Source organism: Streptomyces albus subsp. albus, assembly GCF_000719865.1.
Taxonomy (GTDB): Bacteria; Actinomycetota; Actinomycetes; order Streptomycetales; family Streptomycetaceae; genus Streptomyces; species Streptomyces albus_E.
Map to the genome: position 1 here is coordinate 173,014 of NZ_JOID01000004.1, position 57,671 is coordinate 230,684.

Annotated in this window: 35 protein-coding genes and 3 pseudogenes (1 of these 38 running past the window's edge); 25 read left to right on the forward strand and 13 right to left on the reverse strand. The window is 72.3% G+C overall.

Annotated features, from left to right (window positions below; genetic code table 11):
- Positions 1-15: 15 nt before the first annotated feature.
- Positions 16-1,074 (forward strand): vWA domain-containing protein, encoded by a 1,059-nt coding sequence (locus IF83_RS0105355; RefSeq protein WP_030542855.1) that lies wholly within the window; start codon positions 16-18, stop codon positions 1,072-1,074.
- A gap of 167 nt (positions 1,075-1,241) precedes the next feature.
- On the opposite strand, the gene IF83_RS0105360 is transcribed toward IF83_RS0105355, so the two are convergent.
- The 3 genes from IF83_RS0105360 to IF83_RS0105370 form a co-directional block, all read right to left on the reverse strand.
- Positions 1,242-2,288, reverse strand: coding sequence for an alpha/beta hydrolase (locus IF83_RS0105360; RefSeq protein WP_030542856.1), 1,047 nt, complete (start codon positions 2,286-2,288; stop codon positions 1,242-1,244).
- Between the two features lie 97 nt (positions 2,289-2,385).
- Positions 2,386-6,741, reverse strand: coding sequence for a type I polyketide synthase (locus IF83_RS0105365; RefSeq protein ID WP_030542857.1), 4,356 nt, complete (start codon positions 6,739-6,741; stop codon positions 2,386-2,388).
- Complete coding sequence (locus IF83_RS0105370; protein ID WP_078843182.1) at positions 6,738-8,660, reverse strand: fatty acyl-AMP ligase; 1,923 nt, start codon at positions 8,658-8,660, stop codon at positions 6,738-6,740. The genes IF83_RS0105365 and IF83_RS0105370 overlap by 4 nt, the downstream gene beginning before the upstream one ends.
- A gap of 267 nt (positions 8,661-8,927) precedes the next feature.
- Here IF83_RS0105370 and IF83_RS0105375 point away from each other — a divergent pair, with 267 nt between their 5' ends.
- From IF83_RS0105375 to IF83_RS0105405, 6 genes are all read left to right on the forward strand, one after another.
- On the forward strand, positions 8,928-10,478 hold the full coding sequence (locus IF83_RS0105375; RefSeq protein WP_051722479.1) for an MFS transporter: 1,551 nt from the start codon (positions 8,928-8,930) through the stop codon (positions 10,476-10,478).
- 130 nt (positions 10,479-10,608) lie between these two features.
- Positions 10,609-11,847: a PucR family transcriptional regulator gene (locus IF83_RS0105380; RefSeq protein ID WP_078843183.1), complete on the forward strand. Its 1,239-nt coding sequence runs from the start codon at positions 10,609-10,611 to the stop codon at positions 11,845-11,847.
- 322 nt (positions 11,848-12,169) lie between these two features.
- Positions 12,170-13,168: an XRE family transcriptional regulator gene (locus IF83_RS0105385; RefSeq protein WP_244176855.1), complete on the forward strand. Its 999-nt coding sequence runs from the start codon at positions 12,170-12,172 to the stop codon at positions 13,166-13,168.
- 201 nt (positions 13,169-13,369) lie between these two features.
- Positions 13,370-14,509, forward strand: coding sequence for an SGNH/GDSL hydrolase family protein (locus IF83_RS0105395; protein WP_030542862.1), 1,140 nt, complete (start codon positions 13,370-13,372; stop codon positions 14,507-14,509).
- Between the two features lie 310 nt (positions 14,510-14,819).
- Entirely contained in the window at positions 14,820-15,287 is a 468-nt protein-coding gene (locus IF83_RS29890) for a MerR family transcriptional regulator (RefSeq protein ID WP_244176857.1), read from the forward strand.
- A 171-nt stretch (positions 15,288-15,458) separates the two neighbouring features.
- Positions 15,459-16,706: an MFS transporter gene (locus tag IF83_RS0105405; RefSeq protein ID WP_078843185.1), complete on the forward strand. Its 1,248-nt coding sequence runs from the start codon at positions 15,459-15,461 to the stop codon at positions 16,704-16,706.
- Positions 16,707-16,746: 40 nt separating this feature from the next.
- On the opposite strand, the gene IF83_RS0105410 is transcribed toward IF83_RS0105405, so the two are convergent.
- The gene (locus IF83_RS0105410) at positions 16,747-18,648 is read right to left on the reverse strand and encodes a DUF6461 domain-containing protein (RefSeq protein ID WP_030542865.1); all 1,902 of its coding nucleotides are present in this window, start codon (positions 18,646-18,648) and stop codon (positions 16,747-16,749) included.
- 330 nt (positions 18,649-18,978) lie between these two features.
- Here IF83_RS0105410 and IF83_RS0105415 point away from each other — a divergent pair, with 330 nt between their 5' ends.
- The 3 genes from IF83_RS0105415 (at position 18,979) to IF83_RS0105425 (ending at position 21,683) form a co-directional block, all read left to right on the forward strand.
- Positions 18,979-19,905, forward strand: a complete 927-nt coding sequence (locus tag IF83_RS0105415; RefSeq protein WP_158710998.1) for a hypothetical protein — start codon at positions 18,979-18,981, stop codon at positions 19,903-19,905.
- 48 nt (positions 19,906-19,953) lie between these two features.
- Positions 19,954-20,610, forward strand: a complete 657-nt coding sequence (locus IF83_RS31040; protein ID WP_051722481.1) for a pentapeptide repeat-containing protein — start codon at positions 19,954-19,956, stop codon at positions 20,608-20,610.
- 266 nt (positions 20,611-20,876) lie between these two features.
- Positions 20,877-21,683, forward strand: a complete 807-nt coding sequence (locus IF83_RS0105425; RefSeq protein ID WP_030542868.1) for a nucleotidyltransferase family protein — start codon at positions 20,877-20,879, stop codon at positions 21,681-21,683.
- A gap of 194 nt (positions 21,684-21,877) precedes the next feature.
- Here IF83_RS0105425 and IF83_RS0105430 read toward each other — a convergent pair whose 3' ends face one another.
- The gene (locus IF83_RS0105430) at positions 21,878-22,036 is read right to left on the reverse strand and encodes a DUF6223 family protein (protein WP_347877092.1); all 159 of its coding nucleotides are present in this window, start codon (positions 22,034-22,036) and stop codon (positions 21,878-21,880) included.
- Positions 22,037-22,045: 9 nt separating this feature from the next.
- Here IF83_RS0105430 and IF83_RS0105435 point away from each other — a divergent pair.
- The 3 genes and pseudogenes from IF83_RS0105435 to IF83_RS0105445 form a co-directional block, all read left to right on the forward strand.
- Positions 22,046-22,453: pseudogene (locus IF83_RS0105435) on the forward strand (sensor histidine kinase); the annotation flags it as partial.
- On the forward strand, positions 22,450-23,133 hold the full coding sequence (locus tag IF83_RS0105440) for a response regulator (RefSeq protein WP_030542871.1): 684 nt from the start codon (positions 22,450-22,452) through the stop codon (positions 23,131-23,133). The pseudogene IF83_RS0105435 and the gene IF83_RS0105440, both read left to right, overlap by 4 nt.
- Positions 23,134-23,188: 55 nt before the next feature.
- Positions 23,189-24,655, forward strand: a complete 1,467-nt coding sequence (locus IF83_RS0105445; RefSeq protein WP_030542872.1) for an AAA family ATPase — start codon at positions 23,189-23,191, stop codon at positions 24,653-24,655.
- Between the two features lie 307 nt (positions 24,656-24,962).
- On the opposite strand, the gene rox is transcribed toward IF83_RS0105445, so the two are convergent.
- A complete protein-coding gene (rox, locus tag IF83_RS0105450) occupies positions 24,963-26,402 on the reverse strand; it encodes a rifampin monooxygenase (protein ID WP_030542873.1) in 1,440 nt (479 codons plus the stop codon).
- Between the two features lie 693 nt (positions 26,403-27,095).
- Between rox and IF83_RS29900 the strand changes: the two are divergent.
- Together IF83_RS29900 and IF83_RS0105460 are read left to right on the forward strand one after the other, a co-directional pair.
- Positions 27,096-28,072: pseudogene (locus IF83_RS29900) on the forward strand (GlxA family transcriptional regulator).
- A gap of 190 nt (positions 28,073-28,262) precedes the next feature.
- Positions 28,263-28,898, forward strand: coding sequence for a DJ-1/PfpI family protein (locus IF83_RS0105460; RefSeq protein ID WP_030542874.1), 636 nt, complete (start codon positions 28,263-28,265; stop codon positions 28,896-28,898).
- A 44-nt stretch (positions 28,899-28,942) separates the two neighbouring features.
- Here IF83_RS0105460 and IF83_RS0105465 read toward each other — a convergent pair whose 3' ends face one another.
- A complete protein-coding gene (locus tag IF83_RS0105465) occupies positions 28,943-29,668 on the reverse strand; it encodes an SDR family oxidoreductase (RefSeq protein WP_030542875.1) in 726 nt (241 codons plus the stop codon).
- An 87-nt stretch (positions 29,669-29,755) separates the two neighbouring features.
- Between IF83_RS0105465 and IF83_RS0105470 the strand changes: the two genes are divergently transcribed.
- The 3 genes from IF83_RS0105470 (at position 29,756) to IF83_RS0105480 (ending at position 34,718) form a co-directional block, all read left to right on the forward strand.
- Positions 29,756-30,622, forward strand: a complete 867-nt coding sequence (locus IF83_RS0105470; protein WP_030542876.1) for a LysR family transcriptional regulator — start codon at positions 29,756-29,758, stop codon at positions 30,620-30,622.
- A gap of 590 nt (positions 30,623-31,212) precedes the next feature.
- Complete coding sequence (locus IF83_RS0105475; protein ID WP_030542877.1) at positions 31,213-34,173, forward strand: glycoside hydrolase family 18 protein; 2,961 nt, start codon at positions 31,213-31,215, stop codon at positions 34,171-34,173.
- 185 nt (positions 34,174-34,358) lie between these two features.
- The gene (locus IF83_RS0105480; RefSeq protein ID WP_030542878.1) at positions 34,359-34,718 is read left to right on the forward strand and encodes a hypothetical protein; all 360 of its coding nucleotides are present in this window, start codon (positions 34,359-34,361) and stop codon (positions 34,716-34,718) included.
- Between the two features lie 110 nt (positions 34,719-34,828).
- Here the strand turns inward: IF83_RS0105480 and IF83_RS0105485 are convergent, their stop codons facing one another.
- On the reverse strand, positions 34,829-35,473 hold the full coding sequence (locus IF83_RS0105485) for a dihydrofolate reductase family protein (RefSeq protein WP_030542879.1): 645 nt from the start codon (positions 35,471-35,473) through the stop codon (positions 34,829-34,831).
- A 259-nt stretch (positions 35,474-35,732) separates the two neighbouring features.
- Between IF83_RS0105485 and IF83_RS0105490 the strand changes: the two genes are divergently transcribed.
- Positions 35,733-38,888 carry an NACHT domain-containing protein gene (locus IF83_RS0105490; RefSeq protein ID WP_051722482.1) on the forward strand — a complete coding sequence of 1,052 codons (3,156 nt, stop codon included), beginning with the start codon at positions 35,733-35,735 and terminating at the stop codon, positions 38,886-38,888.
- A 64-nt stretch (positions 38,889-38,952) separates the two neighbouring features.
- Here IF83_RS0105490 and IF83_RS34550 read toward each other — a convergent pair.
- From IF83_RS34550 to IF83_RS0105510, 5 genes and pseudogenes are all read right to left on the reverse strand, one after another.
- Positions 38,953-39,216, reverse strand: a pseudogene (locus IF83_RS34550) (hypothetical protein); the annotation flags it as partial.
- A 70-nt stretch (positions 39,217-39,286) separates the two neighbouring features.
- Positions 39,287-39,733: a PIN domain-containing protein gene (locus IF83_RS0105495; RefSeq protein ID WP_030542881.1), complete on the reverse strand. Its 447-nt coding sequence runs from the start codon at positions 39,731-39,733 to the stop codon at positions 39,287-39,289.
- Positions 39,730-39,975: a type II toxin-antitoxin system Phd/YefM family antitoxin gene (locus IF83_RS0105500; protein WP_030542882.1), complete on the reverse strand. Its 246-nt coding sequence runs from the start codon at positions 39,973-39,975 to the stop codon at positions 39,730-39,732. The genes IF83_RS0105495 and IF83_RS0105500 overlap by 4 nt, the downstream gene beginning before the upstream one ends.
- A gap of 13 nt (positions 39,976-39,988) precedes the next feature.
- Complete coding sequence (locus IF83_RS0105505; RefSeq protein WP_037678762.1) at positions 39,989-40,255, reverse strand: hypothetical protein; 267 nt, start codon at positions 40,253-40,255, stop codon at positions 39,989-39,991.
- Positions 40,252-40,710 carry a hypothetical protein gene (locus tag IF83_RS0105510; RefSeq protein WP_394297300.1) on the reverse strand — a complete coding sequence of 153 codons (459 nt, stop codon included), beginning with the start codon at positions 40,708-40,710 and terminating at the stop codon, positions 40,252-40,254. The genes IF83_RS0105505 and IF83_RS0105510 overlap by 4 nt, the downstream gene beginning before the upstream one ends.
- A 461-nt stretch (positions 40,711-41,171) precedes the next feature.
- Here IF83_RS0105510 and IF83_RS0105515 point away from each other — a divergent pair, with 461 nt between their 5' ends.
- From IF83_RS0105515 to IF83_RS0105540, 6 genes are all read left to right on the forward strand, one after another.
- On the forward strand, positions 41,172-42,014 hold the full coding sequence (locus tag IF83_RS0105515; protein ID WP_030542885.1) for a helix-turn-helix domain-containing protein: 843 nt from the start codon (positions 41,172-41,174) through the stop codon (positions 42,012-42,014).
- Entirely contained in the window at positions 41,996-42,205 is a 210-nt protein-coding gene (locus IF83_RS0105520; protein ID WP_030542886.1) for a DUF397 domain-containing protein, read from the forward strand. Before IF83_RS0105515 ends, IF83_RS0105520 begins: the two co-directional genes overlap by 19 nt.
- A gap of 226 nt (positions 42,206-42,431) precedes the next feature.
- The gene (locus IF83_RS0105525; protein ID WP_030542887.1) at positions 42,432-43,682 is read left to right on the forward strand and encodes a serine/threonine-protein kinase; all 1,251 of its coding nucleotides are present in this window, start codon (positions 42,432-42,434) and stop codon (positions 43,680-43,682) included.
- Positions 43,683-43,824: 142 nt separating this feature from the next.
- Complete coding sequence (locus IF83_RS0105530; RefSeq protein WP_244176859.1) at positions 43,825-47,175, forward strand: DEAD/DEAH box helicase; 3,351 nt, start codon at positions 43,825-43,827, stop codon at positions 47,173-47,175.
- Positions 47,172-52,916 carry a hypothetical protein gene (locus IF83_RS0105535; protein WP_030542889.1) on the forward strand — a complete coding sequence of 1,915 codons (5,745 nt, stop codon included), beginning with the start codon at positions 47,172-47,174 and terminating at the stop codon, positions 52,914-52,916. The genes IF83_RS0105530 and IF83_RS0105535 overlap by 4 nt, the downstream gene beginning before the upstream one ends.
- Positions 52,913-57,671 carry the 5' portion of a DEAD/DEAH box helicase gene (locus IF83_RS0105540; RefSeq protein WP_030542890.1) on the forward strand. Its footprint extends 2,129 nt past the window's final position, so 4,759 of the gene's 6,888 nt are visible here — the first part of the coding sequence; the start codon lies at positions 52,913-52,915; its stop codon lies beyond the right edge, outside the window. Before IF83_RS0105535 ends, IF83_RS0105540 begins: the two co-directional genes overlap by 4 nt.

Below are 57,671 nucleotides of genomic sequence, written 5' to 3' on the forward strand. Positions count from 1 at the left end.
AGGGGGAGCGGAAGCGTGTCCGCCAAGAAGATCCAGCACAAGGTGAACCACGTCGCGCTGGTCGTGGACTGTTCGGGTTCGATGTATCAGCACCAGAGTCAGCTCATCCGTGTGGTGGACGAGTTCGTGGCCGGTCTCAAGGCCGAGTCGGACAGTCTCGGGCACGAGACGCGGATCAGCCTCTACTCCTTCGACCACCGGGTGGAGAACCTGGTCTGGGACATGGACGTGAAGCATCTGCCCTCCATGCGGGGTCTGTACAAGGTCAACAACGGTGCCACGGCGCTCATCGAGGCGTCGCTGAAGTCGCTGGACGACCTGGGGCACATCTGGGAGGAGTACGGCGAGCACAGCTTCCTCCAGATCGTGGTGACGGACGGCGAGGAGAACGCCTCCGGCGGCGACCGGCGGCACGACGGTGACATGACCATCCTGGGCCCCTGGCTCGACAGGATCACGGCGAAGATGGGCTCGCTTCCGGGCCACTGGACGTCCGCGATCCTCGTCCCGAACTCCCTGGCGAAGCGCACCGCGCAGAACTACGGTTTCCCGGCCGGCAACATCGCCATCTGGGACGCGGACTCCCACGAGGGCGTCGAGGAGGCGATCGGCACCGTGCGTGCCGCCGCCACCAGCTTCCTCCGGGGCCGCGAGCAGGGCGTGCGCGGCACGAAGAACCTGTTCGCCGTCGGCCAGGACATATCGGTGGACGAGGTGCGGGCGACCCTCGAACCGATACCGGCCGACCGGTACCGGCTCCTCAAGGTGGACAAGGAGATGGAGATCCGGCCCTTCGTCGACTCGCATCCGGGCGTCAAGTACGAACGCGGCGCCTGCTACTACCAGTTGGGTGCCCGGGCCCTGGTGCAGCCCAACAAGGAAGTCGTCGTGGTCGAGAAGGACACCGACCGTGCCTACACGGGCGAGGCGGCGCGCAGTCTGCTCTTCGGCACGGGCATCCAGGGGACCGTCTCCGTGAAGGCCGGGAACAACCCCAAGCTGGAGGTGTACGTGCAGAGCCGCTCGGTGAACCGGAAGCTCAAGCCGCAGACCCGGCTGCTCATCATGCTGTGATCCCGGGAGGGCGATGCCGGGCGGGCGGCGGTGGCCCGGGGTGCGTGGCGCTCACCGCCCGGGGGGAACGGTGCCGGCGTTCTCCGTGCCGTCCGGGTGGGTGACGCCCGCCCGCAGAGGGGGGTGCGGGCGGGCGGCGGTCGGCGGGCGGTGCGCGGCGGCTCGGGTCAGGACGGCGGCAGGCCGAGGCCGGCGGCGAGTACGGGCCAGGAGGCCTTGAACTCCCGCTGCCAGTACGGCCAGGCGTGCGAGCCGCCGGAGTACAGGTGTGTCTCGGCGGGGATCCCCAGCCACTCAAGCCGCTTCGTGAACCCCTTCGCCTGGAGCCACAGGGTCCCTTCGAGGAGCGCCCCCTCCAGGTTGCCGAAGTCGGTGTTCGGTATCCCGCTGCCCTGCGAGACGTACAGCCGGGTACCGGCCAACTGCCGTGCCTGGGCGGCCGGGTTGTGCTGGTTCCAGAGCCGTCTCTGGAGCAGGGGACTGCCCCAGAGGGTCAAGGGCGGCTGCGACTCCCGGGCCACGATCGCGTTGAGCACCGCCGGCATGCCGGGCGCCGTGGTGTCGACGATGCCGCTGTACGAGGCGGCGGCGCCGAACGCCCCCGGGCGCCGCGCGGCGAAGGCCAGCGCCCCGTACCCGCCCGTGGACACGCCCGCGACGGCGCGCGTGCCGCTCGCCCGGTAGCGCAGCTTCAGCAGCTCCATCACCTCCTCGACCTGGAACGTCTCGTAGTCCGGCGCCGAGGAACGGCCGTAGTTCCACCAGGCGGTCGGGATCCCGGTCGGCCCCGACGACGGCATGACGGCGATGACGTCCTTGTCCGCCAGGAATTCCTCGACGTCGGTCTCCCTGGTCCAGGACGTGTAGTCGTCGTGCGCGCCCTGCAGGAGATAGAGCACCGGCCAGGTGCGGTCCGGCTCGGTCTCGAAGCCGGCGGGCAGCACCACCCTGACGGGCAGTGTCGTGCCGACCGCCGGGGAGTCGACCATCAGATCGAGCGTCCGCGCGTCGAGCCGGCGCTCGGAGACGATGCGCGCGCCGGACGCCGCGGCCGTGGTCGTGGCCCGGGAGAAGCCGGACGCCGTCGGCGCGCCGGCCATCGCTCCCGCGGCGCTCAGGGCGTCCGTGGCGAGCAGGGCGGTGCCGGCGGTCAGCGCGGCCAGCGTTCTGAGCGGGCGGCGCGTGCGCCGGTGCCGTGGTGATGGTCGTGACATGGAGGGCCTCGTTTCGGAGAACGGAGGGGGAGAGCCGCCGGCGGCCGGGTCGGATGCCGGGGCGGACGCCGGGGCGGACGCAGGGCCGGACGCCCCGTCAGGCGGGCGGGAGGTCGCGCACGAGCAGCTCCGCCAGCGTGTCGACGACCGGCGGGTCGAGCAGGGACAGATGGTGGCCGGGCAGCGGCGCCACGGTCAGATCGGAGCAGAACGCGTCCCAGCCCAGCGCCTCGTCGTCCCGCTCGTACCGGGCGTCCCGCACCGTGTGCGGCGCCGGTTCGGTCGCCCGGTACAGCAGCGTCCGGCCCGCGTACGGACCGGGGGTGTGCCGTTCCGCGCTGCGCAGATCCAGGTACGACGCGCGCTGGTGCGCCAGTACGGCGGCGGGCAGTTCCACCGTCTGCTCCAGCGTCTTGAGCACCAGGTCGACCTGCCCGGTGTCGTCCAGGAGGGCCAGCTCCCCGTAGGGCAGGGCCAGCGGCCGCCCGTACGTTTTCTCGACGAACGCCGCGAAGCCCTCGAAGCGGCGCCGCGCCTCCTCGGCCGGCGTCTCACCGACGGGCGCGGGCAGCGGCAGCACCGAATCCAGCAGGACCAGTGCGGCGACCGTGCCGTCGGCGGACAGCAGCCGGGCGGCCTCCTGGGCCAGCAGACCTCCGTAGGACCAGCCGCCCAGCAGCCACGGTCCCTCCGGGCGCGCCTCCCGGACACGCGCGGCGAACTCGGCCGCCCGCTCCGTCACGTCCTCCGGCTCGGACAGCCGGTCGAAACCGAGCACCGGGCGGCTGCCCGCCATGCGCTCCGCGAGACGCCCGTACACATCCGCCGATCCGCCCGCCGCATGGGCGAGGAAGAGCGGCGCCCCGGTGCCGGAAACGGCGGGGCCGGCGGGAACGGCGTGGACGGCGGGGAAGGTGCGGAGCCGGCCCGGCACGCCGGCGGTGGCACGCGCCCCGGCCGGGGCCGCCGTGTGGTCCGGCGTTCCGTCGCCGAGCCGCGGCAGCAGGCCGGACACCTCCCGCAGCGTTCCCTGCCGGAGCAGCGCCGCGGCCTCCAGGACCGTGCCGAACTCCCGTTCCACCGCCGCCCGTACGCGGACCGCGGACAGGGAGTCCAGCCCGAGGTCGGTCAGCGGGGCGTCGGGATCGACCCGGTCCTCGCTGTACCCCATGACGTCGGCGACGCAGCGCCGCAGCCGGTCGACCGCGGAGACTCCGCGCGGCAGAGGCGCGCGGTCCGTCGCCACCGGCGCACGTCCGGGCGCTTCCCCGGCCCAGAACCGGACATGGCGCCAGCGCGCGGAGGGGACGTCGACGATCCGGCCCTCCGGGTTCAGCGTCTCGCGCGGCGCCGTCACCGGGACCCCGCGCACCAGCAGCCGGGCGAGGGAGGAGCGGAACGCGAGCGCGTCGTCCGTCCCCCTGCTCAGCGTGGGCAGCACCAGCACGTCCGCGGTCCCGGCGCCCTGTCGGGTGCCCGGTCCAGCTCCCTGTCGGGTATCCGGCCCGGCGCCCGGTACGGCATGGTGTCCGGCACCCGGCCCGGCATCCGCCCCGCCCAGCGCCTCCCTCAGCGTCTCCGTCAGCGGATGCAGCTGCGTCGGGTGCGGCGAGACCTCGATGAACACCCGGTGGCCGTCCTCCGCAGCCGCCCGCACTGCCTGGGCGAACCTGACCGGCCGGCGCAGGTTGGCCACCCAGTATTCCGCGTCGCAGGGGGCGTCCGAGCGCGGGTCGTCCAGGACGGTGGTGTAGCGGCGGAGGCGGGCGCCGGTGTGCGGCACGGTGCCGAGCTCCCGCGCGAGCGGCCCGAGGAGCGGGTCGACGGCGGACGAGTGACCGGCCACGGTGACGGGCAGCGGACGGGCGAACCCGCCCGCCGCCGTGACCCGGGCGATGAGGCCGTCCACGTCCTCGGCCGAGCCGGTGACCACGCTCTGCACGGGTGAGGCGTGCACCGCGACCCGCAGGGAGGGCAGCTCCCCGGCCGGTACGCCGAGGGCGTCGCCCGGCCGGTCCACCACGGCCATCGCGCCGCCCGTCAGGCCCGCCAGCAGCCGGGACCGGACCGCGACGACGCGCGCGCCGGTCGCCTCGTCCAGCGCGCCCGACACCACGGCCGCCGCCACCTCGCCCAGCGAGTGCCCGATCACGGCCGCGGGCTCCACCCCGTACGCGCGCCACAGCTCGGCGAGCGCCACCTGCACGGCGTAGAGGACGGGCATCGCCACGTCCGGCGTGGTCAGTCCGGCCTCCGGCCGCAGCAGGGCGTGCAGGTCGAGCCCGGCGTGCTCGGCCAGCAGCGCGGCCATCCGGTCGACGGCCGCCGCGAACACCGGTTCCGTGGACAGCAGTCCGCGGGCCATGCCGGGCCACTGCGAGCCGTAGCCCGAGAACACCCACACCGGTCCCCGCCCGCCCGGCGGCGCGCCGCTGCCGGTGTGCAGGCGCGGGTCGGGATCCCCGGACGCGTAGCGGGTCAGCGCCGCGACGACGTCCTCCCTGCCCCGCGCCACCACGGCGGCCCGGTGACGGCCCCGGCCCGTGCGGCCCGCCAGGGTGCGGGCCACGTCCGCCGGGCGCACGGCACGGCTGCCGGGCGCGGCGAGCCACGCGGCCAGTTCGCCCGCGTGGGCGCGCACCCGGTCCTCGGACGGGCCGTCGAGGAGGAGGACGACGGGCCGTTCCCCGCGCGCCCCGCGCGCCCCCTCCGCCCCCGGCCCTGCTTGCGGCTCCTGTACCGCTCGCACGCCCTGCGTCTCCCGGACCTCCGGCACCGCCCGCACCGCCCGCACCGCCTGCACCGCTCGCACCGGCGGCCGCCGGCGCTGCCGGTGTTCGGTGAGGACGACGTGGGCGTTGGTGCCGCCGAAGCCGAACGCGGAGACCCCCGCGGTGGCCGTGCCCGAGTAGCGGGGCCACGGCTCTGGCCCGGTCACCACCCGCAGACCGAGCGCCTCCGGGTCGGCGTGCGGCCCGGGCTCCGAGAAGTGCAGCTGGCCGGGGATCTCACCGTGGTGCAGGGCCAGGACGGTCTTGATGAGGCCCGCGATCCCCGCGGCCGCCTCCAGATGGCCCAGATTGGTCTTGGCCGATCCGACGAGCAGCGGCTGGTCGGCCGGCCGGCCGGACCCCGCGCCGAGCACATGGCCCAGCGCGCCCGCCTCGATCGGATCGCCGAGCGCCGTGCCGGTCCCGTGCGCCTCCACGTAGTCCACCGTCGCGGGCGCGGTGTGCGCCCCGGCCAGCAGCGCGCGCTGCGCCCGCGCGCTGGGCGCGGTGAGCCCGTTGGACCGGCCGTCGGAATTGACCCCGGTGGAGCGGATCACCGCCAGCACCCGGTCCCCGTCACGCTCCGCGTCCGCGAGCCGCTTCAGGACGACGACACCGCAGCCCTCGCCCCGGACGATCCCGTTCGCCCCCGCGTCGAACGCCTTGCAGCGGCCGTCGGGCGCCAGGGCGCCCGCCCGCTGCAGACCCAGCGTGACGTGGGGGGAGAGCAGCAGGTTGACGCCCGCCGCCAGTGCCGTGTCGCTCTCGCCCCGCGCCAGGCTGCGCACCGCGTGGTGCACGGCGACCAGCGAGGACGAGCAGGCCGTGTCGACGGACAGGCTCGGCCCGCGCAGGTCCAGCAGATACGACAGCCGGCCGGCGGCGACGCCGAGCGCGGACCCCGGAACGGTCCACGCGTCCACCGATGCCGGGGCCGCGGTGGTGAGGTGGGCGTACTCGTTGCCGCTGATCCCGAGGAAGACCCCGGTGCGGGTCCCGGCGAGGGAGGCGGCGGGGAGCGCCGCGTGGTCCAGGGCCTCCCGGGCCACCTCCAGGAGGATCCGCTGCTGCGGGTCCATGGCCGTGGCCTCGGCGGAGCCGATGCCGAAGAACTCCGCGTCGAAGCCCGCGACCCCGTCCGTGCCGGTGGCCGGGGCGCCGCCGGGGTCCGGGCCGTCGAGGAAGGCGCCGTGCCGGCTGATGTCCGGGGGCAGGGCGCCGCCGTCGCCCACGAACGAGGCCCAGCGTCCCTCGGGCACGGTGCCGACCGCGTCGCGGCCCTCCGTCAGCAACTGCCAATAGGCGTCCGGGGAGTCGGCGCCGCCGGGGAACCTGCACCCGAGACCGATCACGGCGACCGGTTCGTCCCCGGAGGTGCCCCCGGCGGCCGGTTCGTTCCCGGGCTGGGGCGTGGCTTTCGCCGCGGCGGCGGGAACGGTGTCCGGCTCCCCGTCCGTCATCCGCTCCAGCAGCGTGCCGATCGTCGGGGTGTCCCACAGCAGCGTGGGGGGCAGGCGCCGGTTCGTCTTCTCGCCGATCAGGGCGGTGAGCGCGACGGCGTCCCGGGAGGTCAGCCCGAGTTCGGCCAGCGGGCGGTCGTCCGTGATCTCGTCGGGCCGGCAGCCGTACCAGCGGCACAGCTGCTCCACGATGACGGTGCGGAGGCGGTCGGTGTCGGTCATCGGGCACCGCCCTCTCCGGCGCCGGACACCGGCGGAGAGCCCGCGAGGGAGTCAACGGCGCAGTCCACGGGGGAGCCCGCGGGGGAGCCGGCGGCGGCGTCCGCGGCGGAGTTCACGGGAGAGTCCGGGCCGAAGCCCGCCGCGGAGCCCGTTCCCGGGCCCGTCGCGCCGAAGCCCCCGTCGAGGAACCGCGCGCGGCTCGCCGCCCGCGCCACCTTGCCGCTGGTCGTACGGGGCACGGAGCCCGGTGGCACGAGCAGCAGCCGGTCCAGCCGCAGCCCGTGCCGGGCGGAGACGGCGGCGCGCGCCGTGCGCTCGGCCGAGCGCCGCTCGGCGTCCGACGGTTCGGCGCCCCGGCGGTGCTCCGCCACGACGACGACCTCGTCGGCCGTGTCGTCGCCGCGCGGAACGCAGAACGCGGCCAGCCGGTCCCGGCGCACCGCGTCCACGGCGGACTGCACCGACTCCTCGACGTCCTGCGGATAGTGGTTGCGGCCGTCCACCACGATGAGGTCCTTGAGCCGCCCGGTGACGAGCAGCCGGCCGGCGTGCACCGCGCCCAGGTCACCGGTGCGCAGCCAGCCGCCGTCCTCCTCCCGCCCCGCGCCCGCGCCCATGTCCGTCCCCGCGCCGAAGGTCTCGGCGGACAGACCGGCGCGCTTCCAGTACCCGAGACCGATGTTCGGGCCGCGCAACTGGATCTCGCCGACGCGGTCGGGTCCGAGCACCTCGCCGCCCGGCGGACCGGCGATGCGCAGCTCCTGTCCGGCGGGGGTCCCGCACGAGACGAGGCGGGTCACCGCCCCGTCGCCGGGCCCGCGGACCTCGATCCGCCCGTCGGCGAGGGCCTCCGGGTCGCACACCACGGTGGTCGGTGCCTGCTCCCTCGTGTCCGTCGTGACGAACACGGTGGCTTCGGCCAGGCCGTAGGCCGGGCAGTGCGCGGCCGGTGACAGACCGGCCGGCGCGAACGCCCGCTCGAAGCGTTCGACGGTCGCGCTCCGCACCGGTTCGCTGCCGTTGATGAGCACGGCGACCCGGTCCAGCCGCAGTTCGGCGAGCTGCTCCTCCGAGGTCCGCGTCACGCAGTAGTCGTACGCGAAGTTGGGGGCGGCGCTGATCGTCCCCGGATACGAACCGAGCAGCCGCAGCCAGCGGACCGGGTCCTCCAGGAACGCCACGGGGTCCATGAGCACGGACGGGAATCCGCCCACCACGGGGGCGGCGACGCTGAGCACGAGGCCCATGTCGTGGAAGAGGGGAAGCCAGCCGACGGTCGTACTGGACGCGGGATCCGCACCGAAGGCGTCGATCGCCTGCCGGGCGTTGGCCACGACATTGGCATGGCTGATCATGACTCCGGCCGGATTCCGGGTCGATCCGGAGGTGTACTGCAGATACGCGATGTCCTCCGGGACGGGACGGAAACCGGGGGCGGCGGCGGGAGCGTTCCGGCCGGCCGGCTCGTCCACGCGCACCACCGGCAGCCGGGGGAGGCCCTGGGCGCCGGTGAAGTCCGCGATCCGCGGGGCGGTCGCGGCGTCGGAGAGCGCGCAGACGGGCTCGCAGTCCTCCAGGACGGCCGCCAGCCGCCCTTCGTGGCCCGGGAGTTCGGGGCTGAACATCGGTACGGCGATCACCCCCGCGTACAGGCAGCCGAGGAACGCGGCCGTGTAGTCGATGCCCTGCGGCAGCAGCAGCGCGGCACGGTCTCCCGGGCGGGCCACCGCCGCGAGCCGGCCGGCCACCGCGCGGGCGCGGGTGTCGAGCGCCCGCCAGCCCAGCGTGTGATGCCGCCCGGCGGACGAGGCCTGGGGGAAGTCCACGAAGGTGACGGCGCGCCGGTTCGGAAACCGGTCGGACCAGTGCCGCAGATGGTCGGTCAGCAGAGGGCCGGTGAGGGGCTGAGATCGGGTCATGACAGCTCCACCTGATCGAGGTCGGGGGAAGGAACGGGGCCCGGGAACGTGGGGAGGGCGGAAGCGCGAGTCCCTGACGGTGCACCAGGTTCCGCCGCGAAGTGACTCCCGAGTAAGACGGATCGCTGACAGAACGACGGCCCGCCTCTGTCACTCCGCTGACAACGGCGGGCCGCGAAATGGGTGTTGGGAGCAGCAGCGGGCAGCGGCGTCCGGCACGCAGAATCCGGGGACGACGGCGACGGCGCCGCGTCGGGAGGTGGAGCGATGAGCCGGGGAAGACTGTGCGCGCTGCTGGCGATGGCGGCCCTGACCGGGTTCATCACCACACTCGACAACACCGTGATCAATGTGGCGCTGCCGACCGTTCAGCGGGATCTCGGACTGACCGTCACCGACCTCGAATGGGTGGCCACCAGCTATGTGCTGACCTTCGGCGCGCTGCTGCTCACCGGCGGCAGACTCACCGATCTGCTGGGGCGCCGCTCCGTCCTCGCCACCGGGATCACCGTGTTCACCCTGGCCTCCGCCGCGGCCGCCCTGGCCGGCGACGGGAGCACGCTCATCACCGCCCGCGCCGTGCAGGGCGTGGGCGCCGCACTGGTCATCCCCGCCTCCCTCGCGGTGGTGGCCGCCGACCTGCCCGCCCGACGGCGCACCATGGCGGTGGGCCTGTGGACGGCGGCGCTGGCCACGGCTCTGGCACTCGGGCCGGTCATCGGCGGCTTCGTCACCGAACGGTGGGGCTGGACCTGGGTGTTCCTGCTCAACGTGCCGTTCGGCGCGCTCGCCCTGCTGCTCGTCCCCGCCGTCCCGGCCGTCCCCGCCGTCCCCGCCGGCCGCGCCGCCCGGGCCCGTACCGGCGCCGGCCTGCTGCGCCGCCTCGACCTGCCGGGTGTCGTCCTGTCGTGTCTCGCGCTGTTCCTGCTGACCTACGGACTGGTCAAGGGCGGCGAGCACGGCTTCGGAACGCCGCCCGCACCGCTCTGCCTCTGGCTGGCCGGGGCCGCGGCCTGCGCCTTCCTCGTCGTCGAGACCCGTGCCCCCGTGCCGCTGGTCGAGCTGCGGCTGCTGCGCGGCCGTGCGCTCTCCGGCGGAGCCGCCGCCCAGGTGCTGTGGGGGATCGGCGTCAACGGGGTCTTCTTCTTCACCGCGCTCTACCTCCAGCGCGTGCTGGGCTTCTCGCCCACGCGGGCGGGACTGGCCTTCCTCCCGCTCGCGCTCGCTCTGCTCCTGGTCACCCCGTTCGCCGAGCGCGCCGCCCGGGCCGTCGGCGCGCACCTGTCCATCGCGGCGGGGCTGGTCCTGGTCGCGGCCGGGCTCTGGTACGTGTCCGGCACCGGACGGCACGCGGACTACTGGGACCTGCAGCCGGGGCTGCTGGTCATCGGCGCCGGATCGGCCCTGACGGCCCCGCTGACGGTACGGTCCGTCGCCGATGTGCCCCCGGCCCGGACGGGCATGGCCTCGGGGCTGGTCAGCGCGGCCCGTGAGGTCTCCGGAGTGTTCGGAGTGGTCCTGGTCGGAGTCGTCCTGACGCGCACCGAGCGCTCCGCCCTGCGCGACGGCGCCGATCCGGTCGGCGCGTTCCTCGACGGCTACGACTCCGGCCTGCGGCTGGCCGCGGGCTGCGTCCTGCTCGGAGCGGCGGTCACGGCCGTCGCCCTGCGCCGCCGCGGCCGGCACCGGCGTCCGCGCCGCCGCCCCGCGCATGCGGGCGGTGCACGTGCCGCACCCGCGCACGGGGCGCGAAACGCGCGGACGGACGGGGCGCACACCGCCGGTGCGGGCGGGGCGCGGACCATCCGCGCCCGATGAGGGCCGCGGTGCCCGTTGTCACCGAAGTGACAACGGGCGGCAGCAGCACTGTCGTCCGGCGAAGAGCCTTCACAGCACAGCGGCGGTATCTTCACCGGGCCTTTGTCCCTCACGCGCAAAGGATCAATGCATGGTGAACGGTTTGCAGCCACCGGCCGCCGTCGAGACGGCGGACACGGCGATCCCCGAGGCGTCGGCGACCTTCCGGTCGCTTCCGGCCGGGCTCCACGAGCATCTGAGGCCGTTCCTCGAAGAGATCACCGAAGAAGTCGTCCAGGCCATCCGCAAGGAGATCCACGAGTACCGCCGGCCCAGCGACGACACCTACAGCCACGTCGTCCACCGGGGTGTGGAGCAGGCACTGCGCGGCTTCCTGGCCAGAATGGCCGAACCGGACACGGACTGGGAGGAGGTCAAGGCCACCTACCACCGCATCGGCCGGGGTGAGGCCGACGAGGGCCGCAGCCTGGACTCGTTCCAGGCGGCGCTGCGTCTCGGCGCACGCGTCACCTGGCGCAGGGTCAACGCGCTCGTCGACGCCGAGGTGCTGCCCCGCCACGTCCTGGCCACCTTCGGTGAGGCGCTGTTCCTGCAGATCGACGAAATGGCGGCGGCGACGACCATCGGCTACACCGAGGCGCGGCTGCACGCGGCCGGCGAGCTCCAGCTCCGCCGCACCCGGCTGATCGACTTACTGACGGGCGAGCCCTCGGCGTCCGTCGAGGCGATCACCGACCTGGCGCACAGCGCACGGTGGACCGTCCCGCGGGAACTCGCGGTCGTGGTCGTCGATCACGACCCAGCGCCGGAGTCGGCGCGCCCCATCCTCCCGCCCGAGTTCCTCGGCTGCTTCGACCGGCAACCCGGCGTCATGGTCGTGCCCGACCCCGAACGGCCCGGGACGCTCCGGGCCATCGGGGCGGTGCTGAACGGACCGCGCGCGGCCGTCGGCCCGACCGTCGCGCCCGACGAGGGGGCCCGCTCCCTGCGGTGGGCCCTGGACGCCCTGGCGCTCTCCCGGCGCGGTGTCCTGCCCGGCACCGGAGTGGTGCGATGCGCCGACCACCTGGCCACGCTGCTGCTGTTCCGCGACGAGGCACTGGTCGACGCGATGGTGAGCCGCCGGCTCCAGCCGCTCGACCAGGTGCGTTCCCCCCAGCGCGAACGTCTCGCCGAGACACTGCTGTGCTGGCTCCAGTGCGGTCACAACGCCAGCGAGGTCGCCGAGCGGCTGGCCGTGCATCCGCAGACGGTGCGCTACCGCCTGCGGCAGCTGGACGAGGTGTTCGGCGAGCAACTGCGCGACCCGTCGGCACAGTTCGAGATGCAGCTGGCCCTGCGGGCACTGAGCCTGCGCTCCGGGACGTGACGTGCGCGGGTGGCGCGGTGCCGCGGCGGCCCCGGGGCCTTGCCGCCGTGCCCGGGTGCGGGCACGACGGACGTCGGCAGCGGCTCGTGCGGTGCGCACACCGCATGCGGACGACGCCCCGTGGACGGACCTCGGAGCGGATGAGCGGGGCGCGGACATCGCCGACAGCCCGCCCGCTGTCCGGGACACGCGCCGGACAGGGCTTTGACCAGCTCGGCAAGCACGGTGCCGAGGACGGTACGGTACGCAGTTCTGCTTCGGGGTCCGGCATGGCGGATTCCGCCGTTGTCCCCTGGGCGACGGCCGCAGCAAGATGGCGGGCATGGGGACCCCGAGTGAGCCATCTCCGCACGAGGCCCGGGACTCCGCGGGGTTTGCCGAGTTGATGAAGCAGCTCAAGGAACGGTCCGGTCTGACGTACCGCGAGCTGGAGGAGCAGGCCGCCCGGAACGGTGACGTGCTGGCCCGCAGCACGCTGGCCGACCTCCTGAGGCGTGCCGGCCTGCCGCGTCCCGACGTACTGGCCGCATTCGTGCGGGCCTGCGGGGACGGTCAGCGCGTAGGTGTCTGGCTGGACGCCAGGGAGCGGATCGTCGCCCAGGGGGCAGCCCCGCACTTACCGGTCGGGACTCCGGCGCCGGCCACGGCGCGGGCGGAGGGCGGAGCGAGGCCGGTGACCGAGGAGTCCGCCTCCCTGCGGCAACGGCGCGGCCGCACACGGGTGTTCGCCGTCGCCGCCGCGCTCGCCGCGGCCCTGTCCGCCGCGGTCCTGTTCGCCGTCGGAATCCGGGGCTTTCCGCCCACTGGATCCGGCGGTACCGGCCACTCCGACGGCCCGGACGCGCGGAAAGCCGCGGCCACCGATGTGCGGACCGTGACCGACGGCTGGGTCACCATCCGCCCCGCCCGGGAGACGGATCTGTGCCTGACCGAAGGACGGGACCGCAAGGGCGCCTACGGCAGCGCGGTGGCCGTCAACATCCCCTGTGCCGCGGCTTCCGTACCCCGCACCTACCTCGAACCCGCCGGCGAGAACTTGTACCGCATCCAGTGGCACCACCCCGAGTTGGGCAAGGGATGCCTGACCGTCATGACGGGAGGCCCCGTCAACGGCATGCTCGAACCCCGTGACGACTGCGCCCGGGCCACCCTGTTCCGCGTGGAGTCCGCCACGAACGGCTCCACCGGATTCCGGCTCCGCCCGGCTCACAGCAGCCAGTGCATCGGTACCACCGGAGGCGACGCCGTCGAGGGAGCCGAAGTCGTCCAGGAACCCTGCACGGGCGACGCCGACCAGTACTTCGTCATCCGGGCGAGCTGAGCCGGGAGGGACGGTCGGCGGCGACGCCGAACGACGGGAGCGCCGAGCTCCGGGACGTCTCCGGTCCGGCGAGCCCCGCCCCGAGCCCCGCCGTCTTGACGCCCACCGCGCCGCGACTGATGGTGTGCCGGTGGGGGAGCGCTCCCATGGGCCCGCCCGCACCCGGTCACGAGCAGTCCAGGACAGCGAAGGGAACCGCACATGCGCAGGTCTCGTCACCTCTCCCGGCGGACGTTCCTCACGGCCTCGGCGGCGGGCGTCGTCACCGCCGTGACTCCTCCGTCCCAGGCGTCCGCCGCCCGTGGGCCGCGGTCGTCCGCCGCCCCGGCCGCGTACCGGACGGTGGGCCGGGTGAAGGAGGCGGCCGGCGGATACGTGGAGTACAGCTGGCCCGGCATCTCCTTCGAGGGCCGTTTCCGCGGCACCGGCGTCGGAGTCGTGCTCGACGACGCCGTCAACGACTACGACGTCCGGATCGACGGGGAGACCGCCCGCACCCTGGTGACCCCGGGCCGCACCACCGCGTGGATCGACGGCCTGCCGGACGGCGAGCACAGCGTGCGGCTCGTCAAGCGGACGGAGAGCACCTGGGCCGCGGGCCGGTTCGGCGGGTTCACCACCGCCGGGGGAGGCGTGCTGCTGCCCGCCCCCAAGGCGCGGAGCCGGCAGATCGAGTTCATCGGGGACTCCTACACCGCCGGATACGGCAACACCTCGGACAGCCGCGACTGTTCCGCGGGCGGCGGTGTCGACCGGAACACCAACGCCGGCCTCGCCTTCCCCGCCCTCACCGCCGCGGCCCTCGGCGCCGACCATCAGCAGAACGCCTTCTCGGGCCGGGGCATGGTCCGCAACTACAACGGCGGCGAACCCGGCACCGACTACCGCACGTACTACGACCGGGCGTTGCTGCACGTCGCGGGCGACGTGTGGGAGAAGCCGGACTGCTGGAACCCGCAGGTCGTCGTCATCGGCCTGGGCATCAACGACTTCTCGACCCCGCTCCGCGCGGGCGAGCCCTGGGCCACGCAGGGCGAACTCATCGCCGCGTACGAGAGCGCTTACCACGGCTTCCTCGACAAGCTGCGCGCCCGCTACGGCTCCGGGACATACCTCGTGGTCAGCGCCACCTCCGTGTCCGGCACCACCGCCTTCGCCGACACCGCCGAGCGCATCGTCCGGGACCGCGCCGCGCGGGGCGACGACCGGGTGGGCCACTGGTACTACGACGACCCGGCCCTGGACCGCCTCGGCTGCGACTGGCACCCCTCCCTCAGCGACCACCGGATCATCGCCGGCCTGCTCGACCGGTACCTCGCCACGCTGCCGCTGGACTGGTGAGCGGCGCGGTGCGGTGACGGACGGGCCGTGCGCGGCGGCCCGTGTGCGGCGGCCCGTACGCGTTCCGGCTCGCTCGCGTGCGTCCCCCAAGGTCTACCGCGACGCGGCCCACCCGTCCCGGCTGGTCCTGCCGTTCACGGTGTCCGCGGCGCCCGCCGAGCGGCGTTGACGGGAGCGGATACGGGAGTGCGCCGTACCGCTTGCGTGCCGCCGTGGGGGACCGGGGAACTACCCTGCGCGCGAACGAAGTTGTTACCGGTGGGCCGTCGCCGGGGCGTGGAACGGGGCGACCGCTCCGTGGACTTCGGCCGTGAAGGGAGACGCCGTGCAGATCGGGGAGCTGTCCGAGCGGACCGGGGTGAGCCGCCGGTCCCTCCGCTACTACGAGCAGAAGGGGCTTCTCCATGCCCACCGCACCGGCAAGGGGTGGCGGGAGTACGACCCGGAAGCCGTCAACAGGGTGCTCAACGTACGGGAGTTGCTGCGCTCCGGGCTGACCGTTGAGGACATCCGTCAGGTCGAGCCCTGTCTGTCCATGGAGGCGGCCGACTTCATGTCCTGCTCCGACGCCGGCCACGCGATCGCGATGTACGAGGAGCGGCTGGCCGTCCTCGACGAGAAGGCGGCGCTCCTCCAGCGGCACCGGGAGGAGCTGGTCCGCCGCATCGCCGTGCTGCGCACCCAGGGCCTGTTCCCGGGCGAGGGGCCCGGGGCGGCATCCCCCGGCGCGGCGGGCGCCGGGAACGGGCTTGACCTTGACACCGGTGTCACCACCTAGCGTCCCGGGCGTACGTGATGCCGCGGCGCGGACCGGGCGCCCGAGGGCGCCCGGTGCCCGGCACCCGATGCCCATGACGACTACGAGCGCGCGCGTCCCCTGAACCCTGTGCCGGCTTCCCGGTTCGTCGGGTGCTCCGGAGCGCGCGACGGTGACGGAGGTTCGCCCGCCATGACAACCGCCGGGAGGAGAAGCCTGCCGAGTTGGCTTCTCGTGCTGTTCCTGACCTTGCTGGCCACGGCCACGGACGAGTTCATCATCGCCGGTGTGCTCAGGACGATCGCGGCCGACCTGGACGTGAGCGTCCCGGCCGCCGGGCAGCTGGTGACGGTGTTCGCCGTCGTCTACGCGCTCGGGGCCCCGACGCTGGCCGTCGTGTTCGAGCGTTTCCCCAAGCGCACCGTCATGGTCCTGGGACTGCTGGTCTTCGTCCTGGCCAACGCGGCCGCCGCGATCGCGCCGGGGTACTGGTGGCTGATGGCGGCCCGTGTGCTCGCGGCCCTGTCCGCGGCCGTCGTGACCGCGGCCGCCTTCACCACGACGGCCATGGGCGCGCCGGAGGGCATGCGGGGCCGCTACCTCGGTGTGGTCACGGCGGGCATGACGGCGGCGCTCTTCACCGGTGTGCCGCTCGGGTCGTGGCTCGGTGGCGCCTTCGGCTGGCGGGCGACGTTCTGGCTGATCGCCGGAGTGGGAGTGGTCGCGGCGCTGGGCCTTCTGGCCACGGCGCCCCGGATCGGCGGCAGCGAGCCCGCACCGTTGAGGGAGCGGCTCAGCCCTCTGCGGAACGCCGCCGTCATGCGCCTGGTGACGGTCACTTTCCTGGCGGCGAGCGGCGGGCTGATGTTCTACACCTATCTCGGGGTCTACACGGCCGAGGTCGCCGTCGGTTCCCCCGGGCTGCTTCCCTTGATGCTCCTGGTCGTCGGTGTCGCCGGCCTGTTCGGCGCCATGGCGGCGGGCCGTGCGGCTGACGCGCTGGGTCCTCGGCGCGGTCTCCGGCTGGTCATCGGCGGGCACGCCGTGGCTCTGGCGCTGGCCGCGGTCCTGGTCTTCAGTGGCGTGGGCAACCCGGTCGTGCTGGGCGCCGTCATCGCCTTCTGGGCCGTGTTCGCGTGGGGCCTCAACCCGCCCGTCCAGGGGAGCATCATGGGCGCGGCGGGCCCCCGGGCGGCGATGACCGCCCTCGCGCTGAACATCTGCGGTCTCTACCTCGGCACCGGAGTGGCGGGTGCTCTCGGCGGCGCAGTCATCGGTATCGCGGGTATCGGCTGGGTGCCCGTGGCGGCCACCGTGCTGATGACCCTCTCCTTCCTCCTGACCCCGCGTGCGGTGCCCGGTGCACAGGCCGGGGACAGGAGTGAAACCCAGTCCGTCCGGGCCCGACCGGCTGTACCGGGGTCCCGGACGAGCGGCTGACCGGCTGAACCGGGACGGCGGCACGGCCCCGGGCTCCGGCCTACGCCGGCCGGGCCGTGACCGTCACATATCCCTCCCCGGGGCCCGGTGGCCTGATCCACGGCCGGGTCGGGAGCACCGGCAGCCGGCCCTCGTCGAGGGCGAACCGCGGCAGTGAGACGCCGAACGCCGCCGCGATCGCGTCCAGAGCGCGGCCCTCGCCCGAGGCGTCGGCGGCGGGTCCGGCGGGGTCCGGGAACAGATGGTCCGGGGAGAGGGCACGGGGAAGCGTGCCCGTCCGGTGGCGCTCGGTCCCGCGGACCGTGAAGGCGTACCGCTGCTCACCGTCCTCGGCGCAGGCGAAGTGGAACAAGCCCGGCCCGGACCAGACCGTGAGGGCGCGGGTGCCGTCCGACAGCCCGGTGCCCGGGTCCGTCAGGCGGCCGGGGTCGAAGCCCAGTTGGCCTGCCGACTCGAAGGCGAAGCTCCATCCGTCCCGGGCGCCGATCCGCGCCATGGGGCCACGGTGCTCGCGCTGCCCCGAGAACCGCAGGTCCCAGAGGTCGGCCTCGCTCGCCACAGGCTCCAGCGGGCCGGTGCCGAACCGCTCAGCCAGATCCTCGGGGCGGACGCCCTCCACCAGGACGAACCGGTACCCTTCCCGGCGCGGTGCGGCGCTGGGGCGCCCCCGGGCCAGCCACCCGAGCCCGTCCCGCGCCGCCTCGCCTCCTTCCCTCCCTTCCGCCTCCGCGACGGGAGCGGGTATGTCCCCCGCCCGACCGGCCCGGGGTGTGGTCAGAAGCCGGCGGCCCCGCTCCGGTGTGACGACCGGCCCGAGCAGTGGATCCCCGAGCAGGCCGAAGGGGGCCAGATGGTCCTCCCGGTACGGCTCCCACCGCGGGACCGCCGCCGCGAGGATCCGCCAGGCGCCGTCCGTGTCACCCCATCGCGCCAGCTCCCTGGCCTTCTTGACCGCCTGCCCGAAGGGGCCGGGTGAGCTGTATTCGTAGGTGCGCTGCCTGATCCGTGCCAGGACGGCCGCGGCCCGCTCCCGGTCCGCCGCGTAGTCCTCCGTCACCGGGCCGAGCACCAGGGTGTCGTGTGTCCGGCGGTCGCGCAGGTGGTTGAGCACCTTCAGGGGCAGCACCTCGCCCGCGTACAGCGGATCGTCCATGCGCGGGTCGACCGGTACCCAGCCACGCCCACCGTCGAGCAGTGCCCGGAGCTGAGAGGCCAGCAGACCGGCACGCGGCCGGCCGAACTCCGCCGCCTCGCCGAAGACGGCGAGCGCCGCGTCCAACTCGCCCCGCAGACAGGCCGACCGGGCCTCCTCCACCTGGGCGTCGAGTCTCCGCGTCACGGAGTTCCCGAAGCCGGGGTGACCGCCGCCCAGGCTGTAGAACTCCTTGTACATGTCCTCCATGAACGCGCGGAACGAGCCGTATCGCTCCGGCCGATCGCCGCCCCACCCGTGGTACACGTACACCGCCCACTCCCCGTCGGCGCCCACGTCACCCGGGTCGAGCAGCACATCCGTCATGTCCGAGTCGAGCGACAACTGCAGCGCCCGGCCCCACATGCCGGCAAGGACGACCTCCTCCTCGGCCGGGTCCTCGCCGAGGTTCTCCTCGTACATCGGCCGCAGATCGTACGGGTCGCCGTAGGGCGCGATGTCCTCCGCCCCGGCCAGCAGATGAACGAAGCCACCCGCATGCCGCCAGCCGTCCGATGTCTCCAGGAAGGAGCACAGGGACGGCGGCAGCGGCGCCGCGATGCCCAGTGCCCGGACCCGCTCCTCCAGAGCCGCCATCCGCGCCGGACCGGCCGGGGCGAATCCCAGCCAACGGTTCCGCACGATCTCCTCGTCCAGCTCCTGGAACTCCTCCGGATCCTCCGCGGCCCGCGCTTCCAGCCATTCCTCGCTCCACCGCTTGAGCAGCGGCCCCCACTCGGCGTTCCCCATGCGCACCACCCTGGCATCCGCCACCGACAGCGGAGCGCACGACTCACCCCCGCGCCCCAGGCGCGGCACGACCCCCGGGACCCGGAACCCGGCACCCCACGCACCCGGCACCGGCCCCGGACCTTCCGGCACCGGCACCGGGGAACTTCCGGGAGCTCCGACCGGGCAACGCGCCGAAGGCCGAAGGCCGAAGGCGGAATGCCGAACACCGAACACCCGATGCCGGGCAGCTCGGCCGGCCCGGGTGCCGGCAGGCGGGACGCATCCCGCCGCGGCCACCGCTCCGGCTGCCGGAGGAACCGTGCCCGGCTGCCCGGCGTGATCAGGGACATGACGCAGAAGCGGGAAGCGGCGCGACGCGCCATCGGCCACCTGGTGGCCGTCTGGCTGGCCGGATGCGCCCTGACCGGCATGCAGGTGACGGCCGTACTCGCCATGCTCTTCTCCGGCGGAGCGCCTCTGCTCACGGCCGTTCTCGCCTTCGTGGTGCTGCTGGCGGTGGCCGTGCTCGCGGTGCTCGGATCCGCCGTCCGCACGATGGTGCCGCTCATGCGCGGGCGGGGTGGTCTGTGGGCCTGGACGGCGAGCGTCTATGCGCTCGGCACGGCCGCCGCGTCCGGAGTCACTGTGGTGAGTATCCAGATCGACCGCCTGGACGGCATCAGTTTGCTCTACCCGGCCGGGGGCGCCTGCTACGCGATCGCGGCCGCGCTCTTCCTGCCCGGCGTCCGCGTCAAGCTGGGTGCCGCCGGAGCGGCGGCGGCTCTCGCCGCGGGCGTGGCGTACGCCGCCTGGGCGGCCGCGCAGCCGCCCACGCTCGGCGAGTGGATCAGCGCCAACGGCGTGGACCGGGGCATGCTCCGGGTCGGCGACCCGCCGCCGGGGTACACCCTGCGCGGCGTGGGCGCGAGCGAGGACGGCTTCGGTGCCCATTACGGGGGGCCGCACGCCGAGCCGCTGCGTCTCGGCGTGGAACGGGCGGGGCACGAGACCCGGCGCGTCGACGCGCGCGATTGCCCGGTGCCCCGCGGCGACCCGATCCGCTGCACGGACGACGGCGGAGGCCGCCAACTGCGCGTCTACGAGGGGGACCACGAGCGCTGGGAGCTGCGTCTGCGCCGTGACGGCCTGGTGTACACCGTGTCCGGGGACGGCTCCCCGACCGATCCGTCCGCGGCCCGCCACATCCTGTCGACGCTCAGGCCGGCGACCGGCACCGAACTCGCCGGCCTGGTGGAGTTGCCGATGCGGCGATGACAGCGAGGGGAATCCACCCCGGCCGAGGCTCAAGGTGACGGCGCCGTCGTGGCAGCACACATCCGGGGCCACCGATCCGCGGCGGACGGCGACCAGTTGACGGACCCCGTACACGGTGGCGGAGACCCCTCGCCGACGTTCCTGCCCGAGGATCTCAAGGCGGCGTTGTCCGTCATCGCCAGGCGGCCGGAACGGCACCTCTCCGACGAGTGGGTCGATCTGCGCAGCATGGACTTCCGGGGAGCGGATCTGCGTGAGGCGGATCTGCGGGCCGCGGACCTGAGGGAGACCACGTTCGAAGGGACCAGCCTTCGCGGCGCTGTGTTGAGCAAGGCGGATCTCCGCAGGGCGAATCTCCGGTTCGCCGACCTCAAGGGCGCCGATCTGCGCGGTGCGGATCTCAGAGGCGCCGACCTTCAGGCCGCGGACCTCGAGGCGGCCAGCCTCCGGGAAGCCAAGCTCACCGGTGCCACGCTCCGCGGGGCGAGCTTCTTGTACACGGATCTCGGCGACGCCGACCTCATGTACGCGGACTTGAGAGAGGCAGACCTCGCCGTGACCAACGGGAAGTCGGAGTACGGATACCTGGAACCCGCCCAGGTGGCCAAGGCGCGCGTCCACCGGTCGACACGGCTGCCGGCGGCGGTGGCCGGAAAGGCCGTGGTCCTGCGGCGGATCGAGATGTCCGAGACGGGCAACCGGTGAGCGCACTGGGCCGGCGGCGCCCCGGCGGGCGGCGGCCGGGGCACTGAACGGTCGTCCCCAGGCGGAAGCCGGCCCGGGTGCGCCCGGGACCGCGCGCGGCTCGTCATCATCGCCTGCGAGAGCGGACTGGCGGAGCGCGGGACGCCGTCGTGACCACAACCCCGCCGCCGCAGCACCCCTCTGCCCGCGGGTGAACGAGGGGACGCTGCCGCGCCGCCCCCCTAATCCGCTCGGCGGCACACGGCGGCACACGGCAGAGTGGCCCCGTGGACGAACGAGGACTGGACCGCGACGGAACGATCGCACGCGAAGGCGCACTCGCCCGGGTGCCGCCGGCGTTCGTCCCCGTCGTCGACGCCGCCCGCGCCCACATCGCCGAGACGTTCGGCAGCACGCGCCTGCACAGCGCCTACCTCTACGGCAGCGTCCCCCGTGGCACCGCCATCCCCGGAGTTTCCGACCTCGACCTCCAACTCGCCCTCCGCGACGAGCCGACCGAGGCCGACCGTGCCGACGCGCAAGCGATCGAGGCGGCACTCGACCGCGCGTTCCCGCAGATCGACGGCGTCGGGATCCTGCTGGCCGGCACGCGGCTCCTGCTCAGCGACATCGAGCGTCACGACGCCGGGTTCTTCATCGCCTGCCTCTGCACCCCGCTGCTGGGCCCCGACCTCGCGGAACGACTGCCCCGTTACCGGCCCACGGCTCTGCTCGCGCGGGAGACCAACGGTGACCTCGCCCGCGTGCTTCCGCGCTGGCGTGCCGCGGCGGCCGAAGCCACCACGGACGCCGATCGCCGGACCCTCGGCCGTGTCGTCGGCCGCCGCACCGTCCGCACGGGATTCACCCTGGTCATGCCCCGGTGGGGCGGCTGGACCAGTGACCTCGACCGGTCCGCCGAACTCTTCGGCCGCTACTACCCGCGGCGCGCCCGGCAGATGCGTGCCGCCGCGTCCCTCGGCCGTGCCCCCTCACCGGACCCGGCGGTGCTCGGCATGCTCATCGACGACCTCGGCCCGTGGCTCGCGGCCGAATACACAGCCGTGCACGGCGAGAAGGCCCCGCGTCCCTGACGGGCGGCCCACGCCACGCCACGGCCCGGGCCTGTTCGGCGACCACGGATCCTGCGGATGCCCGGCCGGGGGGCCCGCCCGCCGGCGGGACGCGTCGGCAGCCGATGCCCGTTCACACCCGCGCGGTTGTCCGGCCGGCGGGCCGGTCCGACGGCCAGCCGGTCCGACGGTCCGCCGGTCAGCCGGAGCGCCGGTCAGCCGGTCGGCACGCTGCCCCGGGTGCGGGACAGGGCCGTGCCGCCGAGGACGGTGGAGACCAGTCCCAGCACCAGGGCCACGAAGGCCCCGCCCAGCCCGTTGCCGGTGCCGAGACCGCCGTCCGCTGTGGCGGCGAACAGCCCGCCGAGGGCCATGGCGATCGGCCCCGCGGTCAGGGCCACCTCCCCGAACTGGTGGAGCGGGCGGGCAGGGCGGGCCTGGAGGCGTCACTGACGATCGAGGGGCAACGGCAGGACGTACCGGCCGCGGTGGGCCGGACCGTCTACCGGATCGTCCAGGAGTCGCTGACGAACATCGCCCGGCACGCCGCCGCCGCGACGGCCTCGGTCCGGATCGACTGCGGCCCGGACGTCCTCGCGGTCCGCGTCGACGACGACGGCGAGGCCACCCCGGACGCCGCCCCGGTGCCCGGCGTCGGGCTGCTCGGGATGCGCGAACGCGTCACCGCCCTCGGCGGCCGGCTGCGCGCGGAGCCGCGCAGCGGGGGCGGCTTCACCGTGCGGGCCGAACTGCCCGTGGAACTGCCCGTGGACCGGGCGCCGGCGCCGTGATCCGCGTCCTGCTGGTCGACGACCAGCCGCTCGTGCGCAGCGGATTCCGCGCGCTCCTCGACCTGGAGGACGACATCGAGGTCGTGGGCGAGGCCGGCGACGGCCGGGAGGGCCTGGCCCTCGCGGGGGAGCAGCTGCCCGATGTCGCGCTCGTCGACATCCAGATGCCGGTCATGGACGGCATCGAGGCGACCCGGCGCATCGCCGCCGACCCGGCCCTGGCCCGGACGCACGTCGTGATCCTCACCAACTACGGCATGGACGAGTACGTCTTCCACGCGCTGCGCGCGGGCGCCGCCGGATTCCTCGTCAAGGACATCCTGCCGGAGGACCTGCTGCACGCGGTGCGCGTGGCCGCCCGCGGCGACGCCCTGCTCGCCCCGTCCCTCACCCGCAAGCTGATCAACCGGTACGTCTCCCAGCCGTTGCCCGGCAGCCCGGGCGGCGCCGGCCTGGAGGAGCTGACCAACCGGGAGCGCGAGGCCGTCGCCCTGGTCGCCCGGGGCCTGTCCAACGACCAGATCGCGGAGCACATGGTGATCAGCTCGCTGACCGCGAAGACCCACGTCAACCGGGCCATGACCAAGCTCCGCGCCCGCGACCGCGCCCAGCTCGTCGTCCTCGCCTACGAATCGGGCCTGGTCACTCCGCGGAGCTCCGGAGGACAGCGGGGAGAATAATGATAGGTGCAACTATGATAGCTGTACCTATCATAGTTGACGGAGGTGTTGTGGGGTGGTCAAGCCGGAGCGGTTGTTCGCGCGGGACGCCGAGTGGCGGGAGCTGGACGGCTTCGCGGCGTCGGAGCAGCAGGGTGCCTCGCTGGGGCTTGTATACGGGCGGCGGCGGCAGGGGAAGACGCTGATGCTGGAGCTGCTGGCGCGCGAGTCGGGAGGGTTTCTCTTCGCGGCGACGCAGCAGAGCGAGGCACAGAACCTTGCTGATCTGGGCTCGGCGTACTCGGCGTTCCGCGGACTGCGGCGGCCGGTGGTGTTCGCCGACTGGCGGGACGCGCTGGACGAGCTGCTGCGGATCGGTGAGGACACCCCGCTGCCGGTGGTGATCGACGAGTTTCCGTATCTGGTGTCGGCGTCCCCCGCCCTGCCCTCCTACCTGCAGCAGGCTCTCAGCCCGCTGAGCCATGCCAAGGAGCACACCAGGACCCGGCTGATCCTCTGCGGCAGCGCGCTGACCACGATGGCGCAGCTGCTGGGCGGAGGCGCCCCGCTGCGAGGGCGGGCGAGCATGGAGCTGGTGGTCCGGCCCTTCCGGTTCCGGGAGGCGGCCGCCTTCTGGGGCGTGGAGGACGACCCGGAGCTGGCGTTCCGGCTGCACGCGCTGGTGGGCGGAACCCCGGCGTACAAGGAAATGTGCGGGGGCGCGGGGCCATCGGACCTGGCGGACTTCGACCCATGGGTGGCCCGTCGGCTGCTCAACCCGGCATCGGCCATGTTCCGTGAGGGCGGGCTGTTGCTGCGCGAGGAGCCGTCGATCTCGGACCCGACCTCGTACGCGGCGATCCTGGCGGCGGTCAGCGCCGGACACCACCGCAGATCCGAGATCGCGGGCGTGCTGGGGCGGCCGAGCAGCGCGCTGGCGCACCTGCTCGCCGGGCTTCAGGCCATCGGTCTGCTGGAGCAGGTCCAAGACGCCATAAGGGACAAGCGCAGTGTTTTCCGGGTAGCCGAGCCCGCGGTGCGGCTGCACCAGCTGTTGATCCAGCGGCACGAGCCGGAGTTGGTCGTGGGGCGGGCCGACCGGGTGTGGGCGGACAACGCCGACACTGTCGCCGGGAAGATCTACGGCCCGCACTTCGAGGAGCTGGCCCGCCAATGGTGCTTCGAACACGCCGCGCCGGAGAGCCTGGGCGGCCGGGCGACCTGGGTGCGTCCGACCGAGATCGCCTGCCGGGAGCACCGGCGTGGGCACGAACTGGATCTCGTAGTGGCGGAATCGCCGGCGTTCGGGCCGGAGCGGATCACCGCGATCGGCGAGGCCAAGGGGACCGTCACCCCGGTCGGCCTTCCGCAGTTGGAACGTCTGGAACATCTGCGCGGACTGCTGCCCAGCGCCCGGGTGGGGGCCCTGCCCAAGCTTCTGCTCTTCGCCCGCTCCGGCTTCACCGGGGACCTCCGCCGCGAGGCCGGACGGCGGGGCGACGTCGAGCTCGTCGACCTGCGGCGGATGTACCGGGGAGAGTGACGCGCGGGGAGGCGGGCGGAACGGACGAGCGGTGACAGGAGCCGCGGTGTCCGGGGATCCCGGCTCCGGGGGTCCGGGAGACCCGGGCCCGGGGGTCCGCCAGTGGCCGCCCAGGCCCGGCAGGCAGGTTCCGTCAGCCGTGCGGCCGAAGACTTCCGCCTCGGCCGGCCCCGCGGCGTTGACGGTTCCGTTGACGCACACCCCGCTCTCCTCGCCGCCGACGGGCACGCCGCGGGGCGGGGTGAAGCGGACGGAGGCCCGTGCGCGCCGACGACCCCACGGCGGGCCGCCGGCCGCCGGAGCGCGCTCAGCCGGTCGCGGTCCCGAACCACTTGGGCAGCTGGGCGAGCAGGTCCCGCTGGTCGTCGCCGACCCAGGCGACATGGCCGTCCGGGCGCAGCAGGGCCGCGGGCACGTCCCTGTCCCGCAGTTCGTCGCTGGTGTCGGCGACGTGGTCGACCCGGTCCTCCCAGCCGGTCACCGAGAGCCGGCCGGTCTGGTCGAGGAGCAGCCCCCGGCCGGCGTGCGTCAGCTCGTAGAGACGGCCCCGCTGCCGCAGCTCCACGTCCCGCAGCCGCCGGCCGAGCAGTTCATGGCCCTCGCCGAGGTCGTAACGGATCCCGATCGCGGTGATCTTCTCGATGAGGTGGCGGTTGACCTCCTCGAACTCCATCAGCTCCGCCAGCAGTCCGCGCAGGGCCCTCGGGCCCGGCTCGGAGGACAGCAGCTCCATCTGGGCGCGGGTGTTGTCCAGCACGGCGGCGGCCACGGGGTGCCGTTCGGTGTGGTAGCTGTCCAGCAGGCCCTCCGGTGCCCAGCCGGCCACCTCGGCGGCCAGCTTCCAGCCGAGGTTGAACGCGTCCTGCACGCCCAGGTTGAGGCCCTGCCCGCCGGTCGGCGGGTGGATGTGCGCCGCGTCGCCGGCCAGCAGCACCCGGCCGGTGCGGTAGCGCTCGGCCAGCCGGGTCGCGTCACCGAAGCGGGAGAGCCAGCGCGGTGAGTGCACACCGAGGTCGGTACCGGCGAACTTCCGTACCTGACCCCGGACTTCCTCCAGGGTCGGCGGGGTCGTGCGGTCCTCGGCCACCCCCTCGGCCGGCACGATGAGCCGGTACACCCCGTCCCCCACCGGCATGGTGCCGAACCGCCACTCCCTCGTGCGGACTTCCGCCACCACGGCGGCCAGCTCCTCCGGCCCGACGCCCACCTCCACCTCGCCCAGCAGCGTCTCGACGCGGCTGGGCTCGCCGGGGAAACCGACGCCGAGCAGCTTGCGCACCGCGCTGCGGCCGCCGTCGCAGCCGACGAGGTAGCGCGCGCGGAGCCGGGAGCCGTCCGCCAGTTCGGCGGTCACCCCGTCGTCGTCCTGGCTCAGGCCGGTCAGCTCGCGGCCGCGCCGGATCTCGGTGCCGAGCCCGGTCGCGTGCTCGGTCAGCAGACGCTCGGTGACCGTCTGCGGGATGGCGAGAACGTACGAGTGCGCGGTGTCCAGCCCTTCCGGCCACGACGGGCCGATACCGGCGAAGAACCCCCCGACGGTGAACTTCCTGCCGAGCGCGAGGAACTCCTTCAGCAGACCGCGCTGGTCCATCACCTCGACACTGCGGGCGTGCAGGCCCTGCGCGCGGGAATGCCCGGTCGGCTCCGCCAGCTTCTCCAGTACGACCACCCGCACGCCGTGCAGCCGCAACTCGGCGGCCAGCATCAGGCCGGTCGGCCCGCCACCGGCGATGATCACGTCAATCATGAAACCCCCCACTAACTGAACAGGACATCGGACTCCGCGGCCGGCCGGGGTGCGCGGTGTTGCGTCGCGCGGTGTTGCGTCGCGTGGTGCCGCGGCGCGTGGTACCACGTGGCACGCGTGGCGTCGTACGGTCCGGCGGTGCGCACGCGCCCGTCCGGACACCGCGGAGCACCGCCCGCCGCCGGCCGCCCGCCAACCGTGCGACCGCATCGCCTCACCCGCCGGCGCTACCGGTACCCGGCGGGTGCCCTCGTATCGACAAAGACCCGCATACTCCGCGAATCCCCGTTTACCGCAGATCCCGGCCGCGGACGGAGATTCTGCACCACGAACCGGGCCTTGCCGCAAGGCCCCCCGTGCGCTATATGTTGAGAGTGGCAAGGAGTGGTTCAACTCCTTGCCTTTGTCGTTCGCCGGCTGTCGTGTGCCGGCCCGCCGCCCCCACCCCTCCGCAGACGAAGCACGGCGAAGCCGCCGGGAAGCGCCGCAAGCAGGGGGAGCCCCGTCACCTCGGGGGCCGCCCCGGTTTCCGGGTTCGCGTGAGCGGGAGGCGCCGCGTGGGGCCGTGCGTGCCGGGCCGACGTCCCCCTCTGCCGACTGTCCCGGCTGTCCCGGCCGGCCGTCCCGGTCATGGCAGGAAAGGTGGGAAAGCCGTCATTGCCGCCATGCCGGCCCGCTGCCAGGCTGAGCCGCATGGAACCGCGACGCGTGGTCATCGTCCTCTTCGAGGGCGTGCAGAGCCTCGATGTGACGGGCCCCCTGGAGGTGTTCGCCGGCGCGGGCCCCCCCCGGCGGGGCGGCCGGACGCGTACCGGGTCACGACCGCCGGACTCGGCGGCGGACCGGTGCGCACGTGCAGCGGGCTGCGGCTCCTGCCGGACGACGACCTCGCCCGCGTCGGCGCGGTCCACACCCTCGTGGTGCCCGGCGGCCGCGGGACGGCCGATCCCGATCCGGCCGTGGTGCGGCGGATCGGCGAACTGGCGCCCGCGGCCGAGCGCGTCGTCTCGGTGTGCACGGGCGCCTTCCTGCTCGCCGGGGCCGGCCTGCTGGCGGGGCGCCGCGCCACGACGCACTGGGCGTACTGTGACGCGCTCGCCCGGCGCTTCCCGGACACCGACGTCACCTCCGAACCGATCTACGTCAGGGACGGGCCCATCGCCACCTCGGCCGGGGTCACGGCGGGCATCGACCTGGCCCTGGCGCTGGTCGAGGAGGACCTCGGCCGGGACGTCGCGCTGCTGGTGGCCCGGCACCTGGTGATGTTCCTCCGAAGGCCGGGCGGTCAGGCGCAGTTCAGCACGCAGCTGGCCGCCCAGCTCGCCGAACGGCACCCGCTGCGCGAGGTCCAGCGGTGGATCGCCGAGCACCCGGACGGCGACCTCTCGGTCGACGCCCTCGCCGCCCGCGCCGCGCTGTCGCCGCGCCATTTCGCCCGCGCCTTCGCCGCCGAGGTCGGGACCACACCCGGACGCTACGTGGACGGGGTCCGGCTGGAGGCGGCCCGGCGGCTCCTGGAGGACACCGGCGACGGTATCGAGGAGGTCGCCCGGTCCTGCGGCTACGGCACCCCGGAGGCGATGCGGCGCGCCTTCGTCCGTGCCCTGGCCGTACCGCCCGCCGAGTACCGGCGCCGCTTCCGCACCCACCGGACCGGCCGGGCCGGCTGAACCGACGAACCGGCTGAACGCGCGGGCCCAGTCGAACTGGCCGAACCGGCCGCACCCACCGAACCGGCCGCACCCACCGAACCGCCCGAACCCACCGAACCCACCGGACACGCCAACCGGCCGAACTTGCCGAATCACCGAATCCGCCGCAGCCGCCGAACCGGCTGAACCGGCTGAACCGAGGAGAACGATGCAGATCGCCGTCCTGCTGTACGACCGTTTCACGGCGCTGGACGCCGTCGGCCCCTACGAGATCCTGTCCCGCGTCCCCGGCGCGGAGGTGGTCTTCGCCGCCGCACGGCCGGGCCCCGTCCGCACCGACATGGGCAGCCTGGCCCTCACGGCGGACGCCGCGCTGTCCGAGGTGGCCGCGCCCGATGTCGTGCTCGTCCCGGGAGGCCCCGGCGTCACGGACCTCCTCGCGGACGAGCCCGCCCTCGACTGGCTCCGCCGCGCCGACGCGGCCACCACGTGGACGGCCTCGGTCTGTTCGGGCTCCCTGCTGCTGGCCGCCGCCGGCCTGCTGGCCGGTCGCCGCGCCACCTCGCACTGGATCTGCCAGGATGTCCTCGCCGCCTTCGGCGCCGTCCCCGCCGCCGAACGGGTCGTCATCGACGGCAAGTACGCGACCGCCGCGGGTGTTTCGGCCGGTATCGACCTCGCCCTCCAGCTGACCGGCCGCATGGCCGGCGACAGGGTGGCCGAGGCGGTGCAGCTCGTCGTCGAGTACGACCCGCAGCCGCCTTACACCACCGGTTCCACCGCCACGGCACCCGCCGCCCTCGTGGAGTCCCTGCGCGAGAGCAACCTCGTCGTCGGTGTCTGACCCCGAGCGACCCCGAGCGGCCCCGAGCGGCCCGCCCTTCCAGGTCACCAGGGCACGGGCCCCGCGTCGTCGAAGAAGCCGCCGCGCGGTCCGTCGTCCGGCAGGGTGGCGAGCCGGATGGCGATGGCGGCGCCCTGCTCCGGCGTCCGTGGCGCGTTGAAGCCGGTGAAGTCGGTCGCCACGTGGCCGGGGCAGCAGGCGTTCACGATCACGCGCGTCTCGGCGAGCCGGCGGGCGTACTGGGCGGTGAGGCCGTTGAGCATGGTCTTGGACGGCGCGTACGCGGCCATCACCGGGCCGGTCCGCAGCGTCAGTGAGCCCATGTTGCTGGACATGTTGACGATGCGCGGCGAGTCCGCGCGGCCGAGCAGCGGGAGCATCGCGTTCGTCACCCGGACGACCCCGAACACGTTGGTGTCGAGGACGGTGCGGACGACGTCGAGGTCGAGCGTCGTCGGGTCCTGCGCGCCGTCGTCGAACCGGCCGGAGATGCCCGCGTTGTTGACGAGCACGTCGAGCCGTCCCGCCGTCCCCTCGATCGCTTCCGCCGCGGCAGCGGCGCTCTCCTCGGAGGTGACGTCGAGGGCGACCCCGAAGGCGTCGACGCCCTCGGCGCGCAGCCGCTCGACGGCCTTCTCCCGCCGGCCGTCGTCGCGGGCCCCCACCGCGACCGTGAAGCCGAGCGCCCCGAGCCCCTGGGCGATGGCGAGACCGATTCCCTTGTTCGCGCCCGTGACCAGCGCTGTCTTCGTTTCCTTCACGCGCTCCATGCTCGGCGCGCCGCGTCCGCACCGTCCAATACCGGATGAGTCCGCTGTGATACCCACCGGGTATCAGCACGCCGGTAGGCTGCTCGCGTGGACGATCTGGAGACCCGCGAGCTGCGCTACTTCGTCGCCGTCGCCGAGGAGTTGCACTTCGGGCGCGCCGCCGTCCGGCTCGGCATCGCCCAGCCTCCGCTCTCGCGCGCGATCGGACGGCTGGAGCGGCGGCTCGGCGTCCGGCTCCTCGACCGGGACCGCCGCGGCGTGGCGCTCACCGACGCCGGCCGGGTGCTGCTCCGGGAGGCCGGGGCGGCGCTCGACGCGATCGCAGCCGCCGCGCGCCGGACGCGGCGGGCCGGGGACCCGCGGCGGCCACTGGTGCTCGCGACCAAGGCCGGGGCGTCCCACGAGCTGCTGCGGAGGCTCCTCGACGCGGTCGCGGACGAACCCGGCGCGGCACCGGTCGAGGTCCTCCTGTGCGAGGTCGGCGAGCAGGCGGGGCTGCTGCGCGACGGGCGCGCCGACGTGGCGCTCATGCACCGGCCGTTCGACGACCTCGCCGGGTTCGACACCGAGGACCTCCGCGTCGAGGGCCAGGTCGCGATCCTTCCCGCCGCGCATCCGCTCGCGTCACGCGACCGGCTCACACTGGCGGAGGTCAGCGACGTGCCGGACCTGCCGATCGCCCGGTGGCCCCGGCTCGACGGGTCGTACCCGGACGGGCCCGGACCGGAGGTGCGCACGCAGTCGCAGCTCGCCCAACTCGTGGCGCTCGGGCGGACGCTGCTCGTCATCCCCGCCTCCAGCCGTGCCTGGCAGTGGCCGGAACACGTCGCCGTACCCGTGGTCGACGCGCCGGACGTCACCACGGTGATCGCCTGGCCGCCGAACAGCCGCTCCCCGGCGGTCGCCGCACTCGTCCGCGTGGCGGCCGGGCTCCGCGGCGCGGTGACGGCGTAGCCGGTCCCGGACGCACGCTGCCGCCTCCCGGGCGGGAAGAGTTCACTTCCCGCTCGCCCGCCGGATGCCGAACGGCCGGCCTGGTGAAAGCGCGCGGTCATGAACCGGGCCGTTTCGTGCGGTGTGCCGGGGACTTTCGCTCGCCGGGAAGTGCCCGAAAGTACCCGTGCCTTTTCAGCGGACATGTGTTTCCGGGAAAGGGAGTGGCGTGGAGACCCGGGCCATGCGATGGGACGGAGAACAGCGAGGATTTTCGACGGCTGATTCTGGTCTGGGACGGCGATGAAGGCTCTGTTTGACTGGCCGTCACCGCGCGAACGCCTCCGTGGCCGATCGGCACGGACGCAGGGGCGCCACCGGCGGTGCCGGCACCGGATTCATCGCCGGATCAGCCCCGTTCCCCGTTGAGCGGGGCGTTTCCTCCACAGCACAGTGGTCCGCAGCATGGAAGTGGGTTTTCAGTGGGTGTTTCGTCGGATTACCCTGACGTTCCCGAGTGGGTTGCGAAACCCGAGGGATATCAGGCAGGGGCCGTCACCAAGTACAAGGGCAACATCTTCCGCGCCGCTTTCTGGGCCGATGAGCCGGGGGTGGGCGATGCCAACACGAATGGCTGGCGGTTCTTCGACGAACTGTACGACCAGACCTCGGACATGCCGGCCCAGCAGTCGAAAATCATCGCCTATATCCCCACCTGGCGAAGGGCGGAGGGATTCGACTACGGCAATGGCGAGATGTATCAGTACATCACGCACGGCATCATCGCGTTCCTGACGTTCAGCGAGACCAACCCCGGCGAGTTCGACCCGAAGTCGGTCTCGGACATCGGTCACATCATCCGGGACGTGGTCGTCGCCGCGCATCTGTACGACACCAAGATCATGGTCGCGCTGGGCGGCGCGAACGACTACGCCTTCCTGGACCTGATGACGACGATCGGGAACAACCCGGCCGCCCCGGAACTCGACCAGACCGTGCGCAAGGTGGTGGACTTCGTCACCACCCACCGTCTGGACGGCGTCGACCTGGATCTGGAGTGCTGGTGGGGCAGGCCGGGTGAGCCGGACCAGGGCGGCCGGACGAAGGCCGACGGGCCGCATCCCGCGGGGCGGGGCCTGACGCTGTTCGCCCGGAAACTGAAGCAGGCCATGCCCGACAAGGTCGTATCGGCGGCCGTCTTCGGCACCTCCTGGTACGGGAACAACTACGACCCCGAGGTCGCGGAACACGTCGACTGGCTCGGGGTCATGACGTATGACTTCACCGGTTCGTGGGACCGTTCCCCGGTGGGCCCGCACTCCGCCCTGCTCAAGATCCGCAGCGAGGACACCTCGGACATTCGCGAGGCGGATGTCTACCAGGAGACGTACCTTCCGGAACAGCACGGCAGTTGGCCGGGCCCCAGAACGGGCACTGGCGGTACGGAAGCGGACAACATCGAGAACAATCCGATCCTGTCCGTCGAGGACTCCCTCTGGTACTGGACGAACCCCCTCTTCGTGAACCATCAGGGAGCGGGACAGAAGGTGGCCCGCGACAAGATCGCGGCAGGGGTTCCGGTCTACGGCTACGACTTCTCCGCGGCCAAGGACCCGGACGACCTGACCGGGGAGGTTCCCCCGGGTTACAAGGTGCTGCGGCACAAGGACCTCATGGCCGAGTTCCCCGACGCCCACCGAGCCGAGAACGGGAACATCAAGGTGCGCGGGAGCACCCCCCGGCCCACCCTCACCGAACCCCTGCCTCCGGGCGACTACCCGTACGCCCACAACATCTATTTCGAGACACCGGGCACCGCCGTCACCAAGCTCCAGTTCCTCAGGAACGTGGGAGCCCAGGGCGTCATCATCTGGGAACTCTCCAATGACGTCTGGGAAGACGGCAAGAGCGTCATCAAGGCCCTCTACCGCGCCTCCGGCCATCCCGAGCCCGAGCCCGTCACCCAGCCGCCGACCGTGACGGGTACCCACTGCCTGTGGGACTCCGTCGGGTTCCTGGGCTTCGCGACCGACGACCTGCAATTCAAGGACGACGGCATCATCCGGCCCGGTGTGCGGCAGTTCTCGGCCAGGCTGTGGAACATCCCCGACGGCGCGGACTGGAAGGACGTGGCCCGGCGTTCGCCGGCCGTGGTCAAGAGGCAGTACTTCACCAGGCCCACCCGCATCGTCGACAAGGGCGCTCTGGGCCTGTGGGGAGAGTTCGACGTCCTCGAATCGGTCGACACCCCGGCCTGGTACTGGGGCCACATGGAACCGGAGGAGGGCGGTCCGTCCGGGCACACGCGGTACCGCTCACGCCTGTGGGGCCTCTCCCTCAGCGACGACTGGCAAGCCGCCGCGAAGAAGACCCCGGCGCTCATCGAAGGCCAGTACTTCGACCAGCCGTCGGAAATCGACGACCAGGGAGTCGGCGGCCTCTACGGCCTGTTCGACGTCAGCCATGAGCCGCGCACCGTGCCCGCGCCGGTGACGGAGGCCCTGGGGCGCAACGACTGCTCCTACTGCCTGATCGGCTCCATCCCCTCGCAGGGCGACAACGTGACGATGGTGCACGTGACGGCCCCGATGGTCGTCAGGGACGGCACGCCCTACCTCTACTCGGCGGTCACGCGGGCCGATGACTCGGTCGACTTCCCCGAGGGGGCCGTCATGTCCCTCCAGGACCCCGGCGGAACCACCTACGACCACGAAGTCGAGGACGAGAACACCTTCGTCATGATGTCCGGCTCCTCGATCCGGTGCCTGGTCGTCAAGGACCCCCAACCCGGTAACTGGACCATGCACATGAGCGCGCCGGCCGGTACCGGCTTCCGCTGCGAGTGCAACACCGTTCCGAGCGCGGATGTCTACGACACCATGGTGGAAACCTGGCAGAAGCTCGGCGCGACGCAGGGCATCGAGCCCCGGGACGTCACCGGCGGCCAGGTCGCGGCCTTCCTGGCCGTGGCGGCGATCACGCTCTTGGTCCCCTTCCCGCTGAACATGGTCACCCGAGGCCTGATCCTGGCCGTCACCGGAGTCGGATGGCTGGGGTTCGCGAGCCAGGACACCAAGGACGCCGCGTCACGGAGCATGGCGGCGGCCGCGAAAATCCTGTCCAAGCTGATGAAGGACCTGTGGGAGGAAGGCTTCTCCGCCCTGGGGAAGTACAGGGACCTGGTCGGAAAGAACATCTCCAAGGAGGAGGTCGAGGTCATTCGCCGCTATCCCCGGAATCTCGCCACCTGGCTCGGAGTGCACTGCGACGTGTACAAGGTCGTCGAGCACATGACGGACGTGGAGGAGCAGAACTCCGTACGCCATGTGTACTGGCAGTGCCTGCTCAAGAAGCGGCTGGGCGAGGAGTTCGCCGTCGCGATGGGCGACGCCCACGAGCGCGGACGCCCGGGCACCGAAGCGGACAACAGGGCGGACGAGCTCAACAACGTCATCGGTCTCCGGCTCGCGGACGAAGTGGACTCCGACGAGGACTGCCTGAAACGCGCCCGCGAGATGTGGGCGGCGGGCGAACTGGCCACCCGCGTCGACCTGGAGGGCGACCCGACCTGACCGGACGTCAGTGTTGCGGTAGCCGGTAGCCGGTAGCCGGTAGCCGGTAGCCCGCAGCGCGGGGCGCCCACCGGCGCGCAGCGCGGTGCGGACGGAACACGAGCAGAATGCCGGCGGGCCGGGCGGCGCGCCGCACGGGGATGCGGTGCGCCGCACCGGGAAGAGGAGACCAAGGGCGTGATGCCATGAGGAAGCGAACCCTGACGTTCGGCCTGTACGCGGACGGGGAGGGGGTGGCCCGGGTCAGGGGAATCGTCGGGGACGCCGTGGCCGCGCCGCGGAGGGCGAGAATCCTCGCGGAGGACGTCTCGCACACCGCCTTCGGCTGCGATGCGCCGACCGCTGACGTCTACGACTATCTCGCCGAGCAGTGGGATCTGGAGCATCCCGGCCTGGACAGCGGTGCGCGCGAATCCGTCGAGCTGCGCGTGCAGTTGAGGTGTTCACTCCGTACGTGGAGAGCCATCCGCAAGGAAGTGATCGGGTCACTGTGCCCGGAGGGCATGGCGCCGCACGTCTGTCGTGTCCCCTGGAGTGCCGGCTGAGCCCCGCTCCGCCGTCGTGCGACCGGCTTCCGTGGTGTGCACGCGGTCCCCGGACCGGCCCCGGCCTGCACAGCAGTGTCCGGGGCCTGTCCTGAGGACCCGTGGACCCGTCACTTCCGCCAGAAGAGGTGATGCGTCACGCCGCTCGGGCTGGGCACGACCTCCAGGTGGAAGCGGTCGAGCAGTTCGTCGGGCGACTCCCAGAGCCGCAGGCCCGACCCGAGCTTCACCGGCGAGACCGCCACATGCAGCGTGTCGACGAGGTCGGCGTCCAGGAATTCCCGGATGGTCGTGACCCCGCCGCCGAGCCGGACGTCCTTGCCCCGCGCCGCCTCCCGGGCCTGTTCCAGGACCGTGGCCGGATCGCCGTCGACGAAGTGGAACGTGGTGTCGGACAGGGTGAACGACGGACGCTTGTGGTGTGTCATGACGAACACCGGTGTGTGGAAAGGCGGTTCGTCTCCCCACCAGCCGCGCCACTCGTGGTCCTTCCAGGGGCCTCGCTGGGGACCGAACTTGTTGCGGCCCATGATCTCGGCACCGATGTTGTGCGCGAAGTCCCGGGTGAAGTAGTCGTCGAGACCCCGGCTCCCCCCGGGATCGGTGCGCCCGGGCCAGCTCGCCGTGGCACCGGCCCAGGCGAACATCGGCCCGGGATCGACATGCCCGAACGGTCTCTCGAGGGTCTGGTCCTCACCGGCCCCGATCCCGTCACTGGAGACGGTGAAGTTCTGGACTCTCAGCAGCTGAGTCATGTGTTCCTCCTGTGTCGTCGACGACGGTGGTGTGACTCTCCGGACCGCGGAAACTCATCGCCGCACCCGTGAACCGGTCACCGTCCCGGGCCGCCCCGGCCGCCCGGTCCTCATCCGTGACCGTCCTCCCAGAGCGGCAAACCCACCCGGCAGGCGACTTCACGCGGGCGTCGGTCCGCGCACGGCGCCCGACCGGCGCGCCCTCGCGGCCGCTGAATGTCACAGCGGGATCGATTACGCTCGGGCCGGGGGTGCTGACGTGGATTCCGTGACGGTGGCTCTGCGGGTCGGATCGGCGGCGATCACACCGTTGGTCAGGAAGCTGTTCCGCGGTGATCAGCCGGGGGCCGGTCTGGTGGCCGGGCCGGTACGCATCGGCTCGCTGGTCTCGTTCCGGGGAGAGAAGAGTTCCCTCACCCGCCGGGATCTCGAGAAACTCGTGCGGCGGCTGGTGGACCGGGCCGTTGAGACCGCGGGACCCCACGAGACCCCGGCCTCCGGAGAGCACGAGGCGGTGGTCCAGGCCCTGGCGGATTCCCTGTCCGGGCTCGGAGACCTGGACATGGACGACGTACAAGCCGTGGCACTGGGGCCCGAGAAGCTGGCCGCGGCTCTGAGCCCCCGGCGGCCGGACGGATTGTCGTCCGACGCCGAGCGCCTGCACCACCAGCTGCTCCAGGTGTCCTGTCTGCACATCGTCGACTTCTTCGCCAAGCGCTCCACGTTCGTGGCCCGCACCCTGGTGGAGGAGGCCCGGCGGACCCAACACCTGGTCGAGGCAGTCGACTTACTCGTTCAGCGTCTTCCCGCGCGGTACGCCGAGGACGCCGCCTTCGAGGAGCGCTACCGCCGCCATCTCGTCCACCGGCACGGGCGTCTCACCATCTTCGGCATCGACGTCGACGACGACTGGCCCCTGGACGACGCGTACTTGAGCCTGCACACCCTCGACAGCGAGGCTCAGCGGTCGACCGCCGGGCTGGAAGGCGAACACGGCCGCCGGGCCGCCCTGCCGCAGCGCGCCGAGCAGGCCCTCGCGGACCGGGAGAGGGTGTTGCTGCGCGGTGTGGCCGGGGCGGGGAAGACCACCCTGGTGCAATGGCTGGCCGTCACCACCGCGGAGTGGCGGCCGTGCAGGGACCTGGCGCACCTCTTCGGGCGCGTCCCCTTCGTCCTGCCCCTGCGCGCCCTGACCCGCGCGGGCCGGGAACTCCCCACCCCGGGGGACTTCCTGAGCGCGGTCGGATGCCCGCACACGCCCCCGCCGGGCTGGGCCGAGCGGATCCTCACGGCCGGCCGGGCTCTCCTCTTGGTGGACGGCATCGACGAAGTGCCGGAACCACAGCGGGACGGCACCCGCCGCTGGCTCCGGGATCTTCTCCGCGAGTTTCCGGGCAACGCCTGCCTGGTGACCGGACGGCCTTCGGCGATCCGTGAGAACTGGCTGGAGGCCGATGGCTTCCACGAGATGTCACTGGCGCCGATGAGCGGTGAGGACGTCACCACCTTCGTCAACCGCTGGCATGCCGCGGCCGGGACCGGCCAGGAGGAGGCGGAGGCCCTGGTCACCGCGGTCCGCAGCAGACAGGACCTCTCCAGACTGGCGACCAATCCCCTGATGTGCGGCCTGATCTGCGCGCTGCACCGGGCGGGGCGGGGGTTCCTGCCCCGTGGCCGGGAGGAGTTGTACGAGGCGGGCCTGCGGATGCTGCTGGAGCGGCGCGACCGGCAGCGGAGCATCGACGACGGCCTGCGGATGGACTTCCGGTCCCAGGTCGTGCTGCTGGAACGACTGGCCTACTGGCTGATCCGCAACGGCCACTCGCAGATGGAGCGGGCCGACGCGATCGCCCTGATCGACCAGGCGCTGCCGGCCATGAACCGCGACGCGCTGGGGACCACCGACGCCGAGGAGATCTACCGGCGCCTGCTGACCCGCTCGGGGCTGCTGCGCGAACCGTCCGCGGGCGTGGTCGACTTCGTACACCGCACCTTTCAGGACTATCTCGCGGCCAGGGCCGTGATCGAGCACCGCGACTTCCCCCTCCTGGTCCGGAACGCACACCTGGACCAGTGGGAGGACGTCGTCCGCATGGCCGTGGCGCACGCCAGGGCCGACGAACGGAAGCGTCTGCTGACGCAGTTGGTCAAGCGCGGGGACAAGGTGCGCAAGCACCGGGTCCGGCTCCACCTGCTCGCCATGGCCTGCCTGGAACACGCCACCGAGCTGGACCTGGAGGTCCGGCGCGAGGTGGAGCAACGGGCGGCCGCCCTGCTGCCGCCCAGGACCTACGACGAGGCCCAAGCTCTCGCGGCGGCCGGGCACGTGGCTCTGGAACTCCTCCCGGGACCCGAGGGGCTGACGGACGACGAGGCCCAGGCAGTGGTGTCGGCAGCCACCTTGGTGGGAACGGATGCCGCGCTGCCCAAGCTGGCCGAATTCCGCGAACACCCCTCCCTCGCGGTGCGGGCCAGGATGTTCTCCGGGTGGGGCGACTTCGACCACGCCCGGTATTACGCGGCCATCCTGTCCGGGCTGCCGCCGGAGGACGGATCCCGTCTCGTGGTGCATACGCGTACCGAGCTGGCCGCCTTGGCCGGCTTCCCGGACCATCCCTTCCTGTCCCTGTTCGGTGACTTCACGGAAAGCGAAGTCGTCGGCGCGTTGCGAGACCGGCAGACCAAAGAGCTGTCACTGAGCTGCACACGCCTCACCGACCTCGGATTCCTGCGGCGTTACCGCGACCTGACCCACCTCGCACTCATCGAATCGACGGGAATCACGGACCTTTCCCCCGTCGCGGAGCTCCCTCTCCGCAGCCTGCTGCTGCGACAGATGCCCGGCGTGCGCGACTACCGCTGCCTGAACGCACTCACCGGCCTGCGCACCCTCTTCGTGGGAGACGGAATGAACTGTCACGATCTCGAGGAACTCCCGGCTCATGCCCCCCTCGATGATCTGGGCATCCCCAGTACAGTCACCGACTTCACCGGCATCCGGGCGTGGCCGGGGCTGACCACCCTGCGGATCACCGACTCGGAGGACGCGGCGTCACCACTGCCGCGCGGTCTGGAGGTACTGGCCGGCATGCGGTCGATGACCACCATGCTGGTGCCCCGGCGTCTTTGCCGGGCGCTCTGCGACAGCGGCACGCCACTGCCCCAGGTGGAGACGCTCCGGCTCTTGGGCCCTGAGGACGGCGAGGATCTGCGGGAGGTCGTGGCCGGGTTCCCGGGTCTCCGGAACCTGGTGCTCTCGCCGATGTCGGGCAAGCCGCCGGTGACCGTGGATCTCGCACCGCTGCGCGAGGCCGGCCGGCTGCGTTCCGTGAGAGCCGAGGGCGGGGTGCGGCTGGCGAACGAAGCCGCCGTCCCCCGGGCGACGGTTCACCAGCCGCCGGGGTCCCGGTACTGACGAGCCACCCGAGGACCGGTTGGCCTGGTTCTCGCCGTACGCGGGCGGGCTCCGGCGGGCGGTGCGCGGGCGGGAAGGCGACGCCCGCCGCCACACCCGTCGCTGCCACGAACTCGACCCAGCCGGGACGCTTGGCGACCGTCTTCTCGTACTCCTCGTGCGTCTTGAGGTTCGTGGCCTCGACCTGGTCGGCGCGTGACTGGTCGAGCATGCCTTGCACCTCGGCGCAGACGTGCACCGTCGACCGCGCCGCGCCCGTGTCGATCTTCCCGTCCGGGCCGACCTGCGTCTCCGGCACGCTGCGGGTGCAGACCTGCTCCGCACAAGTCGGTACTGCGCATGGCGCGGGATGAAGAGAGCGGGGCGCCCCCGGGTGAGGGCGCTGGTGCAAGGCCTCCTCACAGATCCTCGGGCAGCAGCCGGAACGCCTTGTGGCCGGTCAGTGGACGCAGTATGCGGAAGTGCCGGTCCGTGGTGAACATGGCGTCTGTCCGGTGGGCGGCGGCGAGAGCGACGTTCATGGCGTCTGTCAGGCCGACTCCCTTGCCCGCGTCGGCGTCCTGGTAGCCCTCGGCGACCGCGAGAGCTGTCGGGAGGTGCGGAGCGACATCGGGGACGGAAAATCTCCGCAGTGAGGTCTGCACACCGATGAAACGCAGGGCGACCAGGGACGCCTTCGGCCCGTTCCGGCTGGAGATCAGATGATCCAGTTCGGCGAGCACGAGGGGGGAGACCACAAGGTGCTCGATACGGGACAACGCCTCGGCGTGCTCCTTGTGCCCGGACTGGCGCGGGTCCAGGAGCCGGAGGAGCGCGTTGGTGTCGGCGATGACGATGTGGTTCACGCACCCATTCCCTTGAGAATGTCCTCGATGTCGTCGTTGGTCAGATCGCCTCCCAGGTCGATCTGCGGGAGCTCGATGTCCCCGATGGGTCCCGGCGGATAAGGGGGCACCTCTGCGGGGTCGTACGGCACCACGCGGGCGACGGGGCGGCCGTTCTTGGTGACGGTGACGGTCTCGCCGCGTTCGGCGGCGGCGAGGATCTGGGAGGAATTGTGGTTGAACTCGCGAGCCGTGGCTTCCATGTAGTACATGTTATTACACTTGCCGTTCGCGGAGCGCTCGCAGGCTGCGGGCGTTGGCCTCCGCGACCTGGGCGCGGAGCAGTTCGGCCGGGTCGAGGGGGCGGACGCCGGCCGGATCGGCTGCCCACTCCCGGCCACCGGAGAGGGGACGCAGCCGGAGATACGGGCCCTCGTGGCCCGTGACGATCCCGACCCGGGCCCGGGCGGTGTCGTGGACGGCCGTGCCGGGCGGGGGAGGGGCGGGCTCGGGTACGGGAGCGGCTGGGTGCGGTGTGGTCACCGGGCGGCGCTCCGTGCGGCTCCCCGGGCGATGACGGCGGCCAGTGCGAGGGCGACGGGGGCCGAGCAGACGCCGAGGTGGACGAGGGCGTAGCGGGCGCTCTCCGGGATGCGGTACGCGTCGTCGTCCGGGGCGGGCTTCGCCGGGGCCTCGCCCGTCCGCCGCGTCCGGGACGGCTCCGCCGAGCCGTCGGCGTCGTCGGCGTCGTCGGGGAGCGCGTCGCCCCAGGGGGTGCGGACGTCCATGGCCGGGAGCTGGATGCCGGCGTCGGTGAGGGCGACGGCGAGGGCGTCCCGGGCGGCCAGGGCCTCTTGGAGCTTCGGGGCGAGGAACTGGGGCCCGGTGCGCCGGGTGCGCTTCGGGAGCGGGATGCGCTCCGGGGTGGGGGCGTGGTCGGGGCCGGCGCCGTGGCAGGGGTTGAGACCGGCGGCGGGGCGGGGTGTGGGGTTCGGCACGGGGGTTTCCTTCCGGCGGGATGGTGGGGGAGCGGATGCGTGATGCGGCCATCGCGCCCACGTTCACTGAATCACCGTGTGTAGTCGGCGCATTACGAGAATGCCGCCGGGGCGGGCCCGGTCGGAGCGTGCACGCGGTCGGGCTCCCCTGTCCTCGGGGCACGTTCCACACCTTCCACTTCGACACGGGGGCGGTGGGTGCGGGCGTGTGCCGTGTGTGAGAGACCGCCAGTCGCCTGTTGCCCTGTGCGCAGGTGCGGGCCCGCACCAGGAGCAGCGCGTTGGTCCGGTGATCCAGACGAAACGGCTGAGGTGGGCAGCGGACGATTCGTGATCCGGCCACCGCGCCCACATGCGCTGCATTACCGTATGTAGCCGGTGCATTACGAGAATGGCGTGGGTGTGAAGGGTTTCCGGGGCGGTCGGGGACGGCCGGTCCGGGGCGCCGGAGGGGAGTTGCCTTGCCGCAGCGACGTCTTGTCACGGGCCGCAGCCGGGAGCCGCGTCAGCGGTTCGCCGAGGAGTTACGGCAGTTGCGGGCCGGCAAGGGTGTGAGCCTGCGGCAGCTCGGGGAGCGGCTGGGCTGGGACTGGTCGTTGTTCGGGAAGATGGAGAAGGGCGAGACGCTGGGCGGCCCGGAGGTCGTCCAGGCCCTGGACACGTACTTCGGGACGCCGGGGATGCTGCTCGCCCTGTGGGAGCTGGCACGGGCGGACCACACCCAGTTCCGCGAGCAGTACCGGCGCTACATGGAGCTGGAGGCGGAGGCCACCAGCTTGTGGCACTTCGCGGTAAGTGTGCTGCCGGGGCTCTTGCAGACGCCCGGGTATGCGCGAGAACTCCTGGCGGCCGGTGGGCTCAGGGGAGACGAACTGGAGCACCAGGTGGACGCCCGTATGGGGCGGAGAGAACTGCTGGACGGCGAGGAACCGCCGCCGTTCCGGTCGATGATCTCCGAAGCGGTCCTCCGTGCACCACTGCGTGACGTGGGCGAATGGCGCACACAGCTTGAGCATCTGCTGGCGATGGGAGACCGGCTGGACGTGACGCTTCAGGTGCTGCCGCTCAGTGTCGGGCCGCATGGCTTGATGAACGCCACCGTCATGTTCCTGCGCCTGCCCGACGGACGTACTGTGGCGTACACGGAGAACGGCTACCGGGGTGAACTGATCGAAGAAACCTGCCCTGTTGACCGTTTGCAGCGTGCGTACGATGCAGTGCGCGACTTGGCCCTGACCCCCGTTGAGTCGCGGAAGTTCGTCCTGCGCCTCTTGGAGGAGAGACCGTGCGATCCCTCGACCTGACCGTGGCTACGTGGCGCAAGAGCAGCTACAGCAACCAGGACGGAGGCGAATGCGTGGAGGTTTCCGACGACTTCGCCGCAGCGGTGCCAGTGCGCGACAGCAAGAACCCACACGGCCCCGTGCTCATCTTCCCGCTGGACTGCTGGGCCTCTTTCATAGCCTCGGTCAAGCAGGGGCGGCCGGGGGCCTGAACCCCTGGACAGTCCGGCCCCGCGATCCAGCTCGATCGCGGGGCCGTCGTGTTGCCGACCAGGGCCGTGAACACCGCTCTCACCCAAGTCACCGACATCGGTCACATCCGTGCATGTTCAAAGTCAAACGAATCTCCTGACGTTACGTCAGTCACGCGATAGAGTGAGCCGCCGGTGAAAGTGTGACGTGCCGGGACAGGTCGGCACGAGAGGGTGACGCGGCGACATGATCGAAGTGCCCACGCAGATCGGCCGGTACACGGTCGAGCGCGAACTGGGCGCCGGCGGCATGGGCCAGGTCTATCTGGCCTACTCACCCGGCGGCGACCCGGTCGCCGTGAAGGTGATCCGGAACGACAGGCTGGACCAGGCGACGAGAGCCCGCTTCGAGCGCGAGGCTCTGATCGCCCGGACGGTCGTCGGGACCAACCGGGTGGCCCGCTTCCTCGACGCCGATCCGTATGCCGACCAGCCGTGGATGGCCGTCGAGTATGTGCCCGGCCGCACCGTTCAGGCGCACGTGGACGATGCCGGGGTCCTCCCCGTGCCGCTGGTCGCCAGTCTCGGCGCGCTGCTCGCCGAGGGCCTGGAGGCGGTGCACGCCGTCGATCTGCTGCACCGCGACCTCAAGCCGCAGAACGTCATGCTCGGTGAATACGGCCCGATACTGATCGACTTCGGGCTCGGGGCCTTCATGGACGCCGGCAAGGACACCCTCACCCAGGTGGGCGTGATCATCGGTACGGTGCGCTGCATGCCCCCGGAGCAGGCGCTCGGCCGCTCCCGGGTGAAGGCCCCGGCCGATGTGTACGGCCTGGGCACGGTGCTGCTCTACGCGGCGACCGGCCACTATCCGTACGAGGCCAACGGCTGGCCGGCGATCGTCGCCAGGGTGACCGACGAGAAGCAGTCGCCGGACCTCTCCGGACTACCCGGCGCGCTCGCCCCGTTGATCTCGGGGATGCTCGCCCACGCGCCGGAGGAGCGCCCCGGGCTCCCGGAGGTCACCGGTCAGTGCGTGGCTCTCATGAGGGCGGCGGGACTCACCCCGGCCGAGGCGCGGCACGCCCTGATCGATGCCACGGCCCTGCCCGGCGGGAAGACCGGAGCGCACGGCCGGGCGGCGCCTTCCCCCGGCGTGTGGGAACGCCTCACCACGCGGTACGCCGAGGCCCTCGCCATGCACACCGTCGCCGTGGACGAAGAGGGCCAGGACAGCCCGCTGGACAGTCCGGCCCCATCCGGCCCGGCCGAGGACGAGGCGCAACCGCCTTCCGAAGGACCGGCGTTGACCGGGAACGCCGACGGTCGGTCCGCCGCCGCGCCGCCGGACGAGGGCGGCGGGGACGGCCGGCCGGAGCCCCGTCCCACGGACCGGACGCCGCCCGCGCCTCCCCGCAGACCCGGCCGGAAACCGGCCTCGCAGAAGGTGGCCGAGGACCTGAGGGCCAGGTACGCGATGCAACCGGCCCTCTGACGGAGCGGGCGGGCGGCACCCGGATGCGGTGCCGTCGTCAGCCTGCGGCAAGCGGCAACGGATCAGGCGGCGACCGCGTGATGGCGCCGCCCGGCACGGCCCGTGACGGGCGGGAACTACCCGGAGGAAGTGGTGGGGCGTTATGCAGGACATCCCGGATGACATAGGGACGGAGCCCGTGGCGGCCGGTGGCGTCACCATGGTGCAGGGGACCCTCGACTCGGCCGGGGCCGGGACCGGGACCCGGAGCGACACCCATGCCGAGACCCAGACCGGGACCCGGACCGGGACCGAGGCCGACCAGGCCGCGGCGGACACCACCACCGGCGCCCCCTCCGCGGCCGCGCCGCGCTCGGAGAGGCCCCGGTTCGCCCCCGGCTCCCAGGTCCTGGTGCGCGACGAGCAGTGGCTGGTGAAGAAGGTCGCCCGGACCGCCTACGACGGCTGGATGGTCGAGGTCACCGGCGTCTCCTCCCTGGTGCGCGGCACGGACGCCGTCTTCTACGAGGAGCTGGACCGGATCGAGCCGCTCGACCCGGTCAGGACCCGGCTGGTGCCCGACCCTTCCCCGAACCACCGCAAGGCGCGCCTCTATCTGGAGGCCGTCATCCGCAAGACGGCCCTGCCGCAGACCGAGCACGGGCTCGCGCTGGCCGGCAACTTCCTCATGGACGAGCAGACGCACCAGCTCCGCCCCGCCGAGCTGGCCCTGTCCATGAAGAACCCCCAGCCCCGCATCCTCATCGCGGACGTGGTGGGCCTCGGCAAGACCCTGGAGATCGGCGTCCTCCTCGCCGAGCTGATCCGCCGGGGCCGCGGCGAGCGCATCCTCGTGGTGACCCCCGCGCACGTCCTGGAGCAGTTCCAGCGCGAGCTGTGGACCCGCTTCTCCATACCGCTCGTCCGTCTCGACTCCACCGGCATCCAGCGGATCCAGCAGGACATCCCGGCCGGCCGGAACCCGTTCGCCTACTTCAAGCGGGCGATCATCTCCGTGGACACCCTCAAGAGCGACGTCTACGCCCACCACCTGAAGAACACCGACTGGGACGCCGTCGTCATCGACGAGTCCCACAACCTGGTCAACCGAGGCACGAAGAACAACGACCTGGCCCGTCTCCTCGCCCGCCGCACCGACGCCCTCATCCTGGCCTCCGCCACCCCGCACAACGGCGACGGCGAGTCCTTCGCCGAGCTGATCCGCATGCTCGACGAGGCAGCGATCGCGGACGCCTCCGCGTACGACGTGAAGGACCTGGGGCACCTCTACATCCGGCGCACCAAGACGGACCGCGAGGTGCGCGATTCCCTCAAGGGCGCCTGGGCGGACCGCGGCCCGTCCCGTCCGGTGCCGGTCCGGGCCACCGCGAAGGAGCGGGCCGTCCTGGAGGAGCTGGCCGCGCGCTGGATTCCCCGCGACCCGGCGGCCTCGTCCGTGTGCGCGGACCCGATGGTCGCCTACAACCTGCTGAAGGGCTTCCTCTCCTCCCACCGGGCGTTCCAGGACTCGGTCGCGGCACGGGTCAAGACCCTCGACAAGCCCCTGAAGGGCCGCAGGAACCAGGACCCGGCCGCGCTGGAGGCCGCGCGCCGGACCGAGCGGGAGGCGATTTCCGACCTGGCCCGCCTCGCGGGCGGCCTCGGCGACGACGACTCGTCCAAACTCGACGCCTTGGTCGCGCAGTTGAGGGAGACCGGTGTCGGGCCCGGGTCGGACACCCGGGTCGTGGTCTTCTCCGAGCGCGTTCCCACCCTGAAGTGGCTGGCCGAGACGGTCCCGGCCCGGCTCGGCTTCCCCGTGACGCGGCGACTGGAGCCGGAGGAGCGGAAGGCGAGGCCGTGGAAGGCGTACGGCGGCGCCGTCGAGGTCATGCACGGCGACGCCACCGGTGAGGACGAACAGAAGCGCATCGTCGAGGAGTTCGGCCTGCGCACCGCACCCGTCCGGCTCCTGTTCACCGGCGACGTCGCCTCCGAAGGCGTCAACCTGCACCAGCAGTGCCACGAGCTGATCCACTACGACCTGCCCTGGTCGCTGATCCGGATCGAGCAGCGCAACGGCCGGATCGACCGCTACGGCCAGGAGACGAGCCCCCGGTTCCGGGCCCTGGTGCTCACCGGCGACGTGGAGTGGCGCACCGACGACAAGACCGGTGAACCCCTGTGGCTGGACGACCGCCTGGTGGGCGCCAAGCTCCTCGCCCGCGAGGAGGAGGCCCACCGCATCGAGGGCAGCGCGGAGGCGGTCACCGGCATCTACCGGGCCAAGGAGGAAGATGAGCGGCTCACCCGCGACCTCATAGCCGGCCGTACCGTCGAGGAGTCGATCGAGAAGTCCTCGACGGGCGGTGGCGCCAAGGCCCTGCTCGGCCGGCTCATGGGCAACGTCGGGTCGAAGAAGCCGACGGACGACATCCCGCGCGCCACCGTGCCCGGCCTGTTCGGCCCGGGCGGCGGCACGGCCGCGACCGCCGCCTACTTCGACGAGGCCCTCCGCCAGGTCTGCCACCCCATCAGCCCGGACATCGCCCTCAAGCTGCGGCGCGAGGAGGACGGCACCCTCGCCTTCGAGCCGCCGCCGGACCTCCTCCACCGGCTCAAGGCCCTGCCCAAGTCGTATCTGACCGAGCAGCACATCCTGCCGACCGCCCAAAGGGAAGGGCGTATCCGGCTCACCTTCGACAAGGGCCTCGCCGCCAGGCGCCTCAAGGCGGCACGCGAGGACTCCGCGAGCCAGTGGCCCAACGTCGGTTACGTCTCCGACGTGCACCCCGTGCTGGACTGGGTCACCGACAAGGCCCTCGCGGCGCTCCGCCACGACGAGGCCTTCGTGCTCGCCTTCGACCCCGACAAGGAGAAGGCGGCCGAGATCGACCCGGCACTGCCCGGCGCGCTCGACGGCCCCGTCTACCTCCTCCAGGGCAGCTACTCGAACAAGGCCGGGCGTCCCACCGTCGTCGAGTGGATGGCCGTCACCGGCCTCCCCGGCGCCCCCCGCGTCCACCGGATCGACAACGCCTTCCTGGCCGCCTGCGGGGTCGGCCCCGCCATGCCCGGCCGCGCCGCCCCGGTGAACCGCGGACTCCTCCAGTCCCGGGTGCCGGACGCGGTCGAGGAGGCGCGGCGCTTCCTCACCGACCGCCAGGCCGAGTACGCGCGGCAGATCGACGCCGTCCTCGCGCCGTACGAGAAGCGCGTCACGGAGTGGCGGCAGGCTGCGCTGTTCACACCGGCGGCCCGCCGTTCGCGGAAGGCCAAGCAGGACGTCGACCTCACGGCGAGCAGGCGCACGACGCTGATCCGCTCCCTGCGGACCTCCGGCGCCCCGCTGCTGCGGCTCCTCGCCGTCCTCGAACCGCTCGCCGCCACCCCGGCACCGCCCACCGCCTTATCCGCCGCGACCGCCGAATCCGCCGCGACCGCCGAATCCGCCGCGACCGCCGAATCCGCCGCGACCGCCGTGCCCGACGCCGGGGAGACGACCGAACGATGAGCACCGACTTCGACTCCTTCTCCAACCGCGGCGAGTACCTGTCCGCGCACTACTTCGCCGAGCAGCTCGCCGACGGCCTGAAGAAGGGCGTCTTCGCGGCCTGGACGGACCGCGAGTCCGACGAGAACGACCAGCGGACCACACCCCGCGCCGCCCTCCGCGGCCTGCGGCCGGTCTATCTCGACGAGCAGTACCGCGGCTTCTTCGCCGAGCGCGCGAAGGAGGACGCCGAGGACGACGAGTACCCCTCCAACGAGGGCTTCGAGCAGCGCCGCAACACCTACGGGGACGAGGAGTGGCGCGAACGCGTCACCGCCTGGCACCGCAAGGTGCTCGCCGCCCTCGGCTACCCGGACGCCGACCCGGAGCCCGACGCCGACGAGGCGGACCGGGAGGCCGCCTCCGCCCGGCGTGAACTGACCGTCCACCGCGCCGGCCGCGACCACACCCTCAAGGTCGCCTGGCACGGCGACGGCATCGTCGCCGTGGACTGCGGCTGGTCAGCGAGCAACGACACCGCCCTGGACACCGACGCCTACGGCCGGCTGCTCCACCCCCTGCGGGCCGGGAGCGGCGAGACCTACGGGTCGGGGCACGCGCTCGCCACCTGGCTGTTCCAGAGCGAGCTGGGAGGCGAGGGCGGCAGCGCCCCGCGCTTCGTCCTGCTGCTCTGCGGCGGCGTCATCGTCCTCGCCGACCGGCAGGTGTGGGGCGAGGGCCGCTACCTGGCCGCGAACCTCGACGCGGCCCTGGAGCGCCACGACCGCCGGCAGACCGGCGAACTCGCCACCATCGCCGGGCTGTTCAGCCATGACGCGCTCGCCCCGGCCGAGGACGGCAAGGGCCCGGCCATCGACGCGCTCGTCAAGGAGTCCCGCGACCACGCGGTCGGCGTCTCCGGCGAGCTGCGCCAGGGCCTCCAGAAGTCCGTCGAGATCATCGCCAACGAGGTCCTGGCCCGCTTGGATAAGACCGGCGTCGAACCACGCGCTCTCGAAACCCCCGGCGACCCCTTCGCCCGGCAGCTCACCCGCGAGGCGCTGCGCTACCTCTACCGGATCCTCTTCCTGCTGTACGCGGAGGCCCGCCCCGAACTGGGCATCCTCCCGGCCGACGACGGCACCTACGAGGCCGGCTACTCGGTGGCGCGCCTCCGCGAACTCGTCTCCCATGAAGCTCAGTTGACGGACGAGACCGCCCGCAACAGATTCCACTTGTACGAGTCCCTGGACCTTCTGTTCGACAAGGTCAACCACGGCCACCGGATCATCGGCACCGAGCCGTGGGACGAGCGTCCCGGCGACGACGAGGAGACGCGCAAGCGGAAGGCCAAGCAGCGCAGCGAGGACCGGGGCCTGCGCTTCGAACCCCTGCGCAGCGATCTCTTCGAACCCGCGGCGGTGACGCTCATCGGCCGCGGCACCCGCGACCCGCGCCGCGACGGGGAGAGCCAGGACGGCCGGGCGGCCCGGCTCGACCTGCGGCTGCGCAACCACGCCCTGCACCAGGTGCTGCGCCTGCTCACCATGAAGAAGGCCAGGCGGCGCGGCGAACGCGGCGGCTTCATCTCGTACCGCAACCTCGGCATCAACCAGCTCGGCGCGGTCTACGAGGGCCTGATGTCGTACACCGGCATCATCGCCGAGGAGGAGCTGTGCGAGGTCGCCAAGGGCGGCGACCCGGAGAAGGGCTCCTGGCTGGTCCCCTCGCACCGTCTCAAGGAGTACCCGGAGAACACCTGGGTGCAGTACGACGAGCGGGACCGTGAGGAGAAGGGCCTGCGCGGGCCGAAGAAGTACCCGCCGGGGACCTTCGTCTACCGCCTGGCGGGCCGCGACCGGGAGACCTCGGCCTCGTACTACACCCCCGAGTCGCTGACCCGGGTCACGGTCGAACTGGCCCTCAAGCACCGCCTCGACCAGGAGAAGGACGCGGAGGGGAACGTCGTCCGGACCCGCGCGGCGGAGCTGCTGAAGTACCGCATCTGCGAGCCGGCGCTCGGTTCCGGCGCGTTCCTCAACGAGGCCATCAACCAGGTCGCGGAGGAGTATCTGCGGCGGCGGCAGGACGAGCTGGGCACGTCGATCCCGACCGCCCAGGCCCTGACGGAGAAGCAGAAGGTCAAGGCGTACATCGCGCTGCACAACGCGTACGGCGTGGACCTCAATCGGACCGGTGTCGAGCTCGCCGAGGTGTCGCTGTGGCTCAACACCATGCACCCGGGGATGCGGGCGCCGTGGTTCGGCCTCCACCTGCGGCGCGGCAACTCGCTGATCGGCGGCAGGCGGGCGGTGTACGCGGCGGAGGACGTCGCGCCGTGGAAGGGCAAGCCCCAGTGGCTGAGCGGGAAGGACACGCAGGCGCCGACGCCGCTGCCGTTCCGCGACAACGAGGCGGGCGGCAAGCCGCAGCCGCTGCCGGAGGGGGCGGTGCACCAGTTCCTGCTGCCGACACCGGGCTGGGCGGCCGTGACGGGCGCGAGCGGTGACGCGAAGAAGCTGCTCGGGCAGTTGGCGGGGGAGGGCGTCGAGCAGCTCAGGCAGTGGAAGAAGGGCATCCTCCAGAAGCCGAAGCGGCGGCTGAACGCCAAGACGGGCGAGCCGATCCGCGACCGCAAGACGGGCCGGGAGGCCACGTCCCAGTACACGAGGCTGCGAGACGCGGCGCAGCGGGCCGAGTTCCTGTGGAAGCTCGTCGTCAAGCGGATGGAACTGTCGGAGCGGGAGATCGCCCGGACCATCGATGTGTGGGGCGCGGACCCGGAGAAGGACGAGGAGTTCGCCTTCCTGCGCCGGGAGGCGGGCGGTGCGGCGGAGGACAGTGCAACCCGGCTCTCGAAGGAGAAGGTCTACGCCGAGCTCTTCAGGGCCGTCGGATCGCCGTACTGGCGGCTGAAGCAGGTCATGGACGCCTGGTGCGCGCTGTGGTTCTGGCCGACGGGCGAGGCGTCGCTCCTGGACGGCAGCGCGGCACAGTACGACCCGGCGGAGGTGGTGAACGCCACCGAGGTCGTGAAGGAGCTGTTCGGGGCCGGAGCGGTGGCCGGTGGCGGCGGCGAGCCGGAGGTGACGGACGCGGGGGCGGCCCGGCGGCCCGAGGCTGGTCCGGCATCCGGTTCGGTGGCTGAACCAGAGCCTGAACCGGCGGCTGAACGGGTCAGGCCGAACGCCATCCCGGCCCAGCGTTTCGCCGAGCAGACGGCGCTGTTCGCGACGAGTTCCGGTGTCCAGGAGTCTCTGCTCTTCACGGACTCCGACAGCGGTGACGGCGAGCCGCTCATCGACCGCAAGGAGATCGGCAAGCCGGCACTGCCGCGCCAGAGGAAGCCGGCGGCGAGGCGGGCCCCGCGCGTCTGGCGGGACGCGATCCCGCTGGCGGACCTCGACGACTGGATCGACTTCCTGGAAGCCATGCTCGGCACCGCCGACGTGGACCAGCCGGACCTGATCACCGAGTTCGACAACCTCGAAGCACTCAAGGACTTCGAGGACAACCTTCCGGGCCTGCTCGGGATGGATCACAAGGAGGACCCGGAGGATCGCTTTCCCTGGATGCGCGTGGTCAAGGAGATCGCGGAGGGACAGGGTTTCCTGCACTGGGAGTTGGACTTCGCGCTGGCATTCGCGGAAGGCGGGGGATTCGACTTGCAGGTGGGGAACCCGCCGTGGGTGCGCCCGGAATGGAAGGAAGATCCCGTGCTCGCGGAGCATGAACCGTGGTTCATGCTTGCGGAGAGGCAAACTGCGACTGAAAGGCAACGTCGGCGCGCGGCCGCACTTGCCGGGGAGGCTGCCTCCTACGCTGTGCAGGAAGCAACGACAGTAGTGACGATGAGTGACTACCTGGCGGGGCCGCAAACCTATCCGCTAGTTGCCGGAAGTCAACCGGATCTGTACCGGGCCTTCATGTGTCAGACGTGGGACCACGCCGCCCTCGGTGGCATGGTCGGACTCCTTCACCGAGACAGCCACTTCAGCGGGAAGCGAGAGGCAAATCTCCGAGAGGCGGCCTATAAGAGACTTCGCGTGCATGGCGGATTTTTCAACGCGGGGAATAGATTCTTCCCCGTGCCCGTCAGTAGAGCCCTCACCTTTGGTGTGCATATCTACGGCGAGTCGGGAGAGATTGGTTTCGACCATCTGTCGTGGTTGTTCTCCGCGGACGTGCTGCGCTTGTCCGGCCAGGACGACGGGTCGGCTCCCGATCCCGGAGTTAAGTTCGGCAACAGTTGGGATGCGCGTCCTCACCGCAAGCGAATTGTCCGGGTAACCCCGGAAGTGCTCACTCAATGGCAGCGTCTGACTGGTGAGGACGGGCGTCCCACCACAACGCGGTTGCTGTCTCCAGTAGGGACTACTGAATCCCAGGCAATCGCCGCGCTCGCCGAATATCCAGTGCGACTCGGGGATTTCACTCCCAGGATTTGCAGCGGGTTCCACGAGAGTGGAGCGAGGGCGTCCGGACTGATTGATCACAACCTGATGGCTGGGCAGAAGACGAGGTTTCGTCCAGAAACCTGGGACTCGGTTATTCTTAAGGGTCCCCAACTCGGCGTCTCTAATCCGCTGCTCAAAAGTCCCGGTTCAGTGCCCGGCGAGATGGAGCCAGTTGACCTGCGCTTGATCGATAATGCCTACGTCCCTGGGACCGAGTACGTCAGAACGGCAGTCAAGGAAAAGTTCGCCGAGTCCCAAGACAGGTGGTTCGACCTAGCGTACTTCGAAGATGCGCTTGGTGATTCCCGTCGGCTCTTGTCCATCCGCCAGTCGATCGCTGAGGCAAGGGAGATCGAACTTGGGGCGGTGGCCGATAGTGAGGTCCGCGACCGGTTGCGTGTCGAGTCGACTCGCCTGTACTCGTCTTTTTACCGGATCGCTTGGCGAGAGATGATCTCCTCCAACCGTGAGCAGGTGCTCTGTGCGTCCCTCGTCCCACCTGGTCCTACGCATATCCACGCAGTGCGCAGTGGAGCGCTTCTCGGGAACCGGCACACGGTCCTCTGGGCTGGTTTTTGGTCTTCCATGCCGCTCGATTACCTGCTCCGGACCATCGGAGTAGGTCATCTCGATGTGTCTGGAGCGCGCAACCTGCCGGCTCCGGCGCCAGACCATCCTCTTGCTCCTGCGTTGCTCCTTCGAACACTCCGGCTCAATTGCCTTACTGATGCGTACTCCGATATCTGGGAGGAATTGTTCGATGCCGCCTGGGCCGTTCATGAGCCATGGGCCCGTGTCTGGCCACTGATGACCACTCAGCTTCATGAAGTCGGTCCGAACTGGTGCCGTAACACGCCGCTCCGAACTGAGTACGCGCGCCGATCCGCGCTTGTGGAGATTGATGCTCTTGTCGCCGTGTGGTTGGGGGTGTCGGCTGACGCGCTGGCGACCATGTTCAATTCCCGGCTTCCGATCATGCGAGGCTTTGACGAGGTGACCTGGTTCGACGCCGCCGAACGCAAGATCGCCGGTGACCGCTACACGTACGGCCACGGACAAACCAAGGACCACTGGAAGCAGTTCGAGGCGTACATGGCCGACCCCGCCTTCGCGGCCCACCAGGCCGACCCCGTCAACAACCCAGCCCCCGCAACCCCCGCCCCCGACGGCTACACCGCGCCCTTCTACAAGGCCGACCGCGAGACCGAGATGCGCGAGGCGCACGCCTACTTCCAGCAGCGCCTCGACGCCGCCGTGGCCGCCGGTGAGTGGGACCCGGTGCGGCAGGAGGTGCCGAAGCCGTGAGGCCGACGCTCGAAGCGGAAGGGCTCAAGGAGAGCCTGCTCCAGTATCTGTCCACCACCTACGCCCTGACCGACGAGGGCGCGCGGAAGGCGCTGCACCGGTTCCTCGGGGACGACAACTCCGGTATGTTCCGGGGCCCGTTCCTCCGCGTGCGCACACCCTTCGTCACGGCGGACCCGTCGTGGGAGACGCACCTGGACTGGCGGCGCACCGACGGCTGGACGCCGTACGAGCACCAGGCCGCCGCCTTCGAGCGGCTGTCGTCCGCCGGCGGCCGCACGCCCCGGCCGACGCTCGTCACCACCGGTACCGGTTCCGGCAAGACGGAGTCGTTCCTCTACCCGGTCCTGGACCACTGCGCGCGGGAGCGGGCGGCGGGCCGCGCCGGGGTGAAGGCCGTGCTCCTGTATCCGATGAACGCGCTGGCCACCGACCAGGCGCAGCGCATCAACGGGCTGCTGACCGAGCACCCCGAACTGCACAAAATACGGGCCGGGCTCTACATCGGCGACCGGGCCGCCACCCGCTACGGCCGCGTGTTCACCGCCCGTTCCGATATGCAGGTGACGCCGCCGGACATCCTGATCACCAACTACAAGATGCTGGACCTGCTGCTCCAGCGCGCGGCCGACGCCCCGCTGTGGGACGAGGCCGACATCCGCTACGTCGTGGTCGACGAGTTCCACAGCTACGACGGCGCGCAGGCCACGGATGTGGCGATGCTGCTCCGCCGCCTCGCCTCCGCCGTCGGCGCCTCGGAGAAGGGGCGCCCCCTGGGCCGCATCTGCCCGGTCGCCACCTCGGCGACCCTCGCCTCGGGCACGGACGAGGATGGATTACGGCAACTGCTCGACGTGGCCACGCAGGTGTTCGGCACCGAGTTCCCCTCCGACGCGATCCTCGGTGAAAAGCGGCTCAGCGTTGACCAGTTCGTGCCGCGCGCGGACTTCGACCCGCTGGTGCCGATCCCGAGTCCGGACGAGCTTGCGGCCCTGCCCGACCCCACGCTGGGCGAGGAGGAGTTCGCCGCGCTCGCCGAGGCCGTCACCGGCAGCCGGGACACCGATCCGCACGCGCTCGGCGAAGTCCTGAAGCGGCATCCGCTGACCTCCGCCGTGCTGCACGCCCTGGACGGGCAGGTGCGTTCCGTGCCGGAGGTCCTCGACCTGATGTGGCGCAGCGGCGCCCAGTCCTGGGGCCGCACCATCACGCTGCGGCCCGAGGTGGCGGCGAAGGCGTTCGCCCGCCTCGTCGCGCTGCTGTCGGTGGCCCACGACCCGGCGTCCGCCCCGGAGATGCCGCGCCCCTTCGTGCAGGTCGAGGTGCACCAGTGGGCGCGGTCGGTGTCCCGTCTGGTGCGCGGTGTACTGCCGTGGCCGAAGGCCGAGTTCCAGTGGGACGCGGCCGGGGCGGCGGAGAGCCCGGAGGGCGGCGCGGCGGGTACCGCGCCGGTGACCACGGCCACCGCCGGGCAGAACGCGAACCTGTTCCTGCCCGCCGTGTACTGCCGCGACTGCGGCCGCTCCGGCTGGGCCGTCTTCACCCCCGAGTCGGACGATCTGGACGTCGAGGTCGACACGCACAAGATCCGGCGGGCCTCCGTCAGCCAGGACAAGATGCGGGTCCGCAATCTGATCGCCGCCACCGATGGCGAGGCGATGGAGGGCTCGGGGGCCGCCCCGATGGACGGCGCGGGCCGGGCCGCCGGGCGTGCCGACGCGAACGCCCTCAGCGTGACCGGGGCCGGTCAGCTCCGCGTGCTGGACGGCCCCCGGCGCAGGCTGCGGCTGCCCGACCCGGTCGCGGACTACGACCCGGAGACCGGCGGTCCCCGCCTGGCCGGCGCGGATTCCGCGTTCGTCCTCGTGTTCCTGGGGGAGACCGCCACCACGGCGGCCGAGGACGACTGGTGCCCGGCCTGCGGCACGCGCAACGCGATCCGCTTCCTCGGCACCGGCGCCGCCGCGCTCGCCGCCGCCTCCGTCACCCAGCTCTTCACCGGCGGGGAACTCGACGAGCGGCAGGGCGAGACGAAGACCCTGATGTTCAACGACTCGGTGCAGGACGCCGCGCACCGCGCCGGATTCGTGGCGAGCCGCTCGTACACCTTCTCGCTGCGCGCCCTGTTCAAGAGCCATCTGTCGGAGGACGCCCCCACCGCGCTGAACGATCTGATAGCCGACGTGGTCGCCGCGACCACCGACCGTTCGACCCTCGCCGCCGTCGTCCCCACCGACCTGCACGACGTCGAGGGCGTGAAGCGGCTGCTGTCCGGCAAGGGCCGCGGCGGGGACCGGAGGACGTGGGAGCTGATCGGGGAGCGGTTCGCGTTCGAGGCGCTGATGGAGTTCGGGTTCCGGTCCCGCAACGGCCGCACCCTGGAACTCACCCGGACCGCCGCCGCCCAGGTGCGCATATCCGACCCGGTGGCCGCCGCCGCGATCGTCCGGGCGGCCCACACCGAGCCCTACGCAAAGGGCGGCCGGCTGCCCGTCCCCGACGCCCTGGACGACGCGCGGTACCTCGGCTTCCTGCGGATCTTCCTGGAACGGCTGCGGACCCGGGGCGCCATCGGCCACCGCTGGCTGGAGGGATATCTGCGGGAGGCCGGCACCAGCCGGTACCACATCTGGGGCGGGCGGCCCCCCGGTATGCGGGCCTTCCCCAAGGGCATCGCCGCGCCCGTGTTCCTGCTGAACGCGCCGAAGACCAGAAGCGAGTTCGACTTCGCCACCGGGCGCCTCTCCTGGTACGAGCGGTGGGCGCAGCGCGCCCTCGGGCTGCCGCGCGAGCAGGCCGCCGAGTTCTGGTCCCGGCTGCTGCCCGCACTCGTCACCGCCGGGCTGCTGGCCGTGCGCACCCCGGAGGACAGCGGTCTGCGGATCTACGGGCTCAAGCCGGGCGCCGTCGACGTCCAGCTCCTGAAGGACGACGAGGTGGGCGAGGCGTTCGTCCGCTGCCCCTCCTGCTTCTGGGAGCAGACCGTCCACCCCGCCCTGCTCGGCCAGTGGGACGGGCAGAAGTGCCCCGCCTACCGCTGCCGCACCGGACGCCTCGTCGCCGGGACCCGGCCGGAGGGGCTCGGCCGGCACCAGCGCGACCGGGACTACCGCGAGGACTACTACCGCAGGCTCTACCGCAAGGCCGGCACGTACCAGGTCGTCACCGCCGAGCACACCGGCATGCTCACCCGGCCCGAGCGGGAGCGGGTCGAGGCGGCGTTCCGCGACGGCAGCGGGTTCAAGGACCCCAACGTGCTCTCCTGCACCCCGACCCTGGAGATGGGCATCGACATCGGCGACCTGTCGGCCGTCGTGCTCGCCGCGCTGCCCCGCCGGCCCGCCAACTACGCCCAGCAGACCGGTCGCGCGGGCCGGCGCACCGGCAACGCCTTCCTGCTCACCATCCCCGACCGCAGCCGCCGCGACCTGTACTACCTGGACCAGCCGCGGGAGATGATCGCCGGGCGGATCGTGCCGCCGGGCAGTCATCTGTCGGCCATCGAGATCCTCCGCCGCCAGTACGTCGCCCATCTGCTCGACCTCGCCGCGCGGGGCCGCCTGCGGCGCCCCGACGGGCAGCCGCTCGCCGCGATCCCGCGCGAGGCGCCCGCCCTGTTCGGGCCCTCCGGCTACCTCGCCGACCTCGTGGAGGCGGCGATCGGCGGCGCCGCCGGACTCGTCGAGGCCTTCCTCGGCCTCTTCCCCGCCGGTATCACCCCCAAGGCCGCGGACGAGCTGCGCGCCTATGCCGCCGGCGGGCTGCGCGGCGACGTCGAGAGAGCGGCACGGCGGTGGAAGCGGGGCGAGGAGGAACTGCGGCGCAGGCTCAACCTCATCGACGAGGCCGTCCATGAGCTCCACGAGGACGACGCCGAACAGCGCAGCCGCAAGGCGGAACTCGAAGCGGAGCACCGGGCCGTCGGCAAACGCCTGATGAAACGCGGCCTCGTCACCGCCCAGCAGGCCCTCTGCGACCTCGGCCTGCTGCCGAACTACGCGCTCATCGACGCCGTCACCACCCTCAACGCCACCCTGTACTGGCCCACCGGGCCCGACCCGGAGACCGGCCGGGAACGCTTCAAGTCCACGATGCGCCCCTACGAGCGGCCCCGCCGCTACGCGCTGTCCGAACTCGCGCCCGGCAACACGTTCTACGTGGGCGGCTACAAGCACCAGGTCACCGGCATCGAGATCGGCAGCTCCACCGAACCCGACTGGGCCCTGTGGCGCTTCTGCCGCCAGTGCGGCTACGTCCGCACCGAGAACGCCGCCGAGGACCGCGGCCCCTGCCCGCGCTGCCACAGCACCGGCATCGCCGATGACGGGTCCTGCCTGCACCAGGTGATCGAACCCACCGTCGTCACCTCCCGCGGCAAGCGCGACGACGCCCGGATCGGCGACGACAAGGACGAACGCGAGCAGCGCTTCTACACCGTCATCGACGCCGTCGACATCCCCGCGGAGCACATCGAGACCGGGGCGTCCTGGCGGCACGCCCGCGAGACCTTCGGCGTCGACTACTCCCGCAAGGCCGTCATCCGGAGGATCAACGTCGGCCCGCTCCGCTTCGACGCCCGCCCCGAGGACGAACTGGCCGGAAACAGCGTCCGGCTGGCGCCGTTCCATGTGTGCACCGCCTGCGGAGCGGCCACCGCCGACGGCAGACCCGTCTTCGACCACGACACCGACGCCCTCGACACCTCCGCCGCACGCAACCCGGCCGTCAAGCACCACCAGCCCTGGTGCCCCCTGC

Bases quoted from the DNA above. Each gene is read 5' to 3' on its own strand.
- IF83_RS0105360 (WP_030542856.1), bottom strand. From the start codon at position 2,288: ATGTCACGACCATCACCACGGCACCGGCGCACGCGCCGCCCGCTCAGA.
- IF83_RS0105365 (WP_030542857.1), bottom strand. From the start codon at position 6,741: ATGACCGACACCGACCGCCTCCGCACCGTCATCGTGGAGCAGCTGTGC.
- IF83_RS0105370 (WP_078843182.1), bottom strand. From the start codon at position 8,660: ATGACCCGATCTCAGCCCCTCACCGGCCCTCTGCTGACCGACCATCTG.
- IF83_RS0105375 (WP_051722479.1), top strand. From the start codon at position 8,928: ATGAGCCGGGGAAGACTGTGCGCGCTGCTGGCGATGGCGGCCCTGACC.
- IF83_RS0105380 (WP_078843183.1), top strand. From the start codon at position 10,609: ATGGTGAACGGTTTGCAGCCACCGGCCGCCGTCGAGACGGCGGACACG.
- IF83_RS0105385 (WP_244176855.1), top strand. From the start codon at position 12,170: ATGGGGACCCCGAGTGAGCCATCTCCGCACGAGGCCCGGGACTCCGCG.
- IF83_RS0105395 (WP_030542862.1), top strand. From the start codon at position 13,370: ATGCGCAGGTCTCGTCACCTCTCCCGGCGGACGTTCCTCACGGCCTCG.
- IF83_RS0105405 (WP_078843185.1), top strand. From the start codon at position 15,459: ATGACAACCGCCGGGAGGAGAAGCCTGCCGAGTTGGCTTCTCGTGCTG.
- IF83_RS0105410 (WP_030542865.1), bottom strand. From the start codon at position 18,648: ATGGGGAACGCCGAGTGGGGGCCGCTGCTCAAGCGGTGGAGCGAGGAA.
- IF83_RS0105415 (WP_158710998.1), top strand. From the start codon at position 18,979: ATGACGCAGAAGCGGGAAGCGGCGCGACGCGCCATCGGCCACCTGGTG.
- IF83_RS0105430 (WP_347877092.1), bottom strand. From the start codon at position 22,036: ATGGCCCTCGGCGGGCTGTTCGCCGCCACAGCGGACGGCGGTCTCGGC.
- rox (WP_030542873.1), bottom strand. From the start codon at position 26,402: ATGATTGACGTGATCATCGCCGGTGGCGGGCCGACCGGCCTGATGCTG.
- IF83_RS0105460 (WP_030542874.1), top strand. From the start codon at position 28,263: ATGCAGATCGCCGTCCTGCTGTACGACCGTTTCACGGCGCTGGACGCC.
- IF83_RS0105465 (WP_030542875.1), bottom strand. From the start codon at position 29,668: ATGGAGCGCGTGAAGGAAACGAAGACAGCGCTGGTCACGGGCGCGAAC.
- IF83_RS0105480 (WP_030542878.1), top strand. From the start codon at position 34,359: ATGAGGAAGCGAACCCTGACGTTCGGCCTGTACGCGGACGGGGAGGGG.
- IF83_RS0105485 (WP_030542879.1), bottom strand. From the start codon at position 35,473: ATGACTCAGCTGCTGAGAGTCCAGAACTTCACCGTCTCCAGTGACGGG.
- IF83_RS0105500 (WP_030542882.1), bottom strand. From the start codon at position 39,975: ATGGAAGCCACGGCTCGCGAGTTCAACCACAATTCCTCCCAGATCCTC.
- IF83_RS0105525 (WP_030542887.1), top strand. From the start codon at position 42,432: ATGATCGAAGTGCCCACGCAGATCGGCCGGTACACGGTCGAGCGCGAA.
- IF83_RS0105530 (WP_244176859.1), top strand. From the start codon at position 43,825: ATGCAGGACATCCCGGATGACATAGGGACGGAGCCCGTGGCGGCCGGT.
- IF83_RS0105535 (WP_030542889.1), top strand. From the start codon at position 47,172: ATGAGCACCGACTTCGACTCCTTCTCCAACCGCGGCGAGTACCTGTCC.